Genomic DNA, 46,142 nt, shown 5'->3' with positions numbered 1-46,142 from the left:
CGGGCGCGTGCGGCAGCACTGCCGCACCTGCGGTCGGGGGCCGCCTCTCGTTTCCCGCCGGCCGCCGCACAGGAGTACACCGGACAGGAGACATCCAGCCGCAAGCAAGGGAGGGAGGGAACGACGATGCCAGCCGAGCCGCTGCCGGAGGCATTCGGGGCCTGGGCACGCGAGATCGTCAAGGCCTTCCCCCACATGTCGGATGAATCCCTGCAGAAGGTCGCGGACATTTTCGACGAGATGGATGCGCGGCTCATCGAGGAAGTCGCCCGACGCCAGACACACCCCTCCGCGGGCTCGACGCCCGACCCGCACAGCCCCGCCCCTCCGTCACCCCGGGCGGCTGCCGGGGAAGCCTGACGCGTGTTGCGTCCCTGCCGCAGGTCGATGCGCAACGTTCGCCGGCGTCGGGCTGAAGGCGGGCGTACCGGCAGCGGTGACCAGGTCGGCCAAGTGCAGGCCGTGCATCCGCCGGTCCGGCGACCCGGCCGGACGGCTGCCCCGAGACGGCAGGCGGCACGCGACAGGCCGTCGCCCCGCGTACACCGTGCGGCACGCCGCGCGGTGCTTGTTCAGCCGGTCCTGGACGACCCGATGCAGGCGCGTGAGGAGCACCGTATTGCCGAAGTCGCCCACCGCGAGCCTGACGTCGCTGTCAGGCTCTCCCACCGACCGCGTCCGCCTGGGTGCTCCTGGGCGCTGCCGGCGGTCCGGGCGGGTTCGGGCGCCGCCGTGCGTAGGTCCACAGTTGGTCGATGAAGGCGAAGCCGAAGGATTCGAAGAGCCTGGGGGCGGCCTGGTGGCCGGGGACCGTCTCCGGGAGGTCGTCGACGACGAGGGCGACCTCGGTGGCGCCCTGCTCGGCCAGCAGGGCCAGGGCCTGGCTGAGCAGCTGCTGGGCCAGGCCGTGACGGCGCTGCTCGGGCAGGGTCTCGATCCACCACACGGTCGCGGTGTGGTCGGGTCCGACGCTGACCAGGGTTTCGGCGACCGGCTCGTCCGCCTCACGGATGATCAACCGGTAGCCAGGAGGGAATTCGCAGGGGAAGACGTCGGCGACCAGCTTTGCGGGCAGCGTCTCGACGGGCAGCGGGCGGTGCAGGTAGCAGCCCCGGCGGCGACCGGTGAAGCCGGTCCCCAAGAGCGCGTCGTGGGTGGCGGCGCGGCGGGTCCGGGGCAACCCGCCCGGGCCGAGGGCGTCCGGCGGGGCACCGACGAAGGCCTCGACCAGCGGGCAGCCGGCGAGTTCCGCGACGGCGTGCGTGAGCAGGGCACGCAGCACGACGGGGTCCTCTCGGGCGTGCAGCCAGCAGATCAGGCCGACCTGCACATCGGGCCAGGCCAAGAACACGATGACGCCGCGGGGCCGGTCCTCGGCGTCAGCCAGCACACTGATGCAAGGCCGGGCAGGTGCCGCCCAATCAGCGAGGTGGGACGGCCCCCGGGCGGCGTCAGCCAGGATGTCCCGGGTGCAGCACGGCTGTCCCGGCGGCCGGTCGGCGTTGATCAACTCACGCACCACCGGCTCGTCCTTGGGGCGATACGGACGCACCACCGACCCTCTCGCAGGGCGGGGCGAAAAGGCTTCTTCATCCTTTCGCATGCTGCTGGCCTTCTTCCGACAGCTGCAGCACTCACGTCTTTCAGCGTGCCGTGTTCTGCTTGTCCTGTCACGGGGCCGCCCGGCAACAGGGCGCGCCGTCATGCGGCGGGCGTGACCTGCTGGGCCTCGGCCAGCACCGCACAGATCTCGTCGATCAACGGCTGGTGGATGGGCAGTGCCAGGTGGCCGACGCCGTGGACGAGCACGCTGCGGGCCTGCAGGTCGGGGTGGTCGATGCGGGCTCTGCCGGCGGGGATGACGGCCTCGTCCAGGTCGCTGTAGAAGGCGACGAACCGGGTTCGGCAGCCCGCAGTCGGCTCGGCGAGCTCGGCCAGCAGTTCGCTTCCCGGCCTGAGCTGGCGCAGCAGCGGGTGGGGCGGGGCCAGCAGCGCGGTTGCGGTGCCGCCGTGCGGCGTCCCGAGCGTGATCACCAGCGGGACGCAGGCGTCTCCGCCGAGCCGCTGCACGTAGTAGCGCGCGATCAGCCCGCCCAGGCTGTACCCGACCACGCGGACGGCCTGTCCGCCGCTGCGGGCGCGCAGCTGCTCGACCTCATCGCCCAGCACCTTCGCCGCCACGCGGATGTCCGGGGTGAGCACGCTGTAACCGACCGTGGTGACCGGGCCCGCGCCGGAGCCGCGCAGCCCCTGCCGCAGCAGCGTGAACACCGAGGCTCGATCGGCCAGTCCGTGCACCAGCAGCACCGGCGTCCCCCGTTCGACCGCCTGCTCCTCGGCCCGGCCCGGCGGCAGCCAGGACACGGCAGGGGCGAACCGCCCGGTGAGCTGGCGCAGACCCCAGCCGGCCAGGTCCACCGGCATGCCGGCCAGGCGCCGCGCGGCCCATCCCGCCTCCACGCCGGCGCCGCGAGCCGCCGCCACCCATGGCACCGGCAGCTGCGGCCTCCACGCAATGCTCGTGTCGTCCACCTTCTCCAGACGACCCCCACATTAATGACACGTAAATACAGGGTTACACGCACCGCCCTGGATGTGCATCCCGCGAGTGATGACGTGCCCTCATGCGCTGCGCCGGCAGCAGCCCGGCGGCCGGCTTGGACGCAGGACGTGGCGGGCGAGCCCCTCAGCGCGGCCCGGGCCGGGTTCTCGAGCCGCCCGTCGTCCGCGCCGTCCCGATCAGGCTCAGGCCGGCAGGCCTGGTTGCTATGCACCGTGGAGGTGTCGGCCTTGCGGCGGGGGCGGATGGTGCGGGTCCCTCGGTTCGGGCGGGGCGGTGGCGGCGTCGACGACAGCCTCGGCGTGCCGCTGGAGGGTGCGGTCGAGTTCTTGGAGCTGGTCCTCGTCGGCACGGCGGATGGAGCCGAGCAGGTCCGAGCTGCTGGTGTCGCCGGTGGTGTGGGCGATGTGCTCACCGGCCCGGCAGGTGGCCACGGCGTACGCGGTGACGGCGTACTGCTCCTCGATGTTCTTCAGCTGCTGTTGCTCTGTGGCGGTCTTGCCCCGCAGCAGGGCGGCCGGGATGGCCATCGCCGTGTGGAAGGGGAGCCAGGCGGCCTGACGGGTCAGGTGCCAGACCCCGCCGAGGATCTGGGCGGGCCCGGGAGGCTGCAGCATGTTGAGATGGTCGTCGAGGCGGCGCAGGTGATCGCGGGCGTCGCCGATGCTGTCTTCCAGGGACGTGCGGTCCTGGCCGGCGGGAGTGAGCGCGGCGTGTGCCGTGAGCCGTTCGGTGACGGCGGCCTCGGCCCGGCGGGCTTCGCGCAGCGCCGGTACGAGTGCCTGTGTCGTGGCGGTCATCATGCTCCCTTGGCTGGCAGGTGAGGTGTGCGGGCCCGGTCTGCCCGGCATCACAGGGCAGCCGCTCATGCGCCCGCCCCCTCTTCCACGGTGACCCGGGGCGGGACCGCGCGCACCTGCTGGGGGCGGAGGGGGATCCCGCCGCTGTCGTCGGTGGCGGATCAGGCCCGTGCGTTCGACGGTCGCCGGCAGCGGAGTGGTGTCGATGGCGGTGACCGCCTCCAAGGGGGCCGACTGCCTCGGTGCGGAAGGTGTACAGCGCATCGAGGTTCGCGGCGGCGACAGCGACGACCAGGTTGGAGGGACCTGTGGTCGCGGCGCAGAACCGGACGTGCGGGTGGGTGCTCAGGGTCTGCGCGGTCTCCTGCAGTGCCCCTGGCCGCACGGCGATCCACAGCAAGTCCTCGGTCTGCGCGCCCAGCAGTGCGAGATCGAGCTCACCACCCGCTCCGGCGGCAGACAAGCGGTCGCTGGCAGCGCCACGCCCGCCCAGCTACGCGCCGACGCCGCTCGCCATCGTCAACCGGAGCCCCGCGCGCGGCCGGCTCACCCTGCCTCCTCCGCTCCCGGCAACCGGCGGACGGTTCAGCGCGTCGCGGCGAGGTGTGCGGCCATTTCCCGAGCCGAGGAAGGGAGCCCGCGGACGGGGTGGCCGTACTGCGGGTGCGCCTCGTCCAGGCCCGGGACCATCGACCGGGACCGTTCCCCCGGCACGCGTTCCAGCACGGTCGTGCCGGTCTCCGCCTCCAGGGCCGGGGCGTAGCCCGCCGTACGCAGGGCGGCGAGGGTCTCGTCCGGGGGCGCCGTGGAGATCAGCACGGTCGGCGCGATCTTCCGCAGGCCCAGTTTGGCGAGCCCGCGCGCCTTCGCGACCTCCTCGATCAGGGCCGTGTCCTCGGACCGGACGCAGCAGGCGGAACGCACCACCCGCAGCCGCCCATGGGTCCGCGCGACGTCCTTGACCGTGTACGTGAGCGGCTGCGGCAGTTCCGTCCCCGGCCGGCACACCGCGGCGAGACGTTCGAGGATCCCGCCGGCGTCCCATCCCGCGTCGAAGGCCCGGCGCAGGGAGGCGGGGGTGATGCGCCAGACCACGGCGTGCCCCTCGGACTCGATGTCGCCGACCGCGGACAGCAGTGCCGCGAGCTCCGGTGCGGGGGTGCCGGTGACCGTCGCCGTCGAGTCGGCCTGGAACCGGGCCGTGGTGCTCGGCGCGGGGAGCGACGAACGGAGGGCATCGCGCAGCGCCGCTACCGCCTTGGCCAGCACGGGGCGTTCGGCCAGGCCCCGTCCCAGCCGGTCGGTGCCTTCTGCCGCCGGGTCGGCGTCCGCGCCGGGCACGGCCGGGTAGTGGCGGGCGGCCCCGGCGTCCAGGAGGTCGGCGACCGCGCGGCCGGCCTCGGTCAGCGCACCGTGTGCCACCAGGCCGAGCAGCTCCGCCTCCGCCAGCGTGGCCTCGAGCCGGCCTTCGAGCTCCTCGTCCTCGTAGGGCGCCAGCAGCACCGGCCGCAGCCACACGGCCCGCTCGAGGAGTCCCTCGCGTCCCTCGTCCCCGGCGGCGAGTCCGCGCCCTTCCGGCAGCGTGGCGAGCGCCCGCAGGACGCCGTGCCGCAGCGGCGCCGCGTACGGGTCCTGGGGGGTGACCAGCGCGACCGGCGTCTCGTCGTCCTCCGGCCAGTACGTGAACACCTCCGGCACCACGGCCCAGGCGGCCACCAGTGGCAGCAGCTTCCCGGCGGGCGTGGCCGCCGCCCAGGCGTCGTACCGTTCGCTGGGCAGCAGTCGCACCGGCTGCTTCGCTGTGGCGGGTCGCCGGCGCCCCCGACCGCGAGCGGCGCCTTCCTCCTCCTCGGCCTGAGGCGCGGCGAGGCCCGCGTTCACCGCGAGGTCGAGCCACAGCCGGGTGTGCTCCTCGCTCGTCCCGGCCGCCTTCGCCAGCCTCCTGGTGTCGCGCACCGCGATCCCGCCCGCCTTGCGCACCGCCACCGGGTGCGCGGCCAGCTCCCGCAGCACCAGTTCCGCCCGCCATGCGGCGGTCCCCGCCGCCACCGCGCCCTGGCCCGGTCCCGGGGCAGCGGCGCGAGGCACGTCAGCGGTTCCGGGTCCAGGCTCGGCGCGGGCGCCGCCTGCTCCCCGCGCAGTGCGCGGCCCACCTCGTACGGCAGTTCCACCAGATCCGGCCCGACCGGCACCACCATGCCGTGTTCCGCGAGCCAGTCGGTGCCCTCGTCCCCGCTGCCGCCCTCCCGGAAGGTGTACTTGTCGTCCGGCCCCGCGTAACCGCCGTACCGGGAGACGAAGCAGTGCGTGCGCAGCAGCGGGGGTCCCTGCAGCATGTGCCCGAGCAACTCGTGGGCCGCCGCCGGGGCGCCGGCGACCAGTTCCCGTACCCGGTCGCCGTCGGCGAGCAGGGCGCCGATCGCCTTCTGCGCGTCCGCGCGGGTGCGCTGCTCGACGCCGAGTACGGCGGCGATCCGTTTGATCTCCGGCGCGTTGTACGCCTGCGTGAGCAGCGTGTCGGCCGGCCTTCCGTAGCCGTCCATCCGGGCCGCCAGCGCGTGCACCCGGGACGGCAGCGCCAACCGGCCGCGTGGCGCGGGAAGCAGCAGCGCCCGCTCCCGCAGCCCTTCCAGCGCTCGGACCGTCCTCTCGCGGGGCGTGCCCCCCTGTTCCAGCCAGTCCAGCACCTCGGACTCGGGCACCAGCCGGGTGTAGGGGTCGACCGGCGGCGGCGCCGGGCGCCAGGCGTAGACCTGCCGGTCGGCGGCGGGCACCGGCCCGTACGTCTCCAGGGCGCGGGCCGCCACGCACGCCAGCAACTGCGCCTCGCCCGCCGTCCCGGCGGCGACGGCCCGCTCCACGGAGCCGTCGGTGAGGAGGTGCTCCGCCAGTTGCCGGAACGTCGTCACCGGCTCATAGCCCGCGGCGTGCGGCAGTTCACGTTCTTCCAGCAGGGCGGTCAGACGCTCGGCGGAGAGTCCGGCGAGCCACTTCTCCAGGGCGGTACGCGCATCCACCCCCTGAGCCTAGAACAACTCGAGGGGACGCCGATGCCATCCGGGACGGGCTCACCCCGGCGGGCGGCCGAACGAGGTGCGGCCTCGCGACACGGTCTGCCGCCGTGTCGCGAGGCCGCGCTGACGCCGACGGAGCCCTGTCGGAGGTGGATCGTCTGTGGTTCCTTCACGCCTCCCGGAACAATCTCTTCGACCCGGGCGGATCGTTCCTGATCAGTGCGGCGGGCCAGGACAGCCGCGCCCTCGGCTGGACTCAAGTCCAGTGGCAGGAAGGCGGCGACTGGCGCCCAACCTCCAGGACGAGCAGTCACCGGAGTTCCTGGCGCTTTCCATGGACGGCCGCTGCATTTGCGCCGTAACGACGGAGGAATACGAATACTGGATCGTGGTCCACCGTTACAACTGATCGAGGGTTCCGCCTGCGGAAAGCTCAGGCGAATTCGCCGCCGCGGAACCACCCCGGCTCGAAACCGCGCGCTCCTGCGCAGGTGGCTGGGCAAGGCAGCGGGCCGAGCCCGATCCCTCCGCCGGCGGCCTGGACCGCACCCTCGCAGGCCCGGCCGAAGGCGACTGCGCGCGCCGGCGGCTCCTCTTGCGCCCTGGCGGGCCTCCTACGGCGCGCGGGCCCGACACCCCGACCGAGTCCTGTCCGATCGGCCGTGGCGCGATCACGGCTTCCTGCCGCCCAAGCGATCTCTCTGGCGCGGTCTGCCGGCGCGGAGTTGAGGCCGGGGATACCTCGCACCGCGGAAAGAGGTCGCGTGCGTCACGCACTGACGCCAACGAGCCCCATAGCCATGACACGCGACGACTGTATACTATCCGCCTGTATACAACCGCCCGCCCCGAGGACCGGAGGAGACATGGCAGATCTGGACTCCGAGGTAGTGCTGGGCATGACGGCCCAGGCACCCGACGGCGTGGTCATCATCGACCGCGAAGGACTCATCCGTTACTGGAACCACGGGGCGGAGCGGATCTTCGGGTTCTCGTCGGCCGAAGTGGACGGCCGCAGCCTGGACGTCATCATCCCGGAACGGCACCGTCAGCGGCACCGGGACGGTTTCGACAAGTCCATGGCGAGCGGCACCACCAAGTACGGGGACGACGACCTCCTGACCGTCCCGGCAGTGGGCGCCGGCGGCCGGAAGCTGTCCATCGAGTTCAGCGTGGTGCTGCTGAACGACGCCGAGGGACGGCCGGGTTACGTCGGGGCGGTCATCCGGGACGTCACCGCGCGGCGCGCCAAGGAGAAGGAGCTGTACCGCCAGGTGGCGGCCGCCAAGGTGGACCAAACGACGGCGACCTGACTTCTGCCCCACGCGAACGAAGCCCCTGTCGGCGTCGCCGGGATCGCCACGACATCGGCAAGTGCCGCCGACTGCTCCTCGGGGGCGACCGGCGTGCTGGGTGCGGGTGCGCGGAGGCCGTCCCCTCACTCGGCACGCCCGCCGATCAAGTACTGTACCGTCTTGATGCCGCCGGCGAGGGTGGAGAGGTAGCCCCAGCCATCGCGGCTTAGGTAGCAGGGCTTTCCCTCCGAGCTGGTCCACAGCAGAAGCGGGGACCTACCCCGCCCAACGCGGCGTCGTACAGCTCTCTGCGAGGCATGCGGTCTGCATCGCTTCTGGGCCGGCTCACTGGGCACCCCCGGCCTGGATCGCTGACCGTAGCCACTGATCGACCGTCACTTCAGGCGTCATCATGGCAGCTCTTTGGCATGCCGCTCGCCCCCCGAGCGGTGCGATTACCCGGGCGCGGTGCTGCGGAACTCGCACGTCTTGACCCTATGGGCCGTTTCACCACTTATCCACGATGCGAGATCGCACCGGCCAAGTCCGTCCCCTTCCACGCCGCCATCCGCCTCGAGGGACCCAACGCCCACCAGCGTCCCGACCGCCTGGGCCACCACCGGGCTCCTCAACCACGCCATCCGCGCCGCCGTCGCACGCACCCGCATAGTGCATGAGGGCGAGCCGCCACAGTCCGCCGGGAACACCTCCAAAGCCCGGAAGTCGGCCGGAGCGGTTGGTGTTCCGGTTCGGACGGCATATCAATCCGCGCCACGGAATTCACCCGCGACACACGGTCTTCCACTCCGCATGAATCACTGCACTTCACGGCACACCCACGACCTCCGCCACCCTCATACTGGAACAGGGCGTCGAACTTATCGTGATCAAGGAACTCCTCGGCCACGCCCACATCGACGTCACCGCCACCGTCTACGTGTACGCCTCCGCCTCCAACGCAGAAGCCATGACCGTGCTCGGAAACGTGCTCTGAGCCATCCCTGACCCGCACACCACAACGGCGGCGAACTGTTGTTCGCCGCCGTTGCCGCCAACTATCGCTGTCGGACGTCGAATCTCGTGCCCTCGGAATCCATTCGCCGACGCCAGATTGGCCATCGGGAACCCCTGCACGGGATCGAGCAGATCACCGCTAGCGGTGTTCACTTCCCCAGGCGAAGCCCTTTACGCGCCATGAACTCCAGAAAGCTATCCGCCTCAAGATGAAATCGGCCATCCTCGTGATCCCGAAAATAGACCTCGGGCGAGCACCGACCTTCAGCCGACAAGAAGCCCCACCAGTCACCAGTTCCGACAGGAGCCACAGGCACAAAGTTCGCGTACTTGAACTCCCGTTCATAGACCTTCAACAGGTCATCGTCTGGCCCTTCGTGAGCAGCAATAGGCAGCAGATCAAGGAATAGGAACATTCCTCCACCGTACCGCTGCATGAACTCCTTGTATTCGGCGGGGAGAGACGTCCCCAGGATGACTTCCGCATCAGATAGCTCTGCCTCGGATGCCCGCCGCGACTCAAAGACGTCACCACCTTCCGGGCTGCTCAGGGCCGCACGCTTCGCACGGGCAGTCGACAAGTGCTCCTCGAACTCTGCGAAATCCATGACTCACAAACCGATCATTGTCCAGGCCAGTTGTCGTACCAGTGGTCAGGACTGTACGTTCCCCAGCCCTGCTCTTGAGACCTGTACCACCAGTGTAGTTGCGTGTCTTCACTCCGCATTGCACCGTCGACGCCTTGATTGATGCCTACGCCGCCCGGAGTCTTATTCCGATGAAGATCCGTACCGGCGCCTCGGTGCACGTTCTGATCTAGTTCATGAATCGGCGACCCGGGCATCTGATCCGCGTGGTGAATCTCAATTCGATCACCGAGTTGATTCGGGCGCAACCCCAGAGAGCCTCGGATGATGTCGGACCGAGTCCAAGGTCCCGAATGCCTGATTGGGTCATCCGCTGGCCCTGCCCCCGTTCCTTGAGCGCAGTTGCATTCCACTCCATCTGGAGTGTCACCGCAGTTGTGAACGAGTACCGGAGTGGCCCCCGCCAGCACATAGTACGTGTGGAGGTCGGAGACGGTCAGGTTGTTGACCGTGGACTGCTTGACGGTCCAGCGTTCGATCGACGTGATCTGGACGTACGTGCCGGCGCTGGTCCGCAGCCACTGGCCCGACTTCAGGTCGGTGGCCTTGATCCACTCACCGAGCTCGGCTACCCAGAAGGGGTGGCCGTCGGTCGCGGTGACCTCGGCGGTCTTCGAGCCGTGCTTGCCGTCGATGTCGATGGTGACCTTGACCAGGTGCTTGAGGCCCTGGCCCTTGATCTCGGCGGTGACCGTCTCGATCCGGGTCTCCCCGGACTCGGGATCGGTCGCGACGACCTTGTCGCCCACCTTGATCTTCTCGATCGCCTTGGTGGAGCCGTCGGCCATCAGCACCTTCGTGCCCGGCACGAAGCTGTTGCAGGTGTCGCCCTCCCCTGCCTTGCCAGAGCCGCCGCCGCCGCTCGTACCACCCTTGCTGCGGGAGGAACCGCCGGACTTGCCGCCGCCTCCGCCGCCGCCGGACTTGCCGCCTCCGCCCTTGCCCCCGCCGGCGTGCGAGGAGGCCTTGGGTGCGGCCTTGGCCTGCGACTGCTTCTGGACGGGGTTACCCGTCTTCCGCTTCGCCGCGGCCGCCGCGTCGGCTCTTCTCTTGGCGGCCTCGGCCGCCTTCTTCTTGGCCCTCTGCGCGGCTTCCTTCTTCGCCCTCTCGATCGCCAGCTTCTTGGCCCGTAGCGCGGCGGACTCCGCCGCCTTGGCCGCCTTGAGCACCGCCTCGGCCGCCCGCTTGGCGACCTTGAACGCCTTGATGGCGTCGATGGTGCGGTTGACCGCCTTGATCACCGCCGGGATCTTCCCGAGCTTTGCCCACGGGATGGCGTCGACCGCGATGCTGACACAGGACCACATGTCGCCGCCGAAGCAGGCGATGGCGTCGTTGATGCCGATGAAGTCCTTCAGCGTCTCCCACGCGACCGCCAGGATGACGGAGGTGAGGGATTTGCCCTGCATCGCCTGCGCCTGCGCGACCTGCGCCGCGGACAGACCCGCGCCGGCGAGGGCCGCGGCCTTCTCCGAGGCGGTCAGGCTGATGGACAGACCCGTCGGGTCGGAGTACGTGACCGGGTTGTTCTGCGCGTACGCGTACCCGTTCGACTGCAGGGGGTCGTTCAGGTCGAGCACCGGGTCGACGGACAGGAAGCGTCCGACCACCGGGTCGTAGAGACGGACGCCGAGCGGCTGGTAGCCGGAGGAGTCGTCCCTGGTCTGGCCCAGGAACCCCTTGTGGTTCTGGAGGTTGGCACCGGCGGTGCCGCGCTCGTTGCCGAAGGGGTCCTGCTTGCGGATGCGGACCGGCATGGTGCCGTAGAGGCCGACCTCCGTGTACGCGCTGCCCTGGTGGTCCGTGGTCTGGGCGACCAGGGTCTCCCCACCGCTGCCGTAGGCATAGCGCATGACCGCGCCACCGGGAACCGCGTAGGTGCGCTGGGTGCTGACCAGGACGCCGCCCTGCTGGACGGTGACCTCGGCTTCGCCCAGGTGCAGCGTGGCCTGCTTGCCCTTGATGGTCAGCAGCCGGCTGCCGTCAGGGCCGTAGATGTGACGCGTGTCGTTCTGCGGCTCCCACAGCTGCGCCGTGGAGGAGCCGTCGCAGGCGGCCAGCACGATCGGGGTCGAGTTGGCGTTGACCGCACCCTGGACCGCGAGGCACAGGCTGGGAGTGCCGGCCAGTGCGAGCTGGCCGGTGGAGTTGCGCCGCAGCTCCTGCGCGGCCGAGCCGTCGCACTTCTGGATCTGGAGCGCCGACCCGGCCGAACTCGCGGTGGGCTGGAGACACCAGGTGCCGTACACCGAGAGCGTGCCCCGGTTGGGGTCGGTCTGCGGCGCCGACGCGGTGCCCGGAGTGGGCGTGAACGTGAAGTTCTGCGCCACCGAGCCGTTGCAGGAGTACAGCTGGATCGGCTGGCCCGCCGCGCCCGCACCCGACTTCAGGTCCAGGCACTTCTGGCCGAGACCCACATACGGGGTCTTGCCGCCGGTACCCGCACCGGTGATCCGGTCGACCTGGCCGTCGTAGGTCCAGGTCAGCTCCTGCTTGTCGCCGTTCTGGATCGAGGTGACGGACTTGGTCTCACCGGTCAGCTCGTACAGACGCGTGGCCTCGGCCGTGACCTGCGCACCCGCGGGGGTCTTGTAGGTCTTCGACACCTTGGTCAGCGTGTGCGGCTGGTCCTTGGCGGCGTTCTTGCCGTACGCGTACGTGGAGACCGCGTTCTTGGTGGTGTCGCCGGAGAGGTCGTTCTCGGTCAGCTTGGTGCGGTTGCCGAGCAGGTCGTACTCGTACTCCTGCCAATAGCCGGAGTTGTCCGCGCCCGCGGAGACCCGGAGCGTGCCGTCCGGGTTCTTGTTGAGCGTGCCGTCCGAGTTCCTCGGGTTGACGCAGGTCGTCTGGTCCTTCGACGTCCAGGCCGACTTCAGCTGGCCCAGCGGGTCGTAGACGAAGCACTGGCGCTCCGCGATCCCGGTGGACTTCTCCTGGATCGAGGTGACGTTGCCGGCCGGGTCGTAGGTGTACGCCCGGTTGGACACCAGGTTGCCGCCGACGACGCTCTTGTCGTCCGTCTTCTCGCGGTAGACCGACTGCTCGGTGAGCTCACCGCTGGACTCGTCGAAGGCGTTCTGCGTCCACACGCGGTACGGCTGGGCACCGAGCGTGGAGCGGAGCACCTGGCCGTAGGCGTCGTAGCGGGTCTCGGAGCCGTACCAGTCCTTACCGGAGATGGAGAGCGGCTTGCCGTCCTCGTTGTAGCGGACGACCAGCTTCTCAGCGGCGAACTTGCCGACCGCCGGGAGGGTGGTGTCGTCCAGCATGCCCTTGTCGTTGTACGTGTAGTCGTACCTGTATTCCTTCTGCAGTCCCCAGGTGTCTGCGATGGACTGCGGCAGGGACAGCGTGGTCGAGGTCGGCTGGTAGTCCTTCGTGTAGCCGTTGACCGTCTGCGTGTACGCGAGGCCGTCGGTGTAGCGGGTGGCGGTGGCGGGCATGCCCTTGCCGCCCGTGGCGGAGTCGTACGTGAACTCCGAGAGCAAGGTGCCGGAGGAGTCGTTGAGACGCTGCTGCTTGGGCCGCGACAGCTCGTCGTAGCTGTTCCAGACCTTGACGCCTCGGTCGTTCGTGCTCGTCTGAGGCCGGCCGAAGGCGTCGTACGTCGTGCGCGTCGTACCCGAGTCGGGGTCGGTCGCCGTCTCGAGCTGGCCGTTGTGGTTGTACGTCCACGTCCACGGGTGCGTGTCGTCCGCCGAGGCGGTCGCCTTCTTGACCTGGCCGTGCGCGTCGTACTCGTACCGCGTCGAGGTGAACCCGCCGGGGGCCGCCGGGTTGAAGGTGTCCGTCCGGACGGTACGGCCGGTCGCGTCGGTCCAGACGCGGTAGGACGAGTCGCCCTCCGGCTGGATGACCTTCGACCAGTCCTCGCCGTACTCGTAGCGGACGGCCCGGTCCTCGTACGCCTTGGAGAAGGACTCCTTGGTGTCCGGGTCGATCCACTTGAGGTACGGCGTCTCCTTCAGCACGCGGCCGAGACCGTCGTAGGTGTAGCGCGTGATGTTGGGGACGGCCGTGTCGGCGAGCGGGCTGAACAGCTCGCCCGGCTTGGCCTCCTGGGTCAGGTAGGCGTTGTTGGTCTGGTAGACCTCACCGGAGCTGTTGTACAGCGTGTCGGTGATCAGCCAGCCGGCGTCGTTGTCGGCCTCCTCCTGCGTCTGCCGCTCACGGCCGAGGCCGTCGTAGAGGGTGACGGAGGTCTCGATCCGGTCCTCGTAGCCACGCGCGTACGTGGTGACGTACGGAGGCTTGCGGATCTTGAGCTTCGGGTCGTCGGGGTCGGTCTCCTCCGCCGGGATCGTGTAGACCGCACGGAAGTCCGCCACGCCGTTGCCGGGGGTACGGCCCGGGGCCCAGGCCTCGGCGAGCCGGCCCAGCGGGTCGTACACGGCCTCGCTGACCTGGTTGTTGGCGTCGGTCGTCTTGACGGTGACCGAGCGGCCCGGCTCCAGCTCCTGGATCTGGCTGTGCCCGAGGACGTTGGTCGTGGTGACCTTGAAGACCTGGCCCGTGGCCGGTCCTATGGAGTCGTAGGTGATCGTGGCGGACTTCGGAGTCGGCTGGGCCAGCTGATCCGCCGGGGTCTGCTTGACCACGCGTCCGATGGCGTCGAACTCCGTGGTACCGGTGGTCTGGAAGCCGGTACCGGTGCCGTTGAGCGTCCACGACTCGGTGGCCAGGCCACGGGTCGAGGACCCGAGCGCGGTGCCGTAGGCCGTGCCGTCGTACGCGGTGCGCTGGCCGCCGGTGAGCGTCGACAGGTCCGACCAGTCGGCGTTCTCGCAGGTCGTCGGCGAGACCAGGACCTGCTTGGACAGGCCGATGAGGTTCTTGTCGGTCCGGTGCAGGTACTCCAGCTTGGTGCAGGACTCGTCACCGGGTTCGGTGATGTCGCCCAGGGACTCCACCAGGGTCGGCAGACCGTAGGTCGCGTCGTACGTCGTGCTGGTCCTGACCGTGCGCAGGGTGCGCGGGTCGTCGGTGTTGGTGCCGGACGACCTGGTGTACGCGATCTCCTCGGGCTCCGTGACCCGCCAGGCCCGCAGCGGGCTCAGTCCGTCGTCGCGGTCGCGCCTGGCGAGTTCGGTGGCCTCGGGCTTGGTGACCGAGCGGGACAGCCAGTCGGAGTCGGCCTTGGTGGAGTCGGTGTACGTGATCTCCTCGGCGATCCGGCCGGCGAACGGCTCCTGGTCCTTGGCGATCTCGGCGCCGGTGATGTCCTTGACGGACACGGTGTCGCCGAGTCCCCGGAAGAAGCGGGTGACGGACTTGGAGCGCTGGCCGGCGGTGTCCGGGGTGTCCTCGACGACGGGACCCGTCAGGACCGTGGTCTGCTCGACGCCCGCGAACTGCGAGTAGGTGCGGGTGGACTTCTTGGTGAACTCGGCCTCGGCGAGCTTCCAGGCCGGGTTCTTGTACCGGTATTCCGTCCTGGTGGTGAAGTTGCCGTCGATGTTGGGCAGTTCCTCGACGGTGTCCACGACGTACTTGTGGAACCAGTCGATGTCCTCGACCTCGGGGTCGGGGTTCCAGAACGACGGGTAGCAGAGCCGGTCGTTCACCTTGAGCTGGGCCTGCAGCCGGGCCATGGCCGTGGCCCTGTCCTCGCCGGGCTGCTGGTCGAGCACGGGGAGGTTGCCGGTGAGGCAGTCGCCCTCGATCGGCTTGTACGTGACGATGGTCTCGCCGCCGTACTCGTTGACGACGCGGCCGATGCGCAGCCGGGAGAAGCCGGGGCGTGACGGGTGGACCTTCTTGACGCGGTTCGGCATGTCCTCGGCGTTGGGCTCGAACTTCACCGTGTTGAGCTGCACGCTCGCGTCGGTGGAGCCCTTGCGGGCGTAGCCGGTGCGCTGGACCGACTCCAACCACAGGGCCGTGTTCGGGCCGGTGAGCAGCTCGGCGAAGCTCTGCTTCAGCTGGTACTCGTCGACGACCTGGCGGGCGGCGGTGTCCGTGCGCCGCTGGGCCGAGGTCGTGATCTTGTCGAGGCGCTTGCGGGTCCAGAAGGACGGACCGGCGTTCCAGCACTTCTTGCCGGCCTCGCAGCGCATGTCGACCGGGGTGTCGAACCAGGGCCGGTAGTTGCGCGGGTCCTTGGAGGTGAAGTTGGCGTCCGAACAGGTGACGTCGTCGACGGTGTAGCAGCGCTCCGCCACCGTGAAGCCGACCCGGGCCGGGGCCTCCGCCGTGAAGATGCTATTGCTGCGCTGGCCGTAGTAGATGTGGTCGAGCCAGCCGTCGCGGTCGTAGGGGACCGGGTCCTTGAAGTTGAAGTTGCGGGCGTAGTAGTTCGGGGCGTCCTTCTTCCACCACAGCGACATGGCGTTGCCGTGGACGTCCTCGACGTAGTCGAGGCCCCAGCGCCAGCCCTGCGTGCACCAGGAGTTCGTCCAGTCGGTGGTCGTGGGGCCCTTGTAGCAGTCCTCGCCCGAGTGGTTGCCGTAGACCGGGACCGTGAGCACCGAGTCGGTGGTCGGGTCGTCGGCGGCGGTGCCGTGGTCGGACCAGCCCGGGAGCTTGTTCTTGCCGAAGTGGTACTTCGTGCCGTCCTTGGTGGTGACGACCCAGTACTCACCGTCCTTGGCGCCGTTGCCGGTGGCCTCGCCCTTGATCAGCTGGACGGTGGAGCCGTCGCCGTTGGCCGTGAACCACTTGCCCTTGTCCGCGTCCCAGACCAGCTCGGTGGTCATGCCGCCGAGGGAGAGGGTGGCGTTCTCCGAGCCCCAGCACAGGTCCGCGGTGCGGTGGGTGGCGTTGTTGGAGCCGGCCTTCTTGGAGTCCTGGCGGCAGTTGGCGTACGTGCGGGTGATGGAACCCGCGTTGTAGTCCCAGCCGTCGCCGATCCAGGAGGCCTGGTTGTTCGTCGAGGACGTGCGGCCGTCGACGGTCTGCGAGGAGTACGCCAGGTTGACCTTCGGCATCAGGCCGCCGGCGGTCTCCGGGACCTGGATGTCGTACGAGTACGTGAAGGCGCCCGAGGAGGAGCCCGACGACCAGGAGCCGGAGGACAGCAGCGGCGAGGCCGTGAAGTCACCGGTCGCCGACGAGCCGGTGTCGAGGCCACCGATGGCGGCGCCGCCGCCCGCGGAGACCGCGGGCTGGACGCCCTCCCGGTAGGAGGCCTTTGTCGCCCCGGAGGGGACGAAGCCCTCGTCGAGGAGGCTGGAGACCGGGATGGTGCCGCTGAGGATCTTGTGGGTGGGGGCGTTCTTCGCCGTCCTGGCGTTGGTCGGCGCGTCCTTGGCGGGCACGGTCGTCACCGTGCTGCGCAGGCGCTGGAAGTTCTTCCTGCCGTTCTTGACGTTCTTGTCCCCGTCGGACAGGGACATCGTGCTCGTACCGCCGCCCTCGGCGCAGTCGCCCTCGGTCGGGGAGGAGTACACGCACTCGGGCAGCAGCATCAGACCGAAGCGTTCGACGGCCTGCGGTCCGTAGAGGTCCGCGAAGCCCGCGGTGTCGATGCTGATCGCCACTTCGGCGGCCGGGTCGACCGTGGCCGGCGGGGTGAGCTTCATGATGATGCCGGAGACGCCCGCGTCCTGCGAGGTCGTCTGCGGGGCCACGCCCACGGTCCAGTCGCCGGCGAGGGCGGCGGCGTCGCCGCCCTCGGGGACGCCGATGGCGACGGGCAGGTCGTTGCTGACCGGCTTGGTGGTGCCGGGCGCGCTGCTCGCGTCGAGTGTGGCCTGACCTGTGCCGGAGGCCCACGCCGCGGTGGCGGTGGGGGTGTACGAGGTGACCGGGTTCTCCGGTGCGAGGGTCAGGGTCTTGTCCGCCAGGTCGTCGCCCTCGACCTCGGTGGCCTTCGGCAGGTCCGGGAGGTCGACCTCGGCGATCGACTTCTCTCGGTTCATGCCGGGGCCGGGAACGGCGAGCGCCTCACCGCCCAGGCTGGTCAAGGTCATTGTCAAGGACAACAGCAGGACGACCCCCGTGCGGCTTCGCCGCCGGCGCCATCGTTGTGACTCCGTCATGGCTGGGCGTCCCCGCCCCAGCCATGACAGCCGACCTGAAGCACGCATACGCGTCGACTCCCACCCTGGCGATTCAAACGACGGACGAGGTGCGGAAACACCAATAGGCACACCCCTGGCTCAGGCGCATGCGTGTGGCACCTTCTGTCATGTCCGCCGCATACGCAAGATCGCCGCAGAGTGCCAGAAGCCGGCGAAAGTGATCTGCGACACGGTGCGTAACGGTTCAGACCGCTCCAGTAACGGCCAATCAGAAGGATGGTGGAAACCCGGTGATCGCCACCAATGCGGCCCCGGAAATGCCCGCGAAACGGGCTCAGCTAACAGCCAGTCAAGTCCGTTCCATGCCCATGTAACGGATTCATAAAATCTTCACCGTGGACGTAAATACTTCACATGTGTGATCGTGTGCCCGCCTTCTGCCCCGCGGCCTGCCGACCGGGGCTGTCTGTGCTGTCCTCAATCCGCTTGGTTCCCACGGGAGTAGACCGCCGTGACCGCGCCGCCTCGCTTTCTCAGCCCATTCGTGCGCACGCGCACGCGGCTGTCCCTGACCCTCGGCCTCGTGCTGGCCGCCCTGACCGCCGCCCTGCTGCCGTGGTGGCAGCCCGGCGGCTCTCCCCCGGCCACAGCCGGCCGCGGCGCCAGCAACGCCACCCCTGCCTCCACCGGCCCGCGCGACGAGGCCGCCGCGATGGCCCAGGCCATGCGCACCCACAAGCAGGTGCTCGTCGACACGGCGACCAGCGCCACCACGCTGACCTGGGCACTGCCCAACGGCCGCTTCAAGTCCCGGATCACGGCCGCACCGACCCGGGCGAAGAACGCCAAGGGCCAGTGGGCCCCGGTCGACAACACGCTGAAGCGAACGGCCGGCGCGCCCGGGGGCCTTGGTATCGCGCCCGCGAACCCGGCGGTTCCCGTCCGCTTCGCGAGCGGCAACGCCCGCAAGACGCGGGCCGACCGCTCGTTCGCCCGCCCCGAGACGCCGGGTGAGACGGTGCTCGCCGAGGTCGAACTGGGCGGCCACACCGTCGCGTACACCTGGCCGGACGCACTGCCCGAGCCGGTCCTCGACGGTCCGCGCGCCCTGTACCCCGAGGTCCTCCCGGGCGTCGACCTGCTGCTCGTCGCCCGCGAGGAGGGCGGTATGGCCCAGGTCCTGATCGTCAAGACCCCCGAGGCCGCGCGGCAGGAAGCGCTCAGGACCGTCCCGTACGGCCTGCGCTCGGCCACGGCCGTGTTCCGGCAGGACCGCAAGGCCGGCCGGGTCCAGGTCCTGGACAAGGCCGGCAAGGAGGTCGGCTCGATCCCGACGCCGTTCGCGTGGGACTCCAGCGGCCGGGACCCCGAGCTGCCCGAGGGCACCACGCACCGTACGTCCGTCGCCACCCCGGCCGACGTGCTGAAGCTGTCGGGCCTGACCGGCATCGAGCCCGGCGCGCGGTCCGCGCCGCTGCCGGTCACCCTGGACGGCGAGAACACCCACACCGCCCGGCTCGGCATCGGCTTCGCCGCCACCGGTCTTGCGGCGCGCAAGGACGTCACCTACCCGCTGTTCGTCGACCCGTCGCTGAACCCCGGCTGGGACGCGTGGACGGTGGCCTACAAGCCGTACCCGAGCACCAGCTTCTACAACGGCACCAACTTCTCCTCCGGCACCTCCGACGCCCGAGTGGGCCACGAGGACGACACCGGCGGCACAGCCCGCTCCTTCTGGCGCATGGACTGGTCGAGCAGCATCAAGGGCGCGGAGATCACCAGCGCGACCTTCAAGGTGCTCAACAACCACTCCTGGTCCTGCACGAACCGCGAGTTCCAGCTGTGGCGCACCGGCTCGATCTCGTCCGGCACGACGTGGAACGCGCAGCCGAGCTGGTCCGACGAGATCCAGCGCAAGTCCTTCGCGCACGGGTGGTCGTCGACGTCCTGCCCGGACGAGTATGAGGCCTTCAACGTCAAGGACGCCGCCCAGTACGCCACCGACCACGGCAATTCGACCCTCACACTGGGCATGCGGGCCACGAGTGAGTCGGACACCCAGACCTGGCGCAAGTTCAAGGCGACCTCCGCGACCATCGAGGCCGTCTACAACCGCAAGCCGTACGAGCCCACGAACGGTTCCTCCAAGCCCGGCGGCTCCTGCACCCCCGGCCCCGGCGCGGGCGTGACGGTCGGCAAGACCAACATCACCCTGTCGGTGACCGCCAAGGACCCCGACAACAACATGAGCAAGGTCCGCTTCCGGTTCTGGAAGACCGGCGGCACGGTCCCGGCCGGTGTCGAGATCCCGATCGGCGGCACCGGCGGCACCGCCACGTACACCATCCCGTCCAGCGATCCGCTGCTGAAGGACATCACCACCAACACCACCTTCTCCTGGGACGCCATGGGCAAGGACTCGGCGGGTGCGACGTCCACCAACTACCCACCGGGCACCGAGCCCTGCCGCATCACGGTGGACCCGAGCGGACCGTCGCAGCCCATCGTCACCAGCGACGTGTTCCTCAAGGCCACGTCGGACGGCGCCACGTGGGCAACGGTGAAGTTCGGCACGACCGGACCGATCACCTTCGAATCCCCGGGAGCCGTGAGGTTCACCTACGCCTGGGGCGGCGTCAGCCCGGCCCCGGTCAACGCCGACGCCAATGGCGTCGCCACCGTCCCCGACCTGCGGCCGCTGAACGCCGGCCCCAACACGCTGCAGGTCTACGCCTACGACAGCCTCGGCAACGCGAGTGCGCGAACGGACTACACGACCTACGTCCCGCCGAAGGACAACGCCGACGCCCCGGGTGACACGGGCGGCGACGGCACCGCCGACCTGATCCTCATCGACAACAAGGGCGTCCTGCGGACATACGCGGGCCAGCCGGGCGGCGAGCTGTACGGCTCGCTGGTCGCCTCGTACACCATGGGCGCCGACGGCAAGCCGGTGCTGACCCCGGCCGGTCACTGGTACGACGCGACGGCCGGCAAGGCCGCGCTCATCGCGCACTACCAGGACGCCTATCCGGGCGACGGCACCACGGACCTCTTCGCCGTCACCCCGGACGGCGGGTTCTGGCTCTACCCGGGCGACGGCTACGGCTCGTTCGACGTCGACCAGCGGTTGAAGATCCGCCTCCCGTCGAACGCACCCGCGCCGGCCACCTGGACCCAGCTCAAGGCCATCGGCGACATCACCGGCGACAAGCTGCCCGACCTGGTCCTGCGCGCCGGCGCGGCCTACTGGGTGCTCTCCGGCTACAGCGGCGCCACCTTCCAGACCGCGACCTTGATGAACCCCGACGCCTGGGCGCGGCGCGACATCGTCAACCTCGCCGACATGAACAAGGACGGCACGCCCGACCTGCTCTGGCGCAACCTGGACACCGGCACCATGTACGTCCGGCACGGCAGGCCCGGCACCGTCTCCGGCAGTGTCGACCTCAACTCCCTGATGCTCGCGGCCAACGCACTCGACGGCGACGTCCAGTTCGGCACCAGCTGGACCGAGACCAACGTCGACGCGGCGATCGGCATCCCGGACATCAATAACGACGGCATCCCGGACATCTGGGCCCGGTTCCCGTCGGACGGCCACATGGCCATCTACTATCCGTCCACCACCAACACGAACCCACCGGTGAAGACCGTCATCGGGTCCGGCTGGACCGACAAGCTGGTCTTCGGGTGATCCTGCCCGTCTGACCCGGCCCGTTCCTCACGAGTTCCCGGCCCCGTCGAGCTTCGGCTCGGCGGGGCCGGGAACTCGTCACGCACACGTAAAAAGCCGCGAGTGCCCCGCGCGCACGGATCGCGCGGGGCACCCGCGGGGCACTCGCAGGGTGACGTCAGACGATGATCTGCTTCTCGCGCAGCGCCGCGATCTCGTTCGCGTCGTACCCCAGGTCCGCCAGCACCTCGCTGCCGTGCTCGCCGAGCAGCGGCGCGCCCTTGATCTCGGGCTTGAAGTTGGAGAACTTGATGGGGCTGCCGACCGTCAGGTAGGTGCCGCGGCCCTTCTGCTCGACCTCGACGATGGTGCCGCTCTTGCGCATGTCGGGGTCCTCGGCGAGCTCCTTCATGCTGAGGACGGGGGCGCAGGGCACCTCCCACTTGCGCAGGATGTCGACGGCCTCGTACTTGGTCTTGTCGGCCAGCCACTTCTCGATCTCGCCGAAGATCTCGAAGATGTGCGGCTGGCGCGCCTTGGCGGTCGCGTACTCGGGGTCCTCGGCCCACTCGGGCCGGCCGATGGCCTCGGCGGTGCGCTTCCAGTTCTGCTCCTGGATCGTGAAGTAGATGTAGGCGTTGGGGTCGGTCTCCCAGCCCTTGCACTTCAGGATCCAGCCCGGCTGGCCGCCGCCGCCGGCGTTGCCGCCGCGGGGCACCGCGTCGCCGAACTCGCCGTTCGGGTACTGCGGGTACTCCTCCAGGTAGCCGACCTTCTCCAAGCGCTGCTGGTCGCGGAGCTTGACGCGGGTCAGGTTGAGGACGGCGTCCTGCATGGACACCGAGACCTTCTGGCCCACACCGGTCGCGTTGCGGTGGATGATCGCCGTCAGCAGGCCGATCATCAGGTGCATGCCGGTGTTGCTGTCGCCGAGGGCCGAGCCGCTGATGGTCGGCGGGCCGTCCCAGAAGCCGGTGGTGGACGCGGCGCCGCCGGCGGCCTGGGCGACGTTCTCGTACACCTTGAGGTCGTTCCAGGACGAGTCGTCGTTGAAGCCCTTGACCGAGCCGAAGATCAGGCGCGGGTTGAGCTCGTGGATGTGGTCCCAGCCCAGGCCCATGCGGTCCATGGCGCCCGGGGCGAAGTTCTCGACCAGGATGTCGGCCTCGCGGATCAGCTTCTCCATGACCTCCTTGCCCTCGGGGGTCTTGGTGTTGATGGCCAGCGAGCGCTTGTTGCTGTTCAGCATCGTGAAGTACAGCGCGTCGAGGTCCGGGTCGTCCCGCAGCTGGTTGCGGGTCACGTCGCCGCCCTGGGGACGCTCGACCTTGATGACGTCGGCGCCGAACCAGGCGAGCATCTGGGTGCACGCGGGACCGGCCTGGACCCCGGTGAAGTCGATCACCTTGATCCCGGCGAGCGGCTTTTCACTCATGGTGGCTTCCTTCTTGTCTGTTCGCGGTGCGCGGGTGGGCAGTGCTGGGGAACGGTGCTTCGGGGTACGGGAGATCGCCGTACGCGGACGTCACTTCTTGGCCGGCACGATGTTGCCGACGGTGATGCCCTTGGGGTTGAGGTGGGAGATGTGGCCGCTCTCGGTGCCTGCCGAGGGGTCGATCACGCAGTCGATGAGGGCAGGGCCGCCCGAGGCGAGCGCCTCGGTGAGGGCGGCGGTGACCTCGGCGGGGGTGGTCGCGCGGTAGCCCTTGCCGCCGAACGCCTCGAACATCATGTCGTGGCGGGCCGCGGACATCAGCGTCGTCGGGGACGGCGCCTCGTCGTAGGGGTTGACGTCGTCGCCGCGGTAGACGCCGCCGTTGTTCATGATGACCGTGACGACGGGCAGCTTGTAGCGGCAGATCGTCTCGATCTCCATCCCGCTGAACCCGAAGGCGCTGTCGCCCTCCACGGCCACGACCGGTGCCCCGCTCTCGACAGCGGCGGCGATGGCGTAGCCCATGCCGATGCCCATGACGCCCCAGGTGCCACTGTCGATGCGGTGCCGCGGCACGTGCATGTCGATCACGTTGCGCGCGATGTCGAGCGCGTTGGCGCCCTCGTTGACGAGGTAGATGTCGGGGTTGCGGTGGATGACGTCGCGTACCGCCTTCAGGGCGCCCATGAACTGCATGGGGTGCGGGTCGGCCTTGAGCCGCTCGGCCATCTTGGCGACGTTCCGCGCCGAGCGCGCGCCCAGTTCCTCGCGCCAGGCGGCGGGGGCCGCGATCCGGCCCGGCTTGGTCCGCTCGACGAGGGCCTCGACGACCGACTCGATGTCACCGACGAGCGGGGCGGCGATGGGCTGGTTGCTGTCCATCTCCCTCGCCTCGATGTCCACCTGGACGAACTTCGCGTCGGGGTTCCACTGCGGCGCCTCGCCGTGGCCCAGCAGCCAGTTCAGGCGCGCGCCGACCAGCATGACCACGTCGGCCTTCTTCAGCGCCAGCGAGCGGGCGGTGGCCGCGGACTGCGGGTGGTCGTCGGGCAGCAGGCCCTTCGCCATGGACATCGGCACGTAGGGGATGCCGGTGGACTCGACGAACTCGCGGATCCGCGCGTCCGCCTGGGCGTAGGCGGCGCCCTTGCCCAGGACGATCAGCGGTCGCTGCGCGCCGGCCAGCAGCTCGATCGCGCGGTCCACCGCCTCCGGGGCGGGCAGCTGGCGCGGAGCCGGGTCGACGAGACGGCTCAGCGTCTTCGCGCCCTCCCCGGCGTCCATGATGGAACCGAGCACCGCGGCGGGGATGTCGAGGTAGACACCGCCGGGGCGCCCGGAGACCGCGGTGCGCAGGGCGCGGGCGATACCGCGGCCGATGTCCTCGACCCGGCTGATGCGGTACGCGGCCTTGCAGAACGGCTGCGCGGCGGCGAGCTGGTCCATCTCTTCGTAGTCGCCCTGCTTGAGGTCGACGAGGTGGCGCTCACTGGAGCCGGAGATCTGCACCATCGGGAAGCAGTTGGTGGTGGCGTTCGCGAGCGCCACCAGTCCGTTGAGGAAGCCGGGCGCCGATACCGTCAGGCAGATGCCGGGCTTCTTGGTGAGGTAGCCGGCCGCCGCCGCGGCGTGTCCCGCGTTGCTCTCGTGGCGGAAGCCGATGTAACGGATGCCCTGCGCCTGGGCGAGCCGTGCGAGATCCGTGATCGGGATGCCGACCACCCCGTAGATGGTGTCGACGTCGTTCATCTTGAGCGCGTCGACGACCAGGTGGTACCCGTCGGTGAGCTCGGCCGGTGCGTCGGCGTTCGCCGCGGTCTCCAGTGGTGAGGGGGCGGTCATGGTCCGAGGTCCTCCTTGGGCAAGTCATGCGTGCGGCTGCTCCTCTCACGATCGGCAGCCGGCTCCGCCGCGTCCAAGACCTATCGGCGACCAGCCGATAAACGGCGTTTATCGACGCACGCCACAGGGGCGTCGAGGTGGGTTGATAGACCTCCGCTATCGACCGTTCGCCAGTGCGTATTGGACGCGTGCCCGGCGCCCCGCGCAGTCTCGCTGAGGACGGTTCATCAGAGATTCCAGGCGCGAGGAGGTGCGGCCATGGCCGTTCCGGCCGCTGCATCGGTGCGCGACCCCGACCGTTACCGGCCGCCCGTGGTCACGGGCCTCACCGATCTCCTCGACCGGCATGCCAGGGGGCGTCCGCAGGCCCCGGCACTGATCGCCGGCGCGGACCGCGCGGAGGTCTCCTACCGCGCCCTGGACGAGCTGGCCGACGCGGTGGCCGGTCAGCTGACCGCCGGGGGGCTGTGCCCAGGGGACGCGGTGGGCCTGGTCAGCGCGAACACCGCCGAGTTCGTGGTGGCGTTGCTGGGCGGGGCGCGGGCCGGTCTTGTGGTCGCACCCGTGGACCCCGCGCTGCCCGAGTCGCAGATGTCGGCCCGGCTGGAGGCGCTGGGGGTACGGGCCGTGCTGCTGGGCCCGGCCGCGGGCGGCGCCCCGCCGCCGGCCGTGGGGAGCGGTGTCCCGGCGTGGACGGTGCGGGTGGACCTCTCCGCCGCCGGCAGGGCGATGGCCGCGCTGGCGACGGACGCCGGCGCGCCGGCCGCCGCGCGGGGCGCTGCCGGTGAACTCACCGCGCAGGACGCCCTGGTGCTGTTCACCGCGGGGACCACCGACCGGGCGAAGATGGTCCCGCTGACGCACGGCAACGTGGCCGCCTCCGTCCGCGGCGTCTGCGCCACGTACGAGCTGGGGCCCGGCGACGCGACGGTCGCGGCGATGCCGTTCTTCCACGGGCACGGGCTGTTCGCCACGCTGCTGTCCACGCTGGCGAGCGGTGGCTGCGTGCTGCTGCCCGCGCACGGGCGGTTCTCGGCGCACACCTTCTGGGACGACATGCGGGCGGCGGGTGCCACGTGGTTCACCGCGGTCCCCACCATCCACGAGGTCCTCCTGGAGCGGGCGGCGACGGATCTCACGGGCCCGCGGGTGCCGGCGCTGCGGTTCCTGCGCAGCAGCAGCGCCCCGCTCAACACGGCCACCCAGCGGGCGCTCGAACGCGCCCTCGGCGCACCCCTGCTGTCGGCGTACGGCATGACCGAGTCCGCGCACCAGGCGACCAGCGAGCCGCTGCCGCGGCACGGGTCGCTCAAGCACGGTTCGGCCGGCCGGCCGGCCGGCCTGGAGCTGCGGGTCCTGGACCCGGACGGGAAGCCGTGCCCGCCCGGCGGCGTGGGCGAGGTGTGGGTGCACGGTCCCCCGGTGGCCCGCGGCTACCTGGGCAACCCCGCCGAGACCGCGCACGGCTTCGCCGACGGCTGGTTCCGCACCGGCGACCTGGGCGTGCTCGGCGAGGACGGCGACCTGTTCCTCACCGGGCGGCTGAAGAACCTCATCGTCCGCGGGGGCGAGAAGGTGGTGCCCGAGCACGTCGAGGACGTGCTCGCCGGGTGTCCGGGGGTGGCCGAGGCCGCCGTGTTCGCCGTGCCCGACGCGACGTACGGGCAGCGGGTCGGTGCCGCCGTGGTGCTGTCCGGGGCCGAGGCGCCAGGGGCCGAGGAGGTGCTTCGGTACTGCCGCGGCCGTCTGGCCTCCTTCGAGGTCCCCGACCGCATCCGCATCGTCGCCTCGCTCCCGCACACGGCGAAGGGAGGGCTGGACCGGGCGGCGGTGGACCTGCTGTACGCGCGGGACCCCGTGTGGCCCGGGCTCACCTGACGCGGTGCTCCGCCGGCAGCGGCTCGTCGAAGAACTCGTCCAGCGACAGCCCGGCCGCGGCGTTCATGAACGCCCGCGCCGCGACCGAACCCGGGGTCGCGGCGTGGATCGCGACCGAGACCTTGGCCCTGGCGTCCGGCTCGACCAGGCGGACGGCGCGCATCCGGCCGAGCGGCGGCATCGCGCGCAGCCAGGTGTGCGGGACGATGCTGGCGCACGCGCCGGCGCCGACGCTGGCGTAGAGGGCGGCCACCGAGTCCGTCTCGACCTGCGGGGTCACCACGACCCCGCTCTCGGCGAACGCGTCGTCGATGACCTGGCGGATCCTCATGTCGGGAGTCAGCAGGGCGAGCGGCATCGTGGCAGCGTCCGCCCACTTCATGGTGTCGGTCTGCGGCAGCAGCTGGTCGCTGGAGGCGAGCAGCATGTACCGCTCCTCGTACAGCGGCATCACCTGCAGGTTCTCCCGGTCGTGCGGGGCGAAGTGCGCGATGGCGGCGTCCAGCTCGAACGCGAGGAGCTGGCGGTGGAGCTCGGTGGTCGACAGCCGGGAGCGGACCTGGACCTTGGCCAGCGGATGGGCCGCGCAGAACGCGGCGACGGGCAGGACCAGGGTGGTGGACGCGGTGGGTTCGGTGCCCAGCCGCAGTGTGCCGGTGATGCCCGACTGGACGGCGGCGACCTCGGCCTTGAAGGCTTCCTGCTCGGCGAGGATCCGCTTGGCCCAGACCACCAGCCGTTCGCCCTCGGGCGTGAGGCCCTGGTAGTTGTGCCCGCGGTTGATCAGCGTGACGTTCAGCTCCCGCTCGAGCTTGGCTATCGCCGCCGAGAGCGCGGGCTGCGACACGTAGCAGGACTCCGCCGCCCGGGCGAAGTGCCGCTCCCTGGCGACCGCCACGAAGTACTCCAGCTGACGGAACAGCATGAACGACTCCTTTCTGCCTGTGGCCGCGGTCGCGCCGGCACGTCCCGCTGGAGTCGCCACACCGTCCGTGCCGGCGGTCGAAGCTCCCCGGGGTGAGAACGTCCCAGGGGCGGCCGACGGCGGACGAGCCGGTTGCGGTGTGACCGGGCAGAGCCTACCGAGCCGGATCGCGGCCCTCGTTCGTGCGTGCCCGCGCATGCGGTGCGGGCTCCTGCCCCGGGGCCCGGTCCCGTCGCCGCGACGGGCCGGGCTCCGGAGGTGTTGCGGCGGTTCGTCCGGCGGTGGGCCGGCGATCCCGGGGTGTCCCGGGAGCGGGTGGGTGACGAGCGGGGGACGGGTCAGGCGGGGACCGGTCTCCGCGCGGTGGCGCTGTCGTCCCGGGCCGCGGTGACGCCGCGCGCCAGCAGGTCGGTCGCGGCGTGGACCGCCCGCAGGTTGGGGGCGTCCGCCCCGGAGATGTCGGCCATCTCCACGACGGCCGTCACGATGGCGTCGAGTTCCAGCTGCTTGCCGGCCTCGAGGTCCTGGAGCATCGAGGTCTTGTGGTGTCCCACCCCCTCGGCGCCCCGAAGCCGCTTCTCGATCGAGATGTCGGGGGTGCTGCCGACCCTGGCCGCGATGTCCAGTGTCTCCTCCATGAGTTGGGTGACCAGCCGCCGGGTGTGCGGGTGCTTGCAGATGTCGACCATCGTCGCCCTGGTGAGGGCGCTGATCGGGTTGAAGGCGACGTTGCCCATCAGCTTGATCCAGATGTCGTCGCGCAGGTTCGGCTCCACCGGGCACTTGAGGCCGCCGGCGATCATGGCCTCGCTCAGCTCCGAGCACCGGTCGGAGATCGCGCCGCCCGGCTCGCCGATGGAGAACCGGGTGCCCTCCAGGTGCCGGATGACGCCGGGGGCCTCGATGACCGTCGCGGGGTAGACGACGCAGCCGATGGCGCGTTCCGGCGCCAGCACCGCGCTGGTGGCGCCGCCGGGGTCGACCGCCTCGATCCGCCGCCCCTCGTAGGGGCCGGCGAGCTCGTGGAAGTACCACCAGGGGATGCCGTTCTGACCGGCCACCACCGCGGTCCTGTCACCGAGGAGCGGGGAGATCAGCGGTCCGGAGGTGGCGTAGGAATGTGCCTTCAGGCCCAGGAAGACGTAGTCGACGGGGCCGATCTCCTCCGGGTCGTCCGTGGCGTGGGGCTTGGCCACGAAGTCACCGCGCGGGCTGTTCACCCGGACTCCGTGGGCGCGTATCGCCTGAAGATGCTCACCCCGGGCGATCAGGTGGACGTCGGCGCCACCACGGTGCAGTGCCGCGCCCACGTAAGCGCCGATCGCACCGGCTCCGAGGACTGCGATTTTCACGGCGACTCCTCTCCATTCGAAGGGGGAGTGGATACTGTATGCAGTACCCTCTTGGGATGTACAGTCCCCTCACACGAAGTCGGGCGCCCGGAACCGGGCGGGGTCCCGGCTCACGCCGCATCCAGTCCCCGGCGCCCCGCTGGGCCATGAACCGGGTCACACACGCTCCGGACAGGTTGACCGAGCACGAAGCAGGGGAACGCTTCGCCGCACACACGCGGTCCCGGGCGCGCACGGCCGCGCCACAGGGCCGGGGAACACGCAGTGCGGACGACGGCTCGGCTGACGAGCCGTGACGTCGGTCAGAAGCGACGGAAAAGGAGAGCGATGTCGGATTCACCCCCTCAGCAGATCGGTGTCGTCACCGAGTCCACCGCCGGGGAGACGCGAGTGGCGGTCACACCGGACAGCGTCCGCCGGCTCATCGGCCTCGGCTACGAGGTCGTCGTGGAACCGGGGGCCGGTGCCGCCTCCGGCTTCTCCGACGAGGCCTACGCCCAAGCGGGCGCGCGGGTCGGCGAAGCCTGGCAGGCGGACGTGGTCCTCAAGGTCAACGCCCCCTCGCACGAGGAGATCGAGAAACTGCGCGACGGAGCGACCCTCATCGGGCTGATCGCTCCGGCCCACAACCCCGGCCTCGTCGAGGAACTGTCGGCACGGCCGATCACGGTCCTGGCGCTGGACGCCGTCCCGCGCATCTCGCGGGCCCAGTCGATGGACGTGCTCAGCTCGATGGCGAACATCGCCGGGTACCGGGCGGTGATCGAGGCGGCCCACGTCTTCGGGCGCTTCTTCACCGGACAGGTCACCGCGGCGGGCAAGGTGCCCCCGGCCAAGGTCCTGGTGGCCGGCGCGGGAGTGGCGGGTCTCGCCGCGATCGGCGCGGCCGGCAGCCTCGGCGCGGTGGTCCGGGCCACCGACCCACGGGCCGAGGTCGCCGACCAGGTCCGTTCCCTGGGCGGGGAGTTCCTCGCCGTCGAGGTGGAACAGGAGGCGAGCGGCGACGGCTACGCCAAGGCGACCTCCGAGGAGTACGACCGGCGTGCGGCCGAGATCTACAGCGAGCAGGCCGCGGACGTCGACATCATCATCACCACCGCGCTGATCCCCGGCCGCCCCGCCCCCCGGCTGATCACGGCGGCCGACGTGGCGTCGATGAAGCCCGGCAGCGTCATCGTCGACATGGCCGCGGCGCAGGGCGGCAACGTCGAGGGGACGGTCAGCGGGAAGGCGATCGTCACCGGCAACGACGTGACGATCATCGGCTACACCGACCTGGCGGGCCGGCTGCCGGCCCAGGCGTCGCAGTTGTACGGGACCAATCTCGTCAACCTGCTCAAGCTGCTGACGCCCGGCAAGGACGGGCGGCTGACGCTCGACTTCGACGACATCGTGCAGCGGTCCGTCACGGTGGTGCGGGAGGGCGAGAAGACCTGGCCGCCACCGCCCGTCCAGGTGTCGGCGGCGCCCGCCGGGCAGGCCCCGGCGCCGGTGGCGGCCGCACCGCGGCCCAAGGAGCCACGTCTGTCGCCCGCCGCGCGCTACGGTCTGATCGCGCTCGGCATGCTTGCCATGTTCCTTGTGATCGCCTTCTCCCCCGCCCAGCTCGTGGGCAACTTCACGGTGTTCGCGCTGGCCGTGGTCATCGGTTACTACGTGATCGGAAAGGTCCACCACGCCCTGCACACACCGCTGATGTCGGTCACCAACGCAATCTCGGGGATCGTGGTGGTCGGGGCACTGCTGCAGATAGGCCACGCCGGACCGGCCGTCACCGTGATGTCGGTCGTGGCGATCATGTTGACCACCGTGAACATCTTCGGAGGATTCGCCGTCACCCGCCGCATGCTCGGCATGTTCTCGAAGGGCTGAGGATCGATGAACACAACCACGGCCGCCCAGGCCGCCGACATCGTCGCCGCGCTGCTGTTCATCTTCAGCCTGGCCGGACTCTCGCAACACCGCACCTCCCGCGCCGGAGTGGCGTACGGCATCGGCGGCATGGCGCTGGCGCTGATCGCCACCGTCGTCGCCGCGGCACGGGACATCCCGGGCAGCGCCGTCGGGCTGATCGTCGTCGCCACGGCCGTCGGCGGCGCCGTCGGCCTGTGGCGGGCGCGCCGGGTCGAGATGACCCGGATGCCGGAACTCATCGCCGTCCTGCACAGCCTCGTGGGCCTCGCCGCGGTGCTGGTCGGCTGGAACAGCTACTACGAGGTGGAGGCGGACGGCGCCGCGCAGACCCGGGTCGCCGGCGACCTGCTCGGCATCCACCACGCGGAGGTGTTCATCGGCATCTTCATCGGCGCGGTCACCTTCACCGGCTCCATCGTCGCCTTCCTGAAGCTGTCGGCGCGGATCAAGTCCCGTCCGCTGACGCTGCCCGGCAAGAACGCCCTCAACCTCGGGGCGCTCGCCGCCTTCGTGGCCCTGACGGTGTGGTTCACGGTGAGCCCGAACCTCGGGCTCATGATCGCCGTCACCGCCCTGGCACTCGCACTCGGCTGGCACCTGGTCGTCTCGATCGGCGGCGGTGACATGCCGGTCGTCGTCTCGATGCTCAACAGCTACTCGGGCTGGGCCGCCGCCGCGGCGGGCTTCCTGCTCGACAACAATCTGCTCATCGTCACGGGTGCGCTCGTCGGCTCCTCCGGCGCCTACCTGTCGTACATCATGTGCAAGGCGATGAACCGGTCCTTCCTCTCGGTGATCGCCGGGGGCTTCGGCGCCCCGGCGCCGACGGGCGGCGACGTCGAACAGGGCGAGCACCGTGAGACCACCGCGGAGGAGACGGCCGAACTGCTGGAGAACGCCACGTCGGTGATCATCACCCCCGGCTACGGCATGGCGGTGGCCCAGGCGCAGCACCCGGTGGCGGAGCTGACCCAGGCACTGCGGCGACGCGGGGTACAGGTCCGCTTCGGCGTCCACCCGGTGGCCGGCCGGCTGCCCGGGCACATGAACGTGCTGCTGGCCGAGGCCAGGGTGCCGTACGACGTCGTGCTGGAGATGGACGAGATCAACGACGACTTCGGCGACACCACGGTGGTGCTCGTCATCGGCGCCAACGACACCGTCAACCCGGCGGCGGAGGAGGACCCGGCCAGCCCCATCGCCGGCATGCCGGTGCTGCGGGTGTGGGAGGCGGAGAACGTCGTCGTCTTCAAGCGCTCCATGTCCTCGGGGTACGCGGGGGTGCAGAACCCGCTGTTCTTCCGCGAGAACAGCAGCATGCTCTTCGGCGACGCCAAGGAGAGCGTGGACGCCATTCTGCGCGCGCTGAGCACGCCGGATCCCGGTTCCGCGGCATCCCGGGGCCTGCGCACCGACCAGCAGCCCGCACCGGCCTGACGGGCATTACGCCCATGGCGGGCGGGGCGGGGGTCGCGTGCTTCCCCCGCCCCGCCCGCTGTGCGCCGGCGACCGCCGTGGGCCTCCGCACGCCGACGGCCGATTTCCGGCAAAGCCTTGTTCAACCTCGCGACTGAATTGCATACCAAAATCTGTATTCTTGGCACTGTGCAAAGAACTCAGCCGACAGGGGTGCTCATGCGCGAGACACGTACCGCGGCCACCGTCGTCCGGGTCACCCGGCCGGCTCCGCTGCGCCAGGCCGTCTACGAGGCCCTGATCGAACTGATCGTCAACGGCACCCTCAGATCGGGCCAGCACCTGGTCGAGGCCGAACTCGCCGACCACCTCGGTGTCAGCCGCCAGCCGGTGCGCGAGGCGCTGCAACGCCTGCAGACCGACGGCTGGGTCGACCTGCGCCCGGCGCAGGGCGCCTTCGTCCACGCCCCGACGCAGGAGGAGGCCACCCAGCTCCTCAGTGTCCGCGCCGTGCTGGAGACCCACTCCGCGCACGGCGCCGCGCTGCACGCCACGGACGCGGACGTGGTCCGGCTGTGGGAACTGCAGGACGCGGGCATCACCGCCCTGGCGGCGGACGACGCCCGCGGGATCGTCGAGGCCAACGCCGCGCTGCACGGCTTCATCACCGAACTGTCCCGCAACCACGTCCTTGCCGAGCTGATCCTCCAGGTCGACCGCCGGGTGCGCTGGTACTACATGCCCATCGCCCGGCCCCGGGGCCAGGACGCCTGGAACGAGCACGCCACCATCATCGAGGCCATCGCCCTGGGCGACGCGGACCGTTCCGAGGAACTGATGCGCCGCCACACCCGGAACACCACCGACTTCTACTGCAGACAGATCGCCGCAGCCGTCGACGCCGGGAGGGCCTGAGCCCCGCCGCGGGGAATGCCCGACGGTCCGGGTGCACGGGCACCCGGACCGTCGTCGAGGGGGAGGGAGCGGGAGGAACAGGGAGGAGAAGCGGCAGGGGGAACGCGGGCGGGGCCGGGCGGAGCAGGGGGCGCACCCCACCGACCGGCCCCGCCTCGTGACGCGGGCACCCGGTCCGGAACTGCCGCCGCCCCGGGCCGGGCCTCATCGCCCGCGCACGATCGATGGGGGCTCCTCGCGGGGCCCCGGTACCGCAGCCGTCAGGTGGTCGCCTCCGCGGGGGAGGCGGTGAGGCCGCCCACCTGGGCCACGGGGCTCCCGTCGCCGCCGCGGCGGGGGGCGCCGGGCTGCCGCAGGAACAGCGTGATCAGCGCGGAGAGGAAGGCGATGCCCCCGGCCAGGGTGTAGGCGCCGGTGTAGCCCCAGGCGGCGACCACCCCGGCGGCCAGACCACCGCCGCCGACACCGCCGACCAGCTTGGCGCTGTAGACCAGGCCGTAGTTCTGCGCATTGTTGTTCTCGCCGAAGTAGTCCGGCGTGAGCGCGGCGAACAGTGGGTAGAACGCCCCTCCGCCGAAACCGTTGAGGAACGCGAAGATCAGGAACAGGGGCTCGTTGTGCGCCTGGCCCGACCACAGCACGCCGAACTGCGCCAGGCCCGCCACCACCAGGACCAGGACCAGCGTCTGACGCCGGCCCAGGTAGTCCGACAGCCAGCCCACGATGGCCCGGCCGACGCCGTTGACCACCGCGAGCACACCCGCCGAGGAGGCCGCGACCAGCGGGCCGAAGCCCAGGCTCTTGGCGAACGGGACCTGGAAGTTGATGCCGAAGAGCGACACGCCGCCGATGCAGACCAGGGCGAACCACATCAGCGGGAGCTGCCCCGTCCTGATCGCCTCCATCGGGGTGAACTGGCCCTTGGCGGGCGGGTTCTTGGCCAGTCGCTTGGCGACCCGCCTCGCGTCCTCGGTCACGCCCCGGTTCAGCGGGTCGACGTCGTGCGGCCACCAGCTCTTCGGCGGGTCGCGGAAGAACATGCCGCAGACGGCGACGATCAGCACCATGCCCAGCGCGATCAGGTCGAGGACCAGCCGGAAGTTGCCGGGGTGGAACCAGTAGTTGAAGACGAAGATGAGCGGGAGGGTTCCGTAGGCGAAGCCGCCGTTCACGAACCCGGTGCGGGCGCCTTTGTTGTCGGGGTACCACTTGCCGACCATGTTGATGCAGGTCGCGTAGACCAGGCCGGCGCCCGTGCCGCCCAGCACCGAGTAACCGGCCATCACCAGATAGGGGTTCCCGAAGTGCGAGAGAGCCAGGAAGCCCAGACCGGAGAAGGCCGCTCCGGCGAGCATCGCCGTCCTGGCCGGCAGGACCCCGGTCTCCCGCAGACGTCCCGCGGGGAACGCGACGCCCGCCTGGAAGACCGCCCAGATGCTGGCGATCCAGAACGTCTCGGTGAGGGTCCATCCATGGGCGTGCTCGAGCACCGCCTCGGCGGAGCTGTAGCCGTACTCGTAGACGCTGACGCCCATCATCGAGATCCAGGGGAGCCAGACCATCCAGGCCCGGGGCCTCCCGAGGAGGGAGCGGTCGGTCTCCCCGACCCTGTATACGCGGCCGTTCGCGTCGGTGACTTGCCGGTACTGCCCGGGAGCCACATGCGGTGTTGCTGACATCGGTGCCTTCCCTTGCGTGAAAAGAACCTGGCGTGCGCCCCCTGGGCCTTTCTCTTCATGCGGAGGGGTGGAGCGGGACCATCCCTGCGGCTCGGCCCGGCATGGCCGGGCCCGGTGGTACGTCGTCCGGGCGACTGGGGGTCCAGGGCGGCAACCCGGACCGTGACAGCGCGCAGGCGGGTGACACGGTGGTACGTCCCTCGGACACGACGATTCGGCCGTGCTCAGGGATGTCGAGGCGAACACTCAGCTGGTCGGCGCGATTCTCCATACTGGAGATTGCATACGGTATGGATCTGCAAATCGAGGTGTCCAGGGGACGACGGGAAGATTGACCAGTGCATTACCAACCGGTCGCACCCGCTCCACGCCCGTCCGGACGGCGAACTCGACTTGCTCCAGGGAGCGTTCTGCCTGGTCAGCGAAGTAACCTCCACCGCCCGCCGAATGGTTGCCTGCGGCACCCGTTGCCTTCGCGCGGCGAGCAGGGCCGAGCGTGGGTAAAGGGCCGGTAAGGAAGCCGGCGACCTCGCGCGGGACGGCAGGGGACGGCTCGAGTCCGCCCGGCCGTCCCGCGACCGCCACCGCTAAGCGCTCAGGCGCCCGAACCGCCGTACCGCCAGCGGGAGGAACACCGCCAGCAGGGCCAGTGGCCAGGCCACGGCGGCCCAGACATGACCGGGCTCGCCACCGGGGCCGCCGAACAGGTCGCGTACCGCCGTCGCGGTCCGGGACATCGGGTTCCACTGGACCGCCGTGCCCAGCCAGCAGTGGGTGTCGCCGGGACGGGGTTCCCCCGTCGCGTACGGGTTCTCCTCGCCCTGCGCGAGAACGCCGACGAACGGCTCGCCCTCCCCCGCGAAGGTGTACGCGCCGCCCTCGATCCGCTCGATGAGCCCCCGGGTCCATGCGGCGTCGGAGTCGGCCGTGTGCACCCAGAGGTTCATGATCTCGCCGATGTGGCCGAGCCGACCCGGGCCGTCCTCCGGGATGTAGTGCTCGGTGACGGCGGTCCGCCACTCGCCGATCCTGCGGATCCGCTCCCGAAGCAGCTCCAGCGCCTCGTCCCGGCGCAGATCGACGATGAAACCGATGGCCGCGGACAGGAGGTCCATCTTCTGGTCGTAGGCCACCAGCGACTCGTGCAGCAGGCGCCGGAACTCCTCGGTCCCCTCGTCCGTGATCTCGTACTCGGTGCGGGGCGGGCCGCCGGCCGTCGACGGGGCGACCTCGTGGGCGTGCAGCAGTCCCTGCTTCGCCATCTGCTTCAGGGCGTGGTAGATCGAGCCGGGCTTGGCGTTGGACCACTCGTGCGCGCCCCAGTACTCCAGGTCGTTGCGCACCTGGTAGCCGTGGGCCCGCCCGTGCTGGCGGACCGCGCCCAGGACGAGGAGACGGATCGCTGACATGCCGTCCAGGTTAGGCGGACCGGCGCAGGGCCCCGCACGCGGCCCGCGCCCGTCCCCCTGTCCGGTCAGCCCGCGGAGTTGCGGCGGCCGCCGCGGCCCTCGGTGCCGGCCGCCGGCCGCCGTCCGCCGCCGCGGGTCCCCGCACCGGAACCATTGCCGGTGGCGGCACCGGCCGCGCCCCGGCGGTCGGATCCCCGGCCGCCCATACCGCCCGCGCCATTCGCCGCCCCGCGCGAACCCGCGCGGCGGGCGCCACCGGTCGCCGCCGTCCCGGCAGCGGCCCGGCGGTCCGGACCCCGGCCACCGGTTCCGGCGGCGGTGCCCGTCGCCGTCGCGGCCCCGCCGTTGCCGCCACCGCGGCGCCGGCGAGCGGGCCGCCCGCCGTTCTCGGGCGTCCTCGGCGTGACCGGCGGCTGGGGCAGCTCGATGGTGACGGCGATGCCCGACGGCTCACGGGCGCCGGTGATGGTGGTCAGCTCCGCGGCACCCGACTGGATGCGGGCCGTGCGGGGACGGACGCCCGCGTCCGACATGAGCCGGGTGACGTCCCGTTTCTGGTCGGGCAGGACCAGCGTGACCACCCTGCCGGAGCCGCCGGCGCGGGCCGTGCGGCCGCCGCGGTGGAGGTAGTCCTTGTGGTCGGTGGGGGGATCGACGTTCACGACGAGGTCGAGGTCGTCGATGTGTATGCCGCGGGCGGCGACGTTCGTGGCGACCAGCGCCGTCACCTGGCCGTTCTTGAACTGCTCCAGGGTCCGGTTGCGCTGCGGCTGGGACCGCCCTCCGTGCAGTGCCGCGGCGCGGACACCGACGGCCAGCAGCCGCTTGGCGAGCCGGTCGGCGGACCGCTTGGTGTCCAGGAAGAGGATGACCCGGCCGTCACGTGCCGCGATGCGCGTGGTGACGGCCTTCTTGTCGGTCTCGTCCAGGACGTGGAGCACATGGTGCTCCATGGTGGTCACCGCCCCCGCGGACGGGTCCACGGAGTGCACCACGGGGTCGGTCAGGAACCGCTGCACCAGGCGGTCGATGTTGCCGTCCAGGGTGGCCGAGAAGAGCATCCGCTGCCCGTCGGGCCGCACGCGCTCGATCAGCCTGGTGATCTGCGGCAGGAAGCCCATGTCGGTCATCTGGTCGGCCTCGTCCAGCACCGTGATGCCCACGCTGCCGAGCAGGCAGTCGCCGTGTTCCACCAGGTCGTTGAGCCGGCCGGGGGTGGCCACCAGCACCTCGACGCCGCGCCGCAGCGTGGCGGCCTGCTTGGCCATCGACAGTCCGCCGACCACGGTGGCCATGCGGAGGTTCACCGCCGTCGCGTACGGGGTCAGCGCGTCCGTCACCTGCTGGGCGAGCTCACGGGTGGGCACCAGCACGAGCGCGAGGGGCGCCTTGGGCTCCGCGCGCAGACCCGCCGTACGGGCCAGCAGTGCCAGTCCGAAGGCGAGGGTCTTGCCAGAGCCGGTGCGGCCCCGGCCCAGCAGGTCGCGGCCGGCGAGCGAGTTGGGCAGCGTCGCGGCCTGGATGGGGAAGGGGGTGGTCACGCCCTGCGCGGTGAGGGTCTTCAGCAGACCCGCGGGCATGTCGAGAGCGGCGAACTCGTCGACGGGGGGAAGTGCGGGTGTCATGCTCTCCGGCAGCCGGAATTCCCTCGGCGGCGATGCGGAGGGGGCGGACGACGACGCGCGCCGATTCGGTTTCTGGGGCCTGCGGGACATGCGGTTCATTTGCCTTCCTGGAGCAGCGCAAACCGGGGTCCGCACCACGATGGTGCGGACCCCGGTGAGCGGGTACGCGTCCGGCGATCAGGCGGGGACGATGTTCTCCGCCTGCGGGCCCTTCTGGCCCTGCGTGACGTCGAAGGTCACCCGCTGGCCCTCCAGGAGCTCACGGAAGCCCTGGGTGGCGATGTTCGAGTAGTGGGCGAAGACGTCGGGGCCGCCGCCGTCCTGCTCGATGAAGCCGAAACCCTTTTCGGCGTTGAACCACTTAACGGTTCCCTGTGCCATGACATTCTCCTTCTGTAGGCAGAGGGCCCATCCGGGGAATGTCCGGAGAACAAATAATGCGCCTGCGGGAGAAGAATTCCGTCAGGCGCACATAGTTTTTATGGGTACCACAACTGCATCCCTGTCACCCTAACACAGACCGCCCGCGGCCCGCCGACCCGGGGGCCGGACGGGGACGGGGACGGGGACGGGCAGGGTGAGCCGCCGGTCGCAACGTGTTCAAGGGCAGCGTGAAACGCTCACCCGCCGGTGTCACGAAGGCCCGGCACGCCGCCGTACTCCGACGACAGGGCGCCTCCCCGTGCTTCCCCGGTGTTCCGGACCCCGGCCGGCCTGGACCGGCCGGGATTCCGCGTCGTCGTCAGCGCAGCAGTTTCACCGCCTCGACCACGAGGGGGTCCAGACCTTCCGCACCGGAGTCGACGTAGGCGAACAACCGGGTGCGCATGCGCGGGTCCCAGAACCTGCCGATGTGCCCCGCGACGGCCTCCGCCGCCCGGTCTCCGGGCAGATGGACGAGGTTGGCCGCGATGTCGTTCGCCATCCGGCGCTCCGCCGGGATCGCTTCGGCCATCTCAGTCCACCACCGTCAGCAAGGCGTCCCGTTCCTGGCCGCGGTCGTGTTCCCCGTCCGCGGCCCGCCGCGGACGGGCGAGCCCCACCTGCACCGCGGTCACCTTGTACTCCGGGCAGTTGGTCGCCCAGTCGGAGTTCTCCGTGGTCACCACGTTGGCCCCGGTCACCGGGTGGTGGAACGTGGTGTACACGACTCCGGGCGGCATCCGGTCGGAGATCTCGGCCTTCAGCGTCGTCTCCCCCACCCGGCTCGCCAGGGTCACCCTGTCGCCGTCCACGATGCCGCGGACCTCGGCATCGTGGGGGTGCAGCTCCAGCACGTCCTCCGGGTGCCAGGCGACGTTGGCGGTACGGCGGGTCTGCGCCCCGACGTTGTACTGGCTGAGGATCCGTCCCGTGGTCAGGATCAGCGGGAAGCGCCGGGTGCTGCGCTCGGCGGTCGGCACGAAGGTGGTGACCACGAACTTGCCCTTGCCCCGCACGAACTCGTCCACGTGCATGATGGGCGTGCCCTCGGGGGCCTGCTCGTTGCACGGCCACTGGACGCTGCCCAGCTTGTCGAGCAGCTGGAAGGAGACACCGGTGAAGGTCGGTGTGACCTGGGCGATCTCGTCCATGATCTGACCGGGGTGGTCGTAGGCCATGGGGTGGCCCATGGCGGTGGCGATCTCGGAGACGATCTGCCACTCGTGCTTGCCGGTCTTCGGCTTCATCACCGCGCGCACCCGGTTGATGCGGCGCTCGGCGTTGGTGAAGGTGCCGTCCTTCTCGAGGAAGGACGCGCCCGGCAGGAAGACGTGCGCGAACTTCGCCGTCTCGTTGAGGAACAGGTCCTGCACGACGACCAGTTCCATGGCCTCGAGCGCGGCGGTGACGTGCCCCAGGTTGGGGTCGGACTGGGCGATGTCCTCGCCGTGCACGAACAGGCCGCGGAAAGTCCCGTCGATGGCCGCGTCGAACATGTTCGGGATGCGCAGCCCGGGCTCGGCGAGAAGCGTGCCGCCCCACAGGTTCTCGAAGACGGTGCGCACGGCGTCGTCGGAGACGTGCCGGTAGCCGGGCAGCTCGTGCGGGAACGAGCCCATGTCGCAGGAGCCCTGGACGTTGTTCTGACCGCGCAGCGGGTTCACCCCGACGCCGTCGCGGCCGATGTTGCCGCAGGCCATCGCGAGGTTGGCCATGCCCATCACCATGGTGGAGCCCTGGCTGTGCTCGGTGACGCCGAGCCCGTAGTAGATGGCGCCGTTCGGGGCCTGGGCGTACAGCCGTGCCGCCGCGCGCAGTTCCGCGGCCGGCACGCCGGTGAGCTCCTCCGTGACCTCAGGGCTGTTCTCCGGCCGGGCGATGAACTGCGCCCACTCGTCGAAGTCCTCGCAGCGCTCGTCCACGAAGGCCCGGTCGACCAGCCCCTCGGTGACCACCACGTGCGCCATGGCGTTGACGACGGCGACGTTGGTGCCGGGCCGCAGCTGCAGGTGGTGCTCGGCCTGGATGTGCGGGGAGCGCACCAGGTCGATGCGGCGCGGGTCGACGACGATGAGCTTGGCGCCCTCGCGCAGCCGGCGCTTCATCCGCGAGGCGAACACCGGGTGCCCGTCGGTGGGGTTGGCCCCGATCACCATGATGACGTCGGCCTCGGACACGGACCGGAAGTCCTGCGTGCCGGCCGACTCGCCGAAGGTCTGCTTGAGCCCGTACCCCGTCGGGGAGTGGCAGACCCGGGCGCAGGTGTCGACGTTGTTGTTGCCGAAGGCGGCGCGCACCATCTTCTGGACGACGTACACCTCTTCGTTGGTGCACCGCGAGGAGGTGATGGCGCCGATCGCACCCGGCCCGTAGGTCTGCTGGAGTTCGCGCATCCGGCGGGCGACCGTGCCGATCGCCTCGTCCCACTCGACCTCGCGCCACGGGTCGGTGATCTTCTCGCGCACCATGGGCCTCAGCACCCGGTCGGGGTGGGTCGCGTAGCCGAAGGCGAAGCGGCCCTTGACGCAGGAGTGGCCCTCGTTGGCACCGCCGTCCTTGTACGGCACCATCCGCACCAGCTCGTCGCCGCGCAGCTCGGCCTTGAAGGAGCAGCCGACACCGCAGTACGCGCAGGTGGTGACCACCGAGCGGGTCGGCATGCCGAGCTCGACCACCGACTTCTCCTGCAGCGTCGAGGTCGGGCAGGCCTGCACGCAGGCGCCGCAGGAGACGCACTCGGAGTCCATGAAGGACTCGCCGGCCCCGGGCGAGACCTTGGAGTCGAAGCCGCGGCCCTCGATGGTCAGCGCGAAGGTGCCCTGGACCTCGCCGCAGGCGCGGACGCAGCGCGAGCAGACGATGCACTTGGACGCGTCGAAGTCGAAGTAGGGGTTGGAGGTGTCCTTCCCGGCGTCGAGGTGGTTCTCGCCCTCGTAGCCGTAGCGGACCTGCCGCAGCCCGACCGCGCCGGCCATGTCCTGCAGCTCGCAGTCGCCGTTGGCCGGGCAGGTGAGGCAGTCCAGCGGGTGGTCGGAGATGTAGAGCTCCATGACGCCCTGGCGGAGCTTGGCCACCTTCGGGGTCTGGGTGCTCACCTTCATCCCGTCCGCCACGGGTGTGGTGCAGGACGCGGGGGTGCCCCGCCGTCCGTCGATCTCCACCACGCACAGCCGGCAGGAGCCGAACGGCTCCAGGCTGTCGGTGGCGCAGAGCTTGGGAATGTCGATGCCGGCGAGCGACGCGGCACGCATCACCGACGTGCCCTCGGGCACGGTCACCGGCATCCCGTCCACTTCCACCGAGACCGTCGCCGGTCCGGGTCGCTCCGGTGTGCCGAAGTCGGGTTCCTTGAGGAGCGTCATGCCGTGCCCTCCGTCCTGCCTCCATGGGCGTGCGTGCGGGGGATCGCCCGGCCGGGGTCGCGGGCGAGGAAGTCGTCGGGGAAGTGCGCGATGGCGCTGCGCACGGGCATCGGCGTGAGCCCGCCCATCGCGCACAGGGAGCCGTCGGTCATCAACTCGCACAGGTCCTCGAGCAGGGCCAGGTTCTCGTCGCGCTGCTGACCGGCCACGATCTTGTCGATCGTCTCGACGCCGCGGACCGATCCCACCCGGCAGGGTGTGCACTTGCCGCAGGACTCCACGGCGCAGAACTCCATCGCGAACCGGGCCTGGGCGGCCATGTCGACGCTCTCGTCGAACACGACGACGCCGCCGTGGCCAAGCATGGCGCCCGCCTCGGCGAACGCCTCGTAGTCCATCGGCAGGTCGAACATCGAGGTCGGCAGGTAGGCGCCGAGCGGCCCGCCGACCTGCACCGTGCGAACCGGCCGCCCGGAGAAGGTGCCACCGCCGTACTCCTCGACCAGTTCGCGCAGCGTCACGCCGAAGGCGGTCTCCACGATCCCGCCGCGGGCGATGTTGCCGCCGAGCTGGAACACCTGGGTGCCGCGCGAGCGTTCCACGCCGAGTTCCCGGTACGCCTTCGCGCCCTCGGCGAGGATGACCGGCACCGTGGCGAGCGTGAGGACGTTGTTGACGACCGTCGGCTTGCCGAACAGGCCCTCGATCGCGGGGATCGGCGGCTTGGCGCGGACGGTGCCGCGCTTGCCCTCCAGGCTCTCCAGCATGGAGGTCTCCTCGCCGCAGATGTACGCCCCGGCGCCGACACGGACGTGCAACTCGAAGTCGAGCGGGGAGCCGAGGATGCCCTCGCCGAGCCACCCCCGCTCGCGTGCGATGCCGATCGCCGCGTGCATCGTGGCCACCGCGTCGGGGTACTCGGAGCGGATGTAGAGGTAGCCCTCGCGCGCGCCGACGGCGTGCGCGGCGATCGTCATGCCCTCGATGAGCATGAAGGGGTCGCCCTCCATGACCATGCGGTCTGCGAAGGTGCCGCTGTCGCCCTCGTCGGCGTTGCAGCAGACGAACTTGAGTTCGTCGGCGCAGTCCAGGACGGTCTTCCACTTGATGCCGGCCGGGAAGCCGGCGCCGCCGCGGCCGCGCAGGCCGGAGTCGGTGACCTCGGTGACGACGTCGGCGGGGGTCATGCCCAGCGCCGTGCGCAGTCCGGCGAGGCCGCCGTGGCGCAGGTAGTCCTCGGGCGAGAGGGGGTCGGTCACCCCGACCCGGGAGAAGGTGACCCGCGTCTGGCGGGCCAGCCAGGGAAGTTCGTCGACGACGCCGAGGCGCAGCCGGTGGTCGGCACCCTCGAGCATGCCCGCGGCCAGCAGTCCCTCGACGTCCGAGGGGGCCACCGGCCCGTACCCGACGCGGCCGGCCGGGGTGACCACCTCGACCAGCGGCTCCAGCCACAGCATGCCGCGGGAGCCGTTGCGCACCACCTCGACGGGTGCCCCCCGCTCCGCCGCGGCGCGCCGCAGCGCGTCCGCCACCTCGTCCGCACCGACCGATCTGGCCGCCGAGTCCCGCGGGACGTAGACGGTCACCGTGGAGTCGGAAGATTCCCTCATCATGCGGCAGTCCCCTTGAGGATGGAGCCCAACCGGGCCGTGCCCACTCGTCCGTACAACCGGCCGTCGACCTCGACCGCGGGCCCCAGGGCGCAGTTGCCGAGGCAGAAGACCTGCTCGACGGTGACCGAACCGTCCGGGGTCGTCTCCCCCACGGCCAGTCCCGCCTCCCGCGCGTAGCCCACCAGCGCGTCGGACCCGAGGGCCTGGCACGCCTCGGCGCGGCAGATGCGCACCGTGGTCCGTCCCGCCGGCTCCCGGCGGAAGTCGTGGTAGAAGGTCACCACTCCGTGGACGTCCGCCCTGGAGAGGTTGAACTCGTCGGCGAGCGCCGGTATCGCCTCTTCGGGCACGCAGCCCAACTCGGCCTGCAGGGCGTGCAGTACCGGCAGCAGCGCACCGCGCTGGTCCCGGTGATCAGCCACAACCGTCCGGACCACGTCTTCGACCGTCATGTCACTCCCGCCGATCGTCATTGACCACTCCGCCTTCGCCAGGTCAGGGAGTCCGGCGCGGGATCGTCACAGAGCCGCTTCGCCTTCCCGACGGGGCCGGCAGTACACGGGCGACGATACCGCATACAAACTTCTGCATACAGAATCCTACGCCAAGACTTTCCCCAAGTACCGGCATCCGCGGGCGGCTTGCCGCAGCCGAAGGCATGTTGCATACCAAAACCTGTATACTGGGCGTTCCCGCCGCCGGCGACCCTCACGGCGGCCACCAGTCCGAAGCCGTCGGCCCACAGGCTCGGTGGCAGAACGGGGGAACCATGCGCGAGGCCCTGACGGCCGCGGCGACCCGGCGGGTCGCCCGCCCGGCACCACTGCGCCAGGCCGTGTACGACGCCCTGATCGAGCTGATCATCAGCGGGTCCCTCACACCGGGCCAGCACCTGGTCGAGGCCGAGCTCGCCGAGCACCTAGGGGTCTCCCGCCAGCCGGTGCGCGAGGCCCTGCAGCGCCTGCAGACCGACGGCTGGGTCGACCTGCGCCCCGCCCAGGGCGCCTTCGTGCACTCCCCCACCGAGGAGGAGGCCGCCCAACTGCTCGGCGTCCGCTCGGTGCTGGAGACGTACTCGGCCCGGCTCGCCGCCGAGAACGCCAAGCCCGAGGACGTCGAACACCTCTGGGAACTGCAGCGGGAAGGCGTCGAAACGCTCGCCACCGGCGACGTGGAGCGCCTGGTCACGGCCAACACGGCCCTGCACTCCTTCATCACGTCCATGGCCGCGAACGCCGTGCTGGCCGAACTGATCTCGCAGGTGAGCCGGAAGGTGCGGTGGTACTACACCCCCATCGCCAAGCCACGCGGCAAGGACGCCTGGAACGAGCACGCCCAGCTCATCAAGGCCATCGCCAAGGGCGACGCCGACCGCGCCGGCGAGATCATGCGCAAGCACACCGAACGCACCGGCGACTACCGCAAGGCGGTCGCGGCGGGGGCGACGGCGCTGAGCTGAGCCGCCCCGCCCACCGACGAGGCCGCCTCCGCGGCCTCGACCGACGGGTGGACGCCCGCGGCGCCCATGGCGTCGCGCAGTTCGAGCAGCCACGGCAGCACGGTGCGCAGCACGATGTCGTGCCCCGCGCCGTCCTCGCCGAGCATCGCGTCGGCGGGGACGAGGACCGGATCGGCGAGGACCGTCGAGGTGGCGCTGCCGTGCGGCCCTCCCCCGTCCGGCCGGGCCGGGACGAACAGGTCGGGCGCGTGGGCGGGCACCAGCCACAGGGTCAGCCCGTCCGCGGCGCTGAGCGGCAGCGACGACCAGACATAGCTGTCGGCCTCCCCCGCCGCGACCACCTCGCGCTTGCGGGCGCGCAGCGCGACCACCTCACCGGAGCGCGTCGCGGTCGCGGTCGCGCCTGCGGCGCCGTCCGCGGCGTCCGCGGCGTCCGCGGCGTCCGCGGCGTCCGCGGCGTCCGCGGCGTCCGCGGCGTCCGCCAGGGCGAGGCTGCTGAGATGGCGTCCGGCAGCCGTCTCGCCGCGCAGCCAGGCGCTGCCGCACGCCTCGATGACGGCGACCGCCGCGTAGTGGGACTGCAGCACGGCCGCGGTCACCGGGCAGGTGCCGGCGATCCGCGCGACGACCTCGGCCGCCTCGGCCGGACCCCGGCCACCGCCGCCCAGGTCGGCGGAGACGGTCAGCCCGAGCAGCCCCGCCTCTCCCAGGGCGATCACCGCGCCGCGCGGAAACCTTCCCTCCCTGCCGGTCCGCTCGGCGCCGGGCGCGATGACGTCGCTCAGAACACGGGAGAAGGCGTTGCGGTACGACACGAGGTGACCCCCTCGGGAACGGTTGCTGATCTGCCATCAGGGCAGCGGAAACAGGCACGGCGACGGACGGGGCGGCCGGGCACGCGGGTACGTGGTCGCCGGCCGCCCCGCCGGCGTGCGCGCGGACCAGCCGCCGGGAGCAGCCGTTTCGCGTCTCCCGGCAGGTTGCCGTCCGCCGGTCCGCGCGCAGGTCCTCGACGGGGCAGGGGTGCCCCGGGTGGCTCAGGTTCGCGGGTCGATCTCCCGCAGCAGCCCCGTCGTGACGTCGAAGACAAATCCCCGGACGTCGTCGGTGTGGGGCAGGAAGGGGGACGTGCGCACCCGCTGCATCGACTGCCGGACGTCCTGGTCGACGTCCTGGAAGGCCTCCACCGCCCACGCGGGGCGCTGGCCGACCTCCATCTCCAGCTCGTGCCGGAAGTCCTCGGTGAGGGTCTGCAGACCGCAGCCGGTGTGGTGGATCAGTATCACGCTGCGGGTCCCCAGGGCGCGCTGGCTGATGGTCAGCGACCGGATGGTGTCATCGGTGACCACGCCGCCGGCGTTGCGAATGGTGTGGCAGTCGCCCAGTTCCAGGCCGAGGGCGGCGTGCAGGTCGATCCGGGCGTCCATGCAGGCCACCACCGCCACCTGGAGCACCGGCCGGGCGCCCATGCCCGGATCGGTGAAATCTGCGGCGTACTTGCGGTTGGACTCCACGAGGCGGTCGATGACCTTCTCCCCGCCCGGGACGCTGCCGCCGGGCGGTGCGGAACCGTACGTTGACGTCGACATGACTCCGGTGCGCTCCTTTGCTGGTGCGGTCGTCCGCGTGCTCCGATCATCCACGCGAGCGGCCGGTCCGGGGCGGACCACGGCGGCTCCTGCCGCTCCCGCGTCCTCCCGACGGTCGATAGACGGGGTGAATCAACGCAGGCCCGACCGCAGCGAGCAGCGGCCCCGGTACGGCGGCAGGGGCCGCCGCGCCGAGGGGCCACGCTCCGTGCGCCACCCGTACGGGGGCGGGTCGCACCGCCGGGTCGTGTCGCCGCCGGCGGGGCGGTGCGCGTGGTCCGCGGTCATGGTCAGATCACTCCCTGTGCCTTGAGCTCCGGCAACTCATCTTCGCCGATG

General features: G+C 70.8%; 28 protein-coding genes and 2 pseudogenes. 8 read left to right on the top strand and 22 right to left on the bottom strand.

Features of this window, described 5'->3' with window-relative positions; translation table 11 throughout:
* A partial coding sequence (locus ACRWNP_RS31200) for a hypothetical protein (RefSeq protein WP_431967299.1) occupies window positions 1–360 on the top strand: 360 nt, incomplete at its 5' end.
* 295 nt (window positions 361–655) lie between these two features.
* On the opposite strand, the gene ACRWNP_RS31195 is transcribed toward ACRWNP_RS31200, so the two are convergent.
* From ACRWNP_RS31195 to ACRWNP_RS31170, 6 genes and pseudogenes are all read right to left on the bottom strand, one after another.
* Window positions 656–1,519: a GNAT family N-acetyltransferase gene (locus ACRWNP_RS31195; protein ID WP_431967298.1), complete on the bottom strand. Its 864-nt coding sequence runs from the start codon at window positions 1,517–1,519 to the stop codon at window positions 656–658.
* A gap of 182 nt (window positions 1,520–1,701) precedes the next feature.
* The gene (locus ACRWNP_RS31190; protein ID WP_431967296.1) at window positions 1,702–2,532 is read right to left on the bottom strand and encodes an esterase/lipase family protein; all 831 of its coding nucleotides are present in this window, start codon (window positions 2,530–2,532) and stop codon (window positions 1,702–1,704) included.
* Window positions 2,533–2,766: 234 nt separating this feature from the next.
* A complete protein-coding gene (locus tag ACRWNP_RS31185; protein WP_431967294.1) occupies window positions 2,767–3,360 on the bottom strand; it encodes a hypothetical protein in 594 nt (197 codons plus the stop codon).
* Window positions 3,361–3,655: 295 nt separating this feature from the next.
* A pseudogene (locus tag ACRWNP_RS31180) lies at window positions 3,656–3,745 on the bottom strand (hypothetical protein); the annotation flags it as partial.
* A 200-nt stretch (window positions 3,746–3,945) separates the two neighbouring features.
* Entirely contained in the window at window positions 3,946–4,629 is a 684-nt protein-coding gene (locus ACRWNP_RS31175) for a helicase-associated domain-containing protein (protein ID WP_431967305.1), read from the bottom strand.
* Between the two features lie 608 nt (window positions 4,630–5,237).
* A complete protein-coding gene (locus ACRWNP_RS31170) occupies window positions 5,238–6,377 on the bottom strand; it encodes a hypothetical protein (protein WP_431967292.1) in 1,140 nt (379 codons plus the stop codon).
* A gap of 863 nt (window positions 6,378–7,240) precedes the next feature.
* On the opposite strand from ACRWNP_RS31170, the gene ACRWNP_RS31165 reads away from it, so the two are divergent.
* Window positions 7,241–7,687, top strand: a complete 447-nt coding sequence (locus ACRWNP_RS31165; protein ID WP_431967290.1) for a PAS domain S-box protein — start codon at window positions 7,241–7,243, stop codon at window positions 7,685–7,687.
* Between the two features lie 1,145 nt (window positions 7,688–8,832).
* Here the strand turns inward: ACRWNP_RS31165 and ACRWNP_RS31160 are convergent.
* Together ACRWNP_RS31160 and ACRWNP_RS31155 are read right to left on the bottom strand one after the other, a co-directional pair.
* Complete coding sequence (locus tag ACRWNP_RS31160; protein ID WP_431967288.1) at window positions 8,833–9,291, bottom strand: SMI1/KNR4 family protein; 459 nt, start codon at window positions 9,289–9,291, stop codon at window positions 8,833–8,835.
* Between the two features lie 14 nt (window positions 9,292–9,305).
* Entirely contained in the window at window positions 9,306–17,240 is a 7,935-nt protein-coding gene (locus tag ACRWNP_RS31155; RefSeq protein WP_431967286.1) for a polymorphic toxin-type HINT domain-containing protein, read from the bottom strand.
* A 562-nt stretch (window positions 17,241–17,802) separates the two neighbouring features.
* Between ACRWNP_RS31155 and ACRWNP_RS31150 the strand changes: the two genes are divergently transcribed.
* A complete protein-coding gene (locus tag ACRWNP_RS31150; RefSeq protein WP_431967284.1) occupies window positions 17,803–20,988 on the top strand; it encodes a DNRLRE domain-containing protein in 3,186 nt (1,061 codons plus the stop codon).
* Window positions 20,989–21,145: 157 nt separating this feature from the next.
* On the opposite strand, the gene frc is transcribed toward ACRWNP_RS31150, so the two are convergent.
* Together frc and oxc are read right to left on the bottom strand one after the other, a co-directional pair.
* Window positions 21,146–22,402 (bottom strand): formyl-CoA transferase, encoded by a 1,257-nt coding sequence (frc, locus tag ACRWNP_RS31145; RefSeq protein WP_431967282.1) that lies wholly within the window; start codon window positions 22,400–22,402, stop codon window positions 21,146–21,148.
* A gap of 90 nt (window positions 22,403–22,492) precedes the next feature.
* Entirely contained in the window at window positions 22,493–24,244 is a 1,752-nt protein-coding gene (oxc, locus tag ACRWNP_RS31140) for an oxalyl-CoA decarboxylase (protein ID WP_431967280.1), read from the bottom strand.
* A gap of 258 nt (window positions 24,245–24,502) precedes the next feature.
* Here oxc and ACRWNP_RS31135 point away from each other — a divergent pair, with 258 nt between their 5' ends.
* Window positions 24,503–26,122, top strand: a complete 1,620-nt coding sequence (locus ACRWNP_RS31135; protein ID WP_431967278.1) for a FadD7 family fatty acid--CoA ligase — start codon at window positions 24,503–24,505, stop codon at window positions 26,120–26,122.
* Here ACRWNP_RS31135 and ACRWNP_RS31130 read toward each other — a convergent pair.
* Both ACRWNP_RS31130 and ACRWNP_RS31125 read right to left on the bottom strand, forming a co-directional pair.
* Complete coding sequence (locus tag ACRWNP_RS31130) at window positions 26,115–27,047, bottom strand: LysR family transcriptional regulator (protein WP_431967276.1); 933 nt, start codon at window positions 27,045–27,047, stop codon at window positions 26,115–26,117. The two genes, ACRWNP_RS31135 and ACRWNP_RS31130, sit on opposite strands and share 8 nt — an antisense overlap.
* A 338-nt stretch (window positions 27,048–27,385) precedes the next feature.
* Window positions 27,386–28,399 carry a 2-dehydropantoate 2-reductase gene (locus ACRWNP_RS31125; RefSeq protein ID WP_431967274.1) on the bottom strand — a complete coding sequence of 338 codons (1,014 nt, stop codon included), beginning with the start codon at window positions 28,397–28,399 and terminating at the stop codon, window positions 27,386–27,388.
* 327 nt (window positions 28,400–28,726) lie between these two features.
* On the opposite strand from ACRWNP_RS31125, the gene ACRWNP_RS31120 reads away from it, so the two are divergent.
* The 3 genes from ACRWNP_RS31120 (at window position 28,727) to ACRWNP_RS31110 (ending at window position 32,644) form a co-directional block, all read left to right on the top strand.
* Entirely contained in the window at window positions 28,727–30,271 is a 1,545-nt protein-coding gene (locus ACRWNP_RS31120) for a Re/Si-specific NAD(P)(+) transhydrogenase subunit alpha (protein WP_431967272.1), read from the top strand.
* A 6-nt stretch (window positions 30,272–30,277) separates the two neighbouring features.
* Complete coding sequence (gene pntB, locus ACRWNP_RS31115; RefSeq protein ID WP_431967270.1) at window positions 30,278–31,750, top strand: Re/Si-specific NAD(P)(+) transhydrogenase subunit beta; 1,473 nt, start codon at window positions 30,278–30,280, stop codon at window positions 31,748–31,750.
* Window positions 31,751–31,948: 198 nt separating this feature from the next.
* Window positions 31,949–32,644, top strand: a complete 696-nt coding sequence (locus ACRWNP_RS31110) for a GntR family transcriptional regulator (RefSeq protein WP_431967268.1) — start codon at window positions 31,949–31,951, stop codon at window positions 32,642–32,644.
* Window positions 32,645–32,904: 260 nt separating this feature from the next.
* Here the strand turns inward: ACRWNP_RS31110 and ACRWNP_RS31105 are convergent, their stop codons facing one another.
* The 8 genes and pseudogenes from ACRWNP_RS31105 to ACRWNP_RS31070 form a co-directional block, all read right to left on the bottom strand.
* Window positions 32,905–34,323 carry an OFA family MFS transporter gene (locus tag ACRWNP_RS31105; RefSeq protein WP_431967266.1) on the bottom strand — a complete coding sequence of 473 codons (1,419 nt, stop codon included), beginning with the start codon at window positions 34,321–34,323 and terminating at the stop codon, window positions 32,905–32,907.
* Between the two features lie 776 nt (window positions 34,324–35,099).
* A pseudogene (locus ACRWNP_RS31100) lies at window positions 35,100–35,732 on the bottom strand (PadR family transcriptional regulator); the annotation flags it as partial.
* Between the two features lie 65 nt (window positions 35,733–35,797).
* Window positions 35,798–37,447, bottom strand: a complete 1,650-nt coding sequence (locus tag ACRWNP_RS31095; RefSeq protein ID WP_431967303.1) for a DEAD/DEAH box helicase — start codon at window positions 37,445–37,447, stop codon at window positions 35,798–35,800.
* Between the two features lie 87 nt (window positions 37,448–37,534).
* A complete protein-coding gene (locus ACRWNP_RS31090) occupies window positions 37,535–37,738 on the bottom strand; it encodes a cold-shock protein (protein ID WP_319137404.1) in 204 nt (67 codons plus the stop codon).
* Between the two features lie 361 nt (window positions 37,739–38,099).
* Complete coding sequence (locus ACRWNP_RS31085; RefSeq protein WP_431967264.1) at window positions 38,100–38,312, bottom strand: formate dehydrogenase subunit delta; 213 nt, start codon at window positions 38,310–38,312, stop codon at window positions 38,100–38,102.
* A gap of 1 nt (window position 38,313) precedes the next feature.
* Complete coding sequence (fdhF, locus tag ACRWNP_RS31080) at window positions 38,314–41,142, bottom strand: formate dehydrogenase subunit alpha (protein WP_431967262.1); 2,829 nt, start codon at window positions 41,140–41,142, stop codon at window positions 38,314–38,316.
* Entirely contained in the window at window positions 41,139–42,752 is a 1,614-nt protein-coding gene (locus ACRWNP_RS31075; RefSeq protein ID WP_431967301.1) for a formate dehydrogenase beta subunit, read from the bottom strand. Before ACRWNP_RS31075 ends, fdhF begins: the two co-directional genes overlap by 4 nt.
* Window positions 42,752–43,207: an NAD(P)H-dependent oxidoreductase subunit E gene (locus tag ACRWNP_RS31070; protein WP_431967260.1), complete on the bottom strand. Its 456-nt coding sequence runs from the start codon at window positions 43,205–43,207 to the stop codon at window positions 42,752–42,754. Before ACRWNP_RS31070 ends, ACRWNP_RS31075 begins: the two co-directional genes overlap by 1 nt.
* A 317-nt stretch (window positions 43,208–43,524) precedes the next feature.
* Here ACRWNP_RS31070 and ACRWNP_RS31065 point away from each other — a divergent pair, with 317 nt between their 5' ends.
* Window positions 43,525–44,214 carry a GntR family transcriptional regulator gene (locus ACRWNP_RS31065; protein ID WP_431967258.1) on the top strand — a complete coding sequence of 230 codons (690 nt, stop codon included), beginning with the start codon at window positions 43,525–43,527 and terminating at the stop codon, window positions 44,212–44,214.
* On the opposite strand, the gene ACRWNP_RS31060 is transcribed toward ACRWNP_RS31065, so the two are convergent.
* Entirely contained in the window at window positions 44,172–45,029 is an 858-nt protein-coding gene (locus ACRWNP_RS31060) for an acyl-CoA dehydrogenase family protein (RefSeq protein ID WP_431967256.1), read from the bottom strand. The two genes, ACRWNP_RS31065 and ACRWNP_RS31060, sit on opposite strands and share 43 nt — an antisense overlap.
* Before the next feature lie 222 nt (window positions 45,030–45,251).
* Window positions 45,252–45,803 (bottom strand): beta-class carbonic anhydrase, encoded by a 552-nt coding sequence (locus tag ACRWNP_RS31055; RefSeq protein ID WP_431967254.1) that lies wholly within the window; start codon window positions 45,801–45,803, stop codon window positions 45,252–45,254.
* Window positions 45,804–46,142 lie beyond the last annotated feature (339 nt).

The organism is Actinacidiphila sp. bgisy160, from assembly GCF_965342435.1.
GTDB lineage: Bacteria > Actinomycetota > Actinomycetes > Streptomycetales > Streptomycetaceae > Actinacidiphila.
This window is presented reverse-complemented; position numbering and strand designations above follow the sequence as displayed.

Excerpts from the sequence above, each read along its gene's own strand:
- ACRWNP_RS31185 (WP_431967294.1), bottom strand. The coding sequence starts at position 3,360 with ATGACCGCCACGACACAGGCACTCGTACCGGCGCTGCGCGAAGCCCGC.
- ACRWNP_RS31165 (WP_431967290.1), top strand. The coding sequence starts at position 7,241 with ATGGCAGATCTGGACTCCGAGGTAGTGCTGGGCATGACGGCCCAGGCA.
- ACRWNP_RS31160 (WP_431967288.1), bottom strand. The coding sequence starts at position 9,291 with ATGGATTTCGCAGAGTTCGAGGAGCACTTGTCGACTGCCCGTGCGAAG.
- ACRWNP_RS31155 (WP_431967286.1), bottom strand. The coding sequence starts at position 17,240 with ATGACCTTGACCAGCCTGGGCGGTGAGGCGCTCGCCGTTCCCGGCCCC.
- frc (WP_431967282.1), bottom strand. The coding sequence starts at position 22,402 with ATGAGTGAAAAGCCGCTCGCCGGGATCAAGGTGATCGACTTCACCGGG.
- oxc (WP_431967280.1), bottom strand. The coding sequence starts at position 24,244 with ATGACCGCCCCCTCACCACTGGAGACCGCGGCGAACGCCGACGCACCG.
- ACRWNP_RS31135 (WP_431967278.1), top strand. The coding sequence starts at position 24,503 with ATGGCCGTTCCGGCCGCTGCATCGGTGCGCGACCCCGACCGTTACCGG.
- ACRWNP_RS31130 (WP_431967276.1), bottom strand. The coding sequence starts at position 27,047 with ATGCTGTTCCGTCAGCTGGAGTACTTCGTGGCGGTCGCCAGGGAGCGG.
- ACRWNP_RS31120 (WP_431967272.1), top strand. The coding sequence starts at position 28,727 with ATGTCGGATTCACCCCCTCAGCAGATCGGTGTCGTCACCGAGTCCACC.
- pntB (WP_431967270.1), top strand. The coding sequence starts at position 30,278 with ATGAACACAACCACGGCCGCCCAGGCCGCCGACATCGTCGCCGCGCTG.
- ACRWNP_RS31110 (WP_431967268.1), top strand. The coding sequence starts at position 31,949 with ATGCGCGAGACACGTACCGCGGCCACCGTCGTCCGGGTCACCCGGCCG.
- ACRWNP_RS31105 (WP_431967266.1), bottom strand. The coding sequence starts at position 34,323 with ATGTCAGCAACACCGCATGTGGCTCCCGGGCAGTACCGGCAAGTCACC.
- ACRWNP_RS31095 (WP_431967303.1), bottom strand. The coding sequence starts at position 37,447 with ATGTCCCGCAGGCCCCAGAAACCGAATCGGCGCGCGTCGTCGTCCGCC.
- ACRWNP_RS31090 (WP_319137404.1), bottom strand. The coding sequence starts at position 37,738 with ATGGCACAGGGAACCGTTAAGTGGTTCAACGCCGAAAAGGGTTTCGGC.
- ACRWNP_RS31085 (WP_431967264.1), bottom strand. The coding sequence starts at position 38,312 with ATGGCCGAAGCGATCCCGGCGGAGCGCCGGATGGCGAACGACATCGCG.
- fdhF (WP_431967262.1), bottom strand. The coding sequence starts at position 41,142 with ATGACGCTCCTCAAGGAACCCGACTTCGGCACACCGGAGCGACCCGGA.
- ACRWNP_RS31075 (WP_431967301.1), bottom strand. The coding sequence starts at position 42,752 with ATGAGGGAATCTTCCGACTCCACGGTGACCGTCTACGTCCCGCGGGAC.
- ACRWNP_RS31070 (WP_431967260.1), bottom strand. The coding sequence starts at position 43,207 with ATGACGGTCGAAGACGTGGTCCGGACGGTTGTGGCTGATCACCGGGAC.
- ACRWNP_RS31065 (WP_431967258.1), top strand. The coding sequence starts at position 43,525 with ATGCGCGAGGCCCTGACGGCCGCGGCGACCCGGCGGGTCGCCCGCCCG.
- ACRWNP_RS31055 (WP_431967254.1), bottom strand. The coding sequence starts at position 45,803 with ATGTCGACGTCAACGTACGGTTCCGCACCGCCCGGCGGCAGCGTCCCG.